The organism is Streptomyces sp. NPDC004647 (assembly GCF_040609575.1).
Taxonomy (GTDB): Bacteria; Actinomycetota; Actinomycetes; order Streptomycetales; family Streptomycetaceae; genus Streptomyces.
Genome location: NZ_JBEXKU010000046.1, coordinates 1 through 56,398, shown reverse-complemented (window position 1 = coordinate 56,398; position 56,398 = coordinate 1). Strand labels below are relative to the sequence as shown.

General features: G+C 67.9%; 56 protein-coding genes, 1 pseudogene and 3 CRISPR repeat arrays (1 of these 60 cut by a window edge). Of the genes and pseudogenes, 49 read left to right on the top strand and 8 right to left on the bottom strand.

The features are described 5' to 3' along the window. From cas7e to ABZW18_RS21030, 6 genes are all read left to right on the top strand, one after another. Positions 1–722, top strand: partial view of a type I-E CRISPR-associated protein Cas7/Cse4/CasC gene (cas7e, locus tag ABZW18_RS21055; protein WP_356189506.1) — the 3' portion only. The gene continues 412 nt to the left of window position 1, outside the view; 722 of the gene's 1,134 nt are visible here — the last part of the coding sequence; its start codon lies off the left edge, out of view; its stop codon occupies positions 720–722. Further along, positions 719–1,492 carry a type I-E CRISPR-associated protein Cas5/CasD gene (gene cas5e, locus ABZW18_RS21050; protein ID WP_356189504.1) on the top strand — a complete coding sequence of 258 codons (774 nt, stop codon included), beginning with the start codon at positions 719–721 and terminating at the stop codon, positions 1,490–1,492. The genes cas7e and cas5e (ABZW18_RS21050) overlap by 4 nt, the downstream gene beginning before the upstream one ends. 2 nt (positions 1,493–1,494) lie before the next feature. Then, positions 1,495–2,148 carry a type I-E CRISPR-associated protein Cas6/Cse3/CasE gene (gene cas6e, locus ABZW18_RS21045; protein WP_356189502.1) on the top strand — a complete coding sequence of 218 codons (654 nt, stop codon included), beginning with the start codon at positions 1,495–1,497 and terminating at the stop codon, positions 2,146–2,148. A 56-nt stretch (positions 2,149–2,204) separates the two neighbouring features. Then, positions 2,205–3,143, top strand: coding sequence for a type I-E CRISPR-associated endonuclease Cas1e (gene cas1e, locus ABZW18_RS21040; RefSeq protein ID WP_356189516.1), 939 nt, complete (start codon positions 2,205–2,207; stop codon positions 3,141–3,143). 1 nt (position 3,144) lies between these two features. Continuing rightward, positions 3,145–3,474, top strand: coding sequence for a type I-E CRISPR-associated endoribonuclease Cas2e (gene cas2e / locus ABZW18_RS21035; RefSeq protein WP_356189500.1), 330 nt, complete (start codon positions 3,145–3,147; stop codon positions 3,472–3,474). Between the two features lie 17 nt (positions 3,475–3,491). Then, a CRISPR array of direct repeats spans positions 3,492–6,013; the repeat unit is 29 nt; unit sequence GTCCTCCCCGCCGACGCGGGGGTGATCCG. A 186-nt stretch (positions 6,014–6,199) separates the two neighbouring features. Beyond that, positions 6,200–6,736 carry a hypothetical protein gene (locus ABZW18_RS21030; RefSeq protein ID WP_356189498.1) on the top strand — a complete coding sequence of 179 codons (537 nt, stop codon included), beginning with the start codon at positions 6,200–6,202 and terminating at the stop codon, positions 6,734–6,736. A 178-nt stretch (positions 6,737–6,914) separates the two neighbouring features. Here ABZW18_RS21030 and ABZW18_RS21025 read toward each other — a convergent pair whose 3' ends face one another. Together ABZW18_RS21025 and cas3 are read right to left on the bottom strand one after the other, a co-directional pair. Next, a complete protein-coding gene (locus tag ABZW18_RS21025; protein WP_356189496.1) occupies positions 6,915–7,196 on the bottom strand; it encodes a hypothetical protein in 282 nt (93 codons plus the stop codon). A gap of 133 nt (positions 7,197–7,329) precedes the next feature. Further along, positions 7,330–7,480: a CRISPR direct-repeat array (repeat unit 28 nt; unit sequence GGGCCATCCCCGCGGGTGCGGGAAGCAG). A gap of 185 nt (positions 7,481–7,665) precedes the next feature. Next, positions 7,666–10,626 carry a CRISPR-associated helicase Cas3' gene (cas3, locus tag ABZW18_RS21020; RefSeq protein WP_356189494.1) on the bottom strand — a complete coding sequence of 987 codons (2,961 nt, stop codon included), beginning with the start codon at positions 10,624–10,626 and terminating at the stop codon, positions 7,666–7,668. Between the two features lie 152 nt (positions 10,627–10,778). Between cas3 and ABZW18_RS21015 the strand changes: the two genes are divergently transcribed. From ABZW18_RS21015 to ABZW18_RS20980, 8 genes are all read left to right on the top strand, one after another. Next, complete coding sequence (locus ABZW18_RS21015) at positions 10,779–12,266, top strand: type I-E CRISPR-associated protein Cse1/CasA (protein WP_356189492.1); 1,488 nt, start codon at positions 10,779–10,781, stop codon at positions 12,264–12,266. Beyond that, a complete protein-coding gene (gene casB, locus ABZW18_RS21010; RefSeq protein ID WP_356189490.1) occupies positions 12,256–12,813 on the top strand; it encodes a type I-E CRISPR-associated protein Cse2/CasB in 558 nt (185 codons plus the stop codon). The genes ABZW18_RS21015 and casB overlap by 11 nt, the downstream gene beginning before the upstream one ends. Further along, entirely contained in the window at positions 12,813–14,150 is a 1,338-nt protein-coding gene (locus ABZW18_RS21005) for a type I-E CRISPR-associated protein Cas7/Cse4/CasC (RefSeq protein ID WP_356189488.1), read from the top strand. Before casB ends, ABZW18_RS21005 begins: the two co-directional genes overlap by 1 nt. Next, positions 14,147–14,413 (top strand): type I-E CRISPR-associated protein Cas5/CasD, encoded by a 267-nt coding sequence (gene cas5e / locus ABZW18_RS21000; protein ID WP_356189486.1) that lies wholly within the window; start codon positions 14,147–14,149, stop codon positions 14,411–14,413. Before ABZW18_RS21005 ends, cas5e (ABZW18_RS21000) begins: the two co-directional genes overlap by 4 nt. A gap of 170 nt (positions 14,414–14,583) precedes the next feature. After that, the gene (locus tag ABZW18_RS20995) at positions 14,584–14,979 is read left to right on the top strand and encodes a type I-E CRISPR-associated protein Cas5/CasD (RefSeq protein WP_356189484.1); all 396 of its coding nucleotides are present in this window, start codon (positions 14,584–14,586) and stop codon (positions 14,977–14,979) included. Next, the gene (locus ABZW18_RS20990) at positions 14,976–15,713 is read left to right on the top strand and encodes a type I-E CRISPR-associated protein Cas6/Cse3/CasE (RefSeq protein WP_356189482.1); all 738 of its coding nucleotides are present in this window, start codon (positions 14,976–14,978) and stop codon (positions 15,711–15,713) included. The genes ABZW18_RS20995 and ABZW18_RS20990 overlap by 4 nt, the downstream gene beginning before the upstream one ends. 214 nt (positions 15,714–15,927) lie before the next feature. Continuing rightward, positions 15,928–16,502: a CRISPR direct-repeat array (repeat unit 21 nt; unit sequence CGCCCCGCACACGCGGGGATG). A 962-nt stretch (positions 16,503–17,464) separates the two neighbouring features. Further along, positions 17,465–17,998, top strand: coding sequence for a hypothetical protein (locus tag ABZW18_RS20985; RefSeq protein WP_356189480.1), 534 nt, complete (start codon positions 17,465–17,467; stop codon positions 17,996–17,998). Then, positions 17,995–19,488, top strand: coding sequence for a terminase family protein (locus ABZW18_RS20980; RefSeq protein WP_356189478.1), 1,494 nt, complete (start codon positions 17,995–17,997; stop codon positions 19,486–19,488). The genes ABZW18_RS20985 and ABZW18_RS20980 overlap by 4 nt, the downstream gene beginning before the upstream one ends. 10 nt (positions 19,489–19,498) lie before the next feature. Here the strand turns inward: ABZW18_RS20980 and ABZW18_RS20975 are convergent, their stop codons facing one another. Continuing rightward, positions 19,499–19,969 carry a hypothetical protein gene (locus ABZW18_RS20975; protein WP_356189476.1) on the bottom strand — a complete coding sequence of 157 codons (471 nt, stop codon included), beginning with the start codon at positions 19,967–19,969 and terminating at the stop codon, positions 19,499–19,501. Between the two features lie 700 nt (positions 19,970–20,669). Between ABZW18_RS20975 and ABZW18_RS20970 the strand changes: the two genes are divergently transcribed. The 7 genes from ABZW18_RS20970 (at position 20,670) to ABZW18_RS20940 (ending at position 26,561) form a co-directional block, all read left to right on the top strand. Next, positions 20,670–22,418 (top strand): hypothetical protein, encoded by a 1,749-nt coding sequence (locus ABZW18_RS20970; RefSeq protein WP_356189474.1) that lies wholly within the window; start codon positions 20,670–20,672, stop codon positions 22,416–22,418. A 64-nt stretch (positions 22,419–22,482) separates the two neighbouring features. Continuing rightward, positions 22,483–23,184, top strand: coding sequence for a hypothetical protein (locus ABZW18_RS20965; RefSeq protein WP_356189472.1), 702 nt, complete (start codon positions 22,483–22,485; stop codon positions 23,182–23,184). Between the two features lie 102 nt (positions 23,185–23,286). Next, on the top strand, positions 23,287–23,703 hold the full coding sequence (locus ABZW18_RS20960; RefSeq protein WP_356189470.1) for a head decoration protein: 417 nt from the start codon (positions 23,287–23,289) through the stop codon (positions 23,701–23,703). Positions 23,704–23,717: 14 nt separating this feature from the next. Next, complete coding sequence (locus ABZW18_RS20955) at positions 23,718–24,767, top strand: major capsid protein (RefSeq protein WP_356189468.1); 1,050 nt, start codon at positions 23,718–23,720, stop codon at positions 24,765–24,767. Beyond that, on the top strand, positions 24,767–25,051 hold the full coding sequence (locus ABZW18_RS20950) for a hypothetical protein (RefSeq protein ID WP_356189466.1): 285 nt from the start codon (positions 24,767–24,769) through the stop codon (positions 25,049–25,051). The genes ABZW18_RS20955 and ABZW18_RS20950 overlap by 1 nt, the downstream gene beginning before the upstream one ends. A gap of 87 nt (positions 25,052–25,138) precedes the next feature. After that, positions 25,139–26,137, top strand: coding sequence for a DUF4331 family protein (locus ABZW18_RS20945; protein WP_356189465.1), 999 nt, complete (start codon positions 25,139–25,141; stop codon positions 26,135–26,137). A 94-nt stretch (positions 26,138–26,231) separates the two neighbouring features. Then, the gene (locus ABZW18_RS20940) at positions 26,232–26,561 is read left to right on the top strand and encodes a hypothetical protein (RefSeq protein ID WP_356189463.1); all 330 of its coding nucleotides are present in this window, start codon (positions 26,232–26,234) and stop codon (positions 26,559–26,561) included. A gap of 45 nt (positions 26,562–26,606) precedes the next feature. Here the strand turns inward: ABZW18_RS20940 and ABZW18_RS20935 are convergent, their stop codons facing one another. Then, positions 26,607–27,071, bottom strand: coding sequence for a DUF6233 domain-containing protein (locus ABZW18_RS20935; RefSeq protein WP_356189461.1), 465 nt, complete (start codon positions 27,069–27,071; stop codon positions 26,607–26,609). Positions 27,072–27,144: 73 nt separating this feature from the next. On the opposite strand from ABZW18_RS20935, the gene ABZW18_RS20930 reads away from it, so the two are divergent. After that, on the top strand, positions 27,145–27,912 hold the full coding sequence (locus tag ABZW18_RS20930) for a Ku protein (protein ID WP_356189459.1): 768 nt from the start codon (positions 27,145–27,147) through the stop codon (positions 27,910–27,912). Positions 27,913–27,958: 46 nt separating this feature from the next. On the opposite strand, the gene ABZW18_RS20925 is transcribed toward ABZW18_RS20930, so the two are convergent. Both ABZW18_RS20925 and ABZW18_RS20920 read right to left on the bottom strand, forming a co-directional pair. Then, complete coding sequence (locus ABZW18_RS20925; RefSeq protein WP_356189457.1) at positions 27,959–28,846, bottom strand: aminoglycoside phosphotransferase family protein; 888 nt, start codon at positions 28,844–28,846, stop codon at positions 27,959–27,961. Next, positions 28,843–30,234, bottom strand: a complete 1,392-nt coding sequence (locus tag ABZW18_RS20920) for a helix-turn-helix transcriptional regulator (protein WP_356189455.1) — start codon at positions 30,232–30,234, stop codon at positions 28,843–28,845. Before ABZW18_RS20920 ends, ABZW18_RS20925 begins: the two co-directional genes overlap by 4 nt. 174 nt (positions 30,235–30,408) lie before the next feature. Between ABZW18_RS20920 and ABZW18_RS20915 the strand changes: the two genes are divergently transcribed. The 10 genes from ABZW18_RS20915 (at position 30,409) to tyrS (ending at position 39,403) form a co-directional block, all read left to right on the top strand. Further along, positions 30,409–30,864 (top strand): ATP-binding protein, encoded by a 456-nt coding sequence (locus ABZW18_RS20915; protein WP_356189453.1) that lies wholly within the window; start codon positions 30,409–30,411, stop codon positions 30,862–30,864. A gap of 108 nt (positions 30,865–30,972) precedes the next feature. After that, entirely contained in the window at positions 30,973–31,362 is a 390-nt protein-coding gene (locus tag ABZW18_RS20910) for a DUF6415 family natural product biosynthesis protein (RefSeq protein ID WP_356189451.1), read from the top strand. Positions 31,363–31,403: 41 nt separating this feature from the next. Beyond that, positions 31,404–31,832, top strand: coding sequence for a DUF6302 family protein (locus ABZW18_RS20905; protein WP_356189449.1), 429 nt, complete (start codon positions 31,404–31,406; stop codon positions 31,830–31,832). 54 nt (positions 31,833–31,886) lie between these two features. Then, positions 31,887–32,087, top strand: a complete 201-nt coding sequence (locus ABZW18_RS20900; RefSeq protein ID WP_356189447.1) for a DUF5999 family protein — start codon at positions 31,887–31,889, stop codon at positions 32,085–32,087. Positions 32,088–32,515: 428 nt separating this feature from the next. Then, a complete protein-coding gene (locus ABZW18_RS20895; RefSeq protein ID WP_356189445.1) occupies positions 32,516–33,115 on the top strand; it encodes a DUF4254 domain-containing protein in 600 nt (199 codons plus the stop codon). 39 nt (positions 33,116–33,154) lie between these two features. After that, the gene (locus ABZW18_RS20890; RefSeq protein WP_356189443.1) at positions 33,155–34,837 is read left to right on the top strand and encodes a pyridoxal-dependent decarboxylase; all 1,683 of its coding nucleotides are present in this window, start codon (positions 33,155–33,157) and stop codon (positions 34,835–34,837) included. Beyond that, positions 34,834–35,895: a glycosyltransferase family 9 protein gene (locus ABZW18_RS20885; protein WP_356189441.1), complete on the top strand. Its 1,062-nt coding sequence runs from the start codon at positions 34,834–34,836 to the stop codon at positions 35,893–35,895. Before ABZW18_RS20890 ends, ABZW18_RS20885 begins: the two co-directional genes overlap by 4 nt. An 80-nt stretch (positions 35,896–35,975) precedes the next feature. Beyond that, the gene (locus ABZW18_RS20880) at positions 35,976–36,845 is read left to right on the top strand and encodes a phosphotransferase (RefSeq protein WP_356189514.1); all 870 of its coding nucleotides are present in this window, start codon (positions 35,976–35,978) and stop codon (positions 36,843–36,845) included. A 4-nt stretch (positions 36,846–36,849) separates the two neighbouring features. Further along, positions 36,850–37,992: a glycosyltransferase gene (locus ABZW18_RS20875; protein ID WP_356189439.1), complete on the top strand. Its 1,143-nt coding sequence runs from the start codon at positions 36,850–36,852 to the stop codon at positions 37,990–37,992. Between the two features lie 142 nt (positions 37,993–38,134). Next, positions 38,135–39,403 (top strand): tyrosine--tRNA ligase, encoded by a 1,269-nt coding sequence (gene tyrS, locus ABZW18_RS20870; protein WP_356189437.1) that lies wholly within the window; start codon positions 38,135–38,137, stop codon positions 39,401–39,403. Between the two features lie 122 nt (positions 39,404–39,525). On the opposite strand, the gene ABZW18_RS20865 is transcribed toward tyrS, so the two are convergent. Further along, positions 39,526–40,185 carry an HAD family hydrolase gene (locus ABZW18_RS20865; RefSeq protein WP_356189435.1) on the bottom strand — a complete coding sequence of 220 codons (660 nt, stop codon included), beginning with the start codon at positions 40,183–40,185 and terminating at the stop codon, positions 39,526–39,528. 182 nt (positions 40,186–40,367) lie between these two features. On the opposite strand from ABZW18_RS20865, the gene ABZW18_RS20860 reads away from it, so the two are divergent. The 12 genes from ABZW18_RS20860 to ABZW18_RS20805 all read left to right on the top strand — a co-directional run bounded on the left by ABZW18_RS20860 (position 40,368) and on the right by ABZW18_RS20805 (position 51,440). Next, a complete protein-coding gene (locus tag ABZW18_RS20860; RefSeq protein ID WP_356189433.1) occupies positions 40,368–40,742 on the top strand; it encodes a hypothetical protein in 375 nt (124 codons plus the stop codon). Then, positions 40,732–41,163 (top strand): DUF6093 family protein, encoded by a 432-nt coding sequence (locus tag ABZW18_RS20855; protein ID WP_356189431.1) that lies wholly within the window; start codon positions 40,732–40,734, stop codon positions 41,161–41,163. The genes ABZW18_RS20860 and ABZW18_RS20855 overlap by 11 nt, the downstream gene beginning before the upstream one ends. Further along, complete coding sequence (locus ABZW18_RS20850; RefSeq protein WP_356189429.1) at positions 41,163–41,591, top strand: HK97 gp10 family phage protein; 429 nt, start codon at positions 41,163–41,165, stop codon at positions 41,589–41,591. The genes ABZW18_RS20855 and ABZW18_RS20850 overlap by 1 nt, the downstream gene beginning before the upstream one ends. Next, entirely contained in the window at positions 41,588–42,037 is a 450-nt protein-coding gene (locus ABZW18_RS20845) for a hypothetical protein (RefSeq protein ID WP_356189427.1), read from the top strand. The genes ABZW18_RS20850 and ABZW18_RS20845 overlap by 4 nt, the downstream gene beginning before the upstream one ends. Positions 42,038–42,168: 131 nt before the next feature. Beyond that, a complete protein-coding gene (locus tag ABZW18_RS20840) occupies positions 42,169–42,792 on the top strand; it encodes a hypothetical protein (protein ID WP_356189426.1) in 624 nt (207 codons plus the stop codon). A gap of 2 nt (positions 42,793–42,794) precedes the next feature. Then, a complete protein-coding gene (locus ABZW18_RS20835; RefSeq protein ID WP_356189424.1) occupies positions 42,795–43,352 on the top strand; it encodes a hypothetical protein in 558 nt (185 codons plus the stop codon). A 32-nt stretch (positions 43,353–43,384) separates the two neighbouring features. Next, the gene (locus tag ABZW18_RS20830) at positions 43,385–43,693 is read left to right on the top strand and encodes a hypothetical protein (protein ID WP_356189422.1); all 309 of its coding nucleotides are present in this window, start codon (positions 43,385–43,387) and stop codon (positions 43,691–43,693) included. 37 nt (positions 43,694–43,730) lie between these two features. After that, positions 43,731–47,999: a phage tail tape measure protein gene (locus ABZW18_RS20825; protein ID WP_356189420.1), complete on the top strand. Its 4,269-nt coding sequence runs from the start codon at positions 43,731–43,733 to the stop codon at positions 47,997–47,999. Then, positions 47,999–48,955 carry a hypothetical protein gene (locus ABZW18_RS20820; protein ID WP_356189418.1) on the top strand — a complete coding sequence of 319 codons (957 nt, stop codon included), beginning with the start codon at positions 47,999–48,001 and terminating at the stop codon, positions 48,953–48,955. Before ABZW18_RS20825 ends, ABZW18_RS20820 begins: the two co-directional genes overlap by 1 nt. Positions 48,956–48,966: 11 nt before the next feature. Beyond that, positions 48,967–49,896 (top strand): hypothetical protein, encoded by a 930-nt coding sequence (locus ABZW18_RS20815; protein ID WP_356189417.1) that lies wholly within the window; start codon positions 48,967–48,969, stop codon positions 49,894–49,896. Beyond that, positions 49,896–50,999: a hypothetical protein gene (locus ABZW18_RS20810; protein WP_356189416.1), complete on the top strand. Its 1,104-nt coding sequence runs from the start codon at positions 49,896–49,898 to the stop codon at positions 50,997–50,999. Before ABZW18_RS20815 ends, ABZW18_RS20810 begins: the two co-directional genes overlap by 1 nt. Then, positions 51,000–51,440, top strand: coding sequence for a hypothetical protein (locus tag ABZW18_RS20805; protein ID WP_356189414.1), 441 nt, complete (start codon positions 51,000–51,002; stop codon positions 51,438–51,440). Between the two features lie 140 nt (positions 51,441–51,580). On the opposite strand, the gene ABZW18_RS20800 is transcribed toward ABZW18_RS20805, so the two are convergent. Continuing rightward, on the bottom strand, positions 51,581–51,805 hold the full coding sequence (locus tag ABZW18_RS20800) for a hypothetical protein (protein WP_356189412.1): 225 nt from the start codon (positions 51,803–51,805) through the stop codon (positions 51,581–51,583). A 251-nt stretch (positions 51,806–52,056) separates the two neighbouring features. Here ABZW18_RS20800 and ABZW18_RS20795 point away from each other — a divergent pair. From ABZW18_RS20795 to ABZW18_RS20775, 5 genes and pseudogenes are all read left to right on the top strand, one after another. Continuing rightward, positions 52,057–52,950 (top strand): annotated as a pseudogene (locus ABZW18_RS20795) (peptidoglycan-binding protein); the annotation flags it as partial. A gap of 967 nt (positions 52,951–53,917) precedes the next feature. Further along, on the top strand, positions 53,918–54,487 hold the full coding sequence (locus ABZW18_RS20790; RefSeq protein ID WP_356189410.1) for a hypothetical protein: 570 nt from the start codon (positions 53,918–53,920) through the stop codon (positions 54,485–54,487). A 91-nt stretch (positions 54,488–54,578) separates the two neighbouring features. Beyond that, entirely contained in the window at positions 54,579–54,791 is a 213-nt protein-coding gene (locus ABZW18_RS20785; protein ID WP_356189408.1) for a hypothetical protein, read from the top strand. Between the two features lie 103 nt (positions 54,792–54,894). Then, positions 54,895–55,239 (top strand): hypothetical protein, encoded by a 345-nt coding sequence (locus tag ABZW18_RS20780; protein ID WP_356189406.1) that lies wholly within the window; start codon positions 54,895–54,897, stop codon positions 55,237–55,239. A 22-nt stretch (positions 55,240–55,261) separates the two neighbouring features. Further along, positions 55,262–56,236 (top strand): recombinase RecT, encoded by a 975-nt coding sequence (locus ABZW18_RS20775; protein WP_356189404.1) that lies wholly within the window; start codon positions 55,262–55,264, stop codon positions 56,234–56,236. Positions 56,237–56,398 lie beyond the last annotated feature (162 nt).

Genomic DNA, 56,398 nt, shown 5'->3' with positions numbered 1-56,398 from the left:
GGAAGAAGAACCCGGGCCAGTTGCTGCCACCCGACCGGATCGAGGAGATCCTCAAGCGCCGTACCGCCTCCATCAGCCTCCTGGGCCGCATGCTGGCTGAGCTGCCCGGCGCGAACGTCGACGGTGCGGCCCAGGTCGCCCACGCCTTCACCACCCACGCCGCCGAGCCGCAGCGCGACTACTTCACCGCCGTCGACGACTGGACCAAGGAAGCCGCCGAGACCGGCAGCGGCCACCTGGACACCGCCGAGTTCAGCGCCGGCGTCTTCTACCGCTTCGCCTCAGTCAACATCACCGACCTGGTGAAGAACCTGGACGGTGACCGCACGGCCGCCCACACCGTCCTCGCCTCCTTCGCCGACCATTTCGTGATGTCGCTGCCCCAGGCGAAAAAGAACAGCACTGCCCCCCACACCATCCCCGACCTCGCCTACCTCGCCGTCCGCGCTCAGCGACCCCTCTCCCTAGCTGCAGCTTTCGAAACCCCGGTGCCCGCGGAGGAACGCCGGGGCGGCTACTCCGCGGCCACCCGCCGCGCCCTGGCTGTGTACGCGCAGAACGTCAACCGCCTCACTGGCGACCGCAACCGTCCCTTCCACGGTCACGCCTCCGTCGCCACTGGTGAGGATCTCACCGGCCTCGGCACTGCCTACGACTCCTTCCCCGACCTGATCGATGCGGCCCTGGAGAGCGCCCTGCCCGAATCCGGAGAACAGCTGTGACCGGTCTTCTCCTGCGGCTGGCGGGACCCCTGCAGTCCTGGGGCGAGCGTTCCGCGTTCGCCCCAGTGCGGGATACCGCCCCGTTCCCCACCCGCTCCGCGCTCACCGGCTTGTTCGCCGCGGCGGAGGGGATCGACCGCGAGGACGAGGAGGCGCTGCGGCGGTACGCCGGGCTGGAGTTCGCTGTCCGCGTCGACCGGCCAGGGGTACGGCTCGTCGACTACCACACTGTCGGCGGCGGCCGCCCCAAGGACCAGACCGCTGCCACCAGCGGCGGCAGCCGCAAAGGCGCCGCCGTGATCACCCGGCGCCACTACCTGTCCGACGCGGTGTTCGTTATCGCCGTTACCGGCCCGGAGGGGGACATCGATCGGATCGCCGCGGCGATCCGGCATCCCTACTGGGCCCCGTATCTGGGACGCCGCTCCTGCGTCCCGGACGAGCCGTTCCTGCTGCGCGCCCGCGTCGACGACCCCGTAGGCGAACTGCGGGCCAAGGTCCCGCTCAGCCCCGCCTCACCTCGACACCCCGAGAGCGGAAGCGTCGAGAGGGTGCCGGTGACGTTCCTCTGGGAGCGCCGACCCGGCGGCCTGCCCGCCGATGCCGTCACCCTCGACACCAACGATGTGCCGCTCAGTTTCGCCCCGCACCACCGCGGCCACGGCAAACGCCGCCTGCACCGCACCATCGAACAGCTCCCGGCCGCACTGCTCCCCTCCCAAGAAAGCCCCCTGCACCAGCGGCTTTTCGGCTACGCGAAGGAGGACTAGGCGTGACCCCCGTCGCCACCCTCGCCCGCATCCAGCTCAACCCGCTCAGCCGCACCGTCCAGCGCGACCTGCGCGACGCCGTCCAGGTGCACAAGACCCTCATGAAGCTGCTGCCCGACAACCTCGGCGACACCCCGCGCAAGGACACCGGGCTCCTCTACCGCCTTGACGAGACGGACGAGTCCAGCACCCTCATCGTCCAGAGCCGCACCCCTCTCGATGCCACCCGCCTGCCCGCCGACTATGGGCAGATCGATGTCAAGGACTTGGCACCCATGTTCGGCGCCCTGCGCAAGGGGCTCGCCGTGCGCTACCGGATCGTTCTCAACCCGGTCAAGCGCGAACGCCTGCCTCTGGACCGTAAGAACGAGCGCGGAAGGATCATCCCGCTCAATGGCCCGGATGCCGACCAGTGGTGGAACCGCCGCGCCGCTGACGCCGGCCTCCACCTCCACACGCTGCTGCCCACCCCCATCAGCCCGGCCCGCCCCCGCACCAAGAACGCCCCGCCCATACGGCACAGCCTCCTGCGCTACGACGGCACCGCCACCGTCACCGACCCCCACACGCTCACCGAGGCCGTCCTCACCGGCATCGGGCGCGGCAAGCCGTACGGCGCGGGGCTGCTCAGCCTCGCCCCCGCAACCTCCGCATGAGTACACCCGGACGGGGCGGCGACGCCCGCAGACGGCTCGCCGCCCCCACCCTGGCCATGCTGCCGCGCATCGCGGACTCCTTGTCCTTCCTCTACCTGGACATGGTCCGCGTCGTCCAGGACGACACGGGTGTCTGCGCCCAGATCCAGGTCGACCAGGACCGCACCGACCTCGTCTACATCCCCACCGCCGCGGTGTCCTGCCTCCTGCTCGGGCCCGGAGTGTCCATCACCACGCCCGCCCTGACCACCCTTGCCCGCCACGGCACCAGCGTGGTGTGTACCGGCGCCGGAGGCGTACGCGCCTACGCCGGCATCCTCCCCGACTCCCTCACCACGCATTGGCTCGAACAGCAGGTCAACGCCTGGTCCGACACCCAGCGCCGCCTCGACGTGGCCGTTCGTATGTACAGCATGCGCTTCAGCGACGACGAAGTCCCCGACGGCACCACGCTCGCCCAACTCCGCGGCATGGAAGGGCAGCGCATGAAAGCCCTCTACAAAATCCTCGCCCAGCAGCACGGCATCGGCCGTTTCCGCCGCAACTACCACCCCGACCAATGGCACCAGCAGGATCCCGTCAACCTCGCCCTGTCCGCCGCCAACACTTGCCTCTACGGCATTGTCCACGCCGCCATCCTCGCCCTCGGCTGCTCACCCGCCCTCGGCTTCGTCCACACGGGCACCCAACATGCCTTCGTCTACGACATCGCCGACCTCTACAAGGCCGAGATCACGCTCCCCGTCGCCTTCTCCCTCCACCAGTCGCCCAACCCCGAGCAGGAAGCCCGCCGCAAATTCCGCGAGGAACTCCGCCTCCTACGCCTGCTCCCACGTGTCGTACGCGACGTCCTGCTCCTCCTCACCTCTGACGCTCACCCCGACCCGGACGCGGACGACCGCGCCGAACGGCGCGACGTCGAGATGGTCCACCTGTGGGACCCGAAAGCCGGCATCCTGCCCGCCGGTGTCAACTACGCCCAGGGCAGCGGCTGACATGCCCTCCATGCTCGTCATCGCCACCACGGCCGTACCCGACCACCTCCGCGGCGCCCTCAGCCGCTGGACCACCGAAGTCGTCCCCGGCATATTCGTCGGCACTGTCTCTGCCCGCGTACGCGACGAGCTGTGGAACGCGGTCACGCATACCGTGGGCGACGGCGCCGCGGTGCTTGTCCACCCGGCGCCTACCGAACAGGGTTACGCCCTCCGCACCGCAGGCACCCGCCGACGCGTCCCCATGGACTTCGACGGCCTTACTCTCATGCGCATGACGGCAGCGCCACGCCAACAACAGACGGCAAAGAGAGGGCAAAGCCCGCGATAAGTCGCAGGTCACCAAGTGTCCTCCCCGCCGACGCGGGGGTGATCCGGAACAGAACTGCGCCGGCTGCGGCGCCCCGGCGTCCTCCCCGCCGACGCGGGGGTGATCCGATATTCGGTCAGCGTCCGTAAAGGTTGGAGATGTCCTCCCCGCCGACGCGGGGGTGATCCGCTGCATCATCTGCGGGGAGAGCAGGTTTGTGGGTCCTCCCCGCCGACGCGGGGGTGATCCGCCTGTCACCGGCCGGGAGAACTCCACCCTGTTGTCCTCCCCGCCGACGCGGGGGTGATCCGGCGGCCATCAGGCGTTGCTCCCCTCGGGCTGCGTCCTCCCCGCCGACGCGGGGGTGATCCGACCACGACATCGGCCTCCACCGCGTTCATAACGTCCTCCCCGCCGACGCGGGGGTGATCCGTCGGCATAGCAAAAGGGGTGACTCTCAAGGGAGTCCTCCCCGCCGACGCGGGGGTGATCCGATATCTGGATTTCCGGTTCCCAAGCAGGTGCAGTCCTCCCCGCCGACGCGGGGGTGATCCGCGGATTCTCGATCACCCGGAGTACGGGCGAAAGTCCTCCCCGCCGACGCGGGGGTGATCCGGCTGGCACGGCCCACTCGCCTGGGACGCCGCCGTCCTCCCCGCCGACGCGGGGGTGATCCGCAGGTCGTGAACCTGGCGAAGGCGACTCAGGCTGTCCTCCCCGCCGACGCGGGGGTGATCCGCTGCTGCCCCCGTCCTGCCCCGCCAAGTTCCGGTCCTCCCCGCCGACGCGGGGGTGATCCGTCGGCCACCGCCTCCACGGGGCTGAACGCCCCGTCCTCCCCGCCGACGCGGGGGTGATCCGGTCATGGCGAGCGAGAAGGCCATCGACGCCTAGTCCTCCCCGCCGACGCGGGGGTGATCCGGCCAGGGACTGGCACGGCCCACTCGCCTGGGAGTCCTCCCCGCCGACGCGGGGGTGATCCGGTCACCGCCAGCGACGTCATGACGGTGCGCAGGTCCTCCCCGCCGACGCGGGGGTGATCCGTGCAGCGTCAAGATTGAGCGCGGCATGGCCACGTCCTCCCCGCCGACGCGGGGGTGATCCGTCGACTCCGTTGGGTCCCATTGGGTAGCAGCAGTCCTCCCCGCCGACGCGGGGGTGATCCACAGTCGAAGCCGTGTACCCGGTATGACCTCTGGTCCTCCCCGCCGACGCGGGGGTGATCCGCCCTACCGGGCACAGGACAAACGCCTCCCCGAGTCCTCCCCGCCGACGCGGGGGTGATCCGCCATGGTCGTACTCCTGTCAGATGAGCCGTGCGTCCTCCCCGCCGACGCGGGGGTGATCCGAAAGTCAGCTTTGCCAGCGGCGGCGTGATGCCGTCCTCCCCGCCGACGCGGGGGTGATCCGGTCACGTTCAACGCTGTCCGGTCGTTCATCACGTCCTCCCCGCCGACGCGGGGGTGATCCGTCATCGTGTGGACATGCGCTGCCATCCTCGCCGTCCTCCCCGCCGACGCGGGGGTGATCCGACACCATCACCCTCATCCAGCTCACACACGCAGTCCTTCCCGCCGACGCGGGGGTGATCCGCCCACGTTCGACGCCCTCAAGCGTGGGGTGAAGTCCTCCCCGCCGACGCGGGGGTGATCCGGACAACCGGCTGGTAGCGATGGTCACCCGGAAGTCCTCCCCGCCGACGCGGGGGTGATCCGAAGCCCGAGCAGACCAAGGACGGCGCGGCACCGTCCTCCCCGCCGACGCGGGGGTGATCCGCCCTCAACGAGGGCCGGTTAAAGCTGGCGGGGGTCCTCCCCGCCGAGCGGGGGTGATCCGCCGGTGGTGATGGCTTCGAGGAGTTCACGGCGGTCCTCCCCGCCGACGCGGGGGTGATCCGTCACCGGCCCCCTGAGCTCCTGCCTCGAGCGCGTCCTCCCCGCCGACGCGGGGGTGATCCGAACGTGCCAATCCGCGTGCGGGTCGTCACGGTGTCCTCCCCGCCGACGCGGGGGTGATCCGTAGAAGCCGGCGTCCGTGACCCGGATCGTGGGGTCCTCCCCGCCGACGCGGGGGTGATCCGAAGCTCGGCAAGGCGATCCGCATCGCCGAAGAGTCCTCCCCGCCGATGCGGGGGTGATCCGTCGTTCGGCTTCGTCCCCGGGTGGTGCACGACGTCCTCCCCGCCGACGCGGGGGTGATCCGCCGGTGTGGAATGGCATCAAGGCGACGATCAGGTCCTCCCCGCCGACGCGGGGGTGATCCGTACGACGAGGCAATCGCCTGCTATGAGCGCGCGTCCTCGCCGCCGACGCGGGGGTGATCCGTGGATCAAGGTCAACGAGACCGCCGCGTCCTCCCCGCCGACGCGGGGGTGATCCGCGGCCGAACCCGCAGATGTCGGCCCGCGTGTTGTCCTCCCCGCCGACGCGGGGGTGATCCGTCCGGGAGGGCCCCTATGAGGGAGCTGTCCTGGTCCTCCCCGCCGACGCGGGGTATTCCGGCCAACAACATCGCCTGGCGGATCTGCCATCCGTCCTTCCGCCGACGCGGGGTGCTTCGAAGCTCACCGGGCTCAGCGCCGTACAAACGAGTTCTCACTGCTGACTCGGGGGTGTTCCGGGCGTGTGCCGCATGAGTAGCCCAACGCATATGAGCGCGGCGTTCTCCCTGCCGCGATGCGGGGTCAGACCACAACGGTCGGCCGCCAAACTTACTCTCGATCTGGCAGGGGGAGAGAGGCTGCCTTGTGGGTGATCGGACGGTTGCCGAGCCGTGGGAGCGGCAGGCAGGTGAATCGTCGCAGGCGTTCGAGGCATTCGGCGCATACCGCGATCTTGGCCCTGCGCGGAGTCTGACAAAAGTAGTAAGGGAGTTGCATAAGTCGCGTGCGCTCCTGGGCCGTTGGTCGCGGCAGTTCGCGTGGGTGATGCAGGCGACGGCGTACGACCGCGAGCAGGACCGCGTGTTCCTTGCGGAGCAGCAGCAGGCCCGACGCGATATCGCCCGCAGGCACGCGAAGTTGGCGCAGGCGTTCCTGGGCAAGGCCGTGGCCCGGCTTCAGGCGTTGGATCCGCGCGAACTGTCCCCTTCTGACCTGCTGCGCTACTTCCAGGTGGCCGCCGAGATCGAGCGGCGAGCGGTGGGTGACGTGCCGGTGTCCGCTGGCACGGCGCCCGATGAGCAGGGGTCGGATGTCGCTGCGCTGACAGACGAGGAGCGGCGAGCTCGCATGGATCAGCTTCGGCGAGAGCTGGAGCGGCGCCTTGCGGAGGGTGCGCAGTGAGTCGGGGCAGGGCGAAGCGGCAGATGATCGAAGGCTTCACCGATCCGGGCGTGATGAGCCTGGAGTAACTCAAGGCCGAGGTGGCTGAACTGGTGCGCGCCGCCGAGGTGTCGGCTCGCCGCTGGGCCTGTGAGCGGCCGGACTGTGACGGGCTGCCACATCCCGGGTGGCTGCACCATCACGCCCGTGCGTCACAGCGGCAGCCGTCATGGCTGTGGACGGTATGGATGCTGCTCACTGGCCGTGGCTGGGGGAAGTCGCGGACGGCGGCGGAGGCGGTGCGGGAGTGGTCGAAGACACCGGGGGTGCAGATCGCGGTGGTCGCGAAGAACGCCACGCTGGTGCGCGACATCTGCTTCGACTCCCCGAAGTCCGGTCTGCTGTCGGTGTTCCCGCCCGAGGAGGTGGCGAAGTACAACTCGTCGCTGGGTGAGACGACGCTGCGGCTGAAGAACGGCACGCTGATCCGTGGGTTCGGTGCGGAGACGCCGGACAACCTGCGTGGCTGGGCGTTCGACAAGGTGTGGTGCGACGAGTACGCGGCCTGGTCTCGGCACACCGCGCAAGAGGTCTACGACATATCGCCTCCTCGGCGGGCCATCCCCGCGGGTGCGGGAAGCAGCCGTACTCCACCCACCGGGCGTAGTACGCCGAGGGGCCATCCCCGCGGGTGCGGGAAGCAGGCCTGCGCGTCCTCGCCGAGCCGGGCGACCATGGGGCCATCCCCGCGGGTGCGGGAAGCAGACTTCGCGACCTGCGGGTTCACCGTGGGCGGGCGCTGTTTCTGCTTAGTTTCGCCGATTCCGGCAAAATGGTGCAAAGTGATCAGCCATGCCTTTTGGCGTCGTGGCTTCCCCGCGGGTGCGGGGCGGTGGGTCGAGACCATGCGTGCCTCTGGCCCATCTCCGGTTCTGCGGAGCGGTGCCATTTTACAGTTTGGCAAGTCCGGTGACGGGGCTGTAGGTGATGTGTTCTGTGGGTCCGCTGACGCATGTGCCATTCGGCGTGAGGATGATGACTCGCGCGTTGCGGAGGGGCGGGTGGTTGAACCTGGGCCATTTCTCGGGGTCTGGGAGTGCCACTCTTCCTTGGAACCAGGTGGCCGGCAGGGAGAGGGTGTTGAGGAGTAGGTCTCGTTGTTGGGCTCGGAAGCGGGCGGTGTGGGCGGGCGTGGAGTGGTTGGAGCGGTCGGCGAGGTCGGCCCGGTGGTTGCCGGCCGGGTCGTAGGTGAGGGTGCCGTTATTCTGCTGGTAGAGGGTGATGGCGTTGACTGAGGGTTCGCCGAGGCGGGAGAGGGCGGCGATGCCTTCTGTGCCGCCTTCGTCGCCGTCTCCGTGCGCCCTGCCGTCTGCCAACTCATGGACGCCGATGGGGGTGCCTCGGCGCTCGCTGTAGGGGTGGACGCCTCGCCTCTCGGCTTGCTGGTGTTCCTCGGCCAGGGTGTTCTGCCATGCGGTGCGGGTGCGGTTGAGGAGCTTGTCTGCCGGGCTGTCAGCGGGAGAGTGGGGTCCGTAGACGGCTTCGATCAGCGGTGTGCTGTCGCGGGGGGTGGACAGGTGGACGATGCCGTTCTTGTCGGACCGGTGGGTGAGGGTGTTCCACGTGGCGGCGAGGGTGTAGGGGGCGTAGACGTATCCGTCGGGGTTCCCGGTGTGGCGTCCGTTGTGGTGGTCGGGCGGTTCGACGAGGGGGAGGCCGTCTGGGCTGGGCTTCCACCACACGGTCATACGGGCGTCCGCGAACGGACTTGGCCGGTGGGGGTGGTTGAGGGCGTGGCGGTGTTCGCGGCCTCGGCGTTGGATGAGGAGGTCGATCGGGGCGAGGTCGGTGTAAAGGCGGTCGAAGTCCAGGTCGAGGGACTGTTCGATGACCTGGGTGGCAATCACCAGGAGTCGGCCGGGCCGGTCGGGGTTGGGTTTGGAACGGTCTTGGCCCAGGCCGAGGAAGCGGATCAGGTCGTCTTCGATCGGCAGCCGGTCCCGGGGCATCATGCGGCCGTGGAGCAGGATGATCTCGTCGGATCTCCATCCGGCGGCTGCCGCCTGGGCCTGGGCTTGTTCGTACAGGTCGCATGCGGAGGCCACGCGTGTGCGGACTACTCCCAGGCATCCACCGTTTCGTCCTTCGGCCAGGAGCCCGGCGGCGAGGGTAGCTGGTCCGGTGTCAGGCTGGAAGTCCATCTTGGTGCGGAGTGCTTCAGGCGGTGCCGTGGGGCCGCCCCGTCGAGCGTGGCCTCGGCCGTCAACCACAGTGATGGGGCCGAGATCGCCTGTGTCGTTGAGAGTGGTGCGGTGTCCGCGGCACCAGGCTTTGGTGAGGGCTTCCCGTACGGCGGCGGGCAAGGTGGCGGAGAGGACGACGACGGACGCGCCGGCGTCGGCGAGCCAGCTCACGGCGGCGGTCAGTAGGTCTTGTTGGTAGAGCTCGTAGGCGTGCGCTTCGTCGATGATGACCGTCTTGCAGGCGAGGCCGAACATGCGCAGGAACCAGTGCCGTGATTTTTGTGCGGCGAGGATCATCTGGTCGACGGTTCCGATGCCGAAGGTGGCGATGAGGCCGAGGCAGCGTCGTAGGTACCAGGGGTCGAGGACGGCACGCTGAGGGGTCTGGTCGGAGCATTCCGTGCTGTTGGTTCCGGTGACGAAGGCTGCGAGGTCGTCGAGCTCAGGGCCGGCGGGCCGGGCGGCGTCAAGGAGCCGGTGCACGATGTCGGTGGCGGCGGCGGTGCCGTGGACGACGGCGAGAGGGGCTTGTTGCTGTTCGCCGAGGGCGGCGTCTATGAAGCTGGAGAGTTCCTCGGCGATCTGGTTGGTGGCCGCTCGCGTCGGCATCGCCATGTAAAGGCCCTGGTAGCCGCAGGTGCGGGCCAGGTAGTGCGCGCACCACAGGGCTAGCCGTGTCTTGCCTGAGCCGGTGTCGGATTCAACGATGACCAGGGCAGGGCCGCGTTCCGGCATCAGACTTATCGCGGCGGCCTGGAAGTCTCGGGGCTGGGTGCCCGGCCACAGTTCGTCCCAGGTGACCGGTTGCGGCTTCCAGCGGTCGAGCTTGAGTTTGGTCAGAGCAGCCTGGGCGTTGTGCTGGGACCGGTGCCACCACGTTCGGGGAGAGTCCGTCGGTTGCCGGTAAGGGAACTGGGTCTCGTCCGAGGCGATCCAGTCGGCGAGCACCACCAGCCCGGTGAACAGCGTTAGCGAAGACGGGCGTTCGGGCTGAACCAACTCCGGTACCTGGAGTAGGTCGATGCCGATGTGCCGTGCGACTTCCTCGATGAGGACCCGGTGGGTCGGCTCCCATGTGTGGTGGGAGGCTGCGCCGGCGGCACGGTCGACGGTGTCTTTCTGGGGAATGTGCCCGTGGTGGCCGCCGAGCAGGTGGGCGGTGGTGTGCAGGCCGTTGTGGACGGGGCCGGTGCCGCCGCAGTCTTCGCAGGTGCAGCCGAGCAGGCGGGGCAGGTGGGCGGCGGTGATGTGTTCGTGCCGCGCCCACCAGGCGGCCTCGAGGTTCGTACCGAGCGGAAGCCCGGTGGCACGGGCGTGCGTTTCCCAGACGCTGCGTTCTTTACGCAGGTAGGGCGTGGCGAAGCGGCCGGTGCCGAACTGGCGCAGGAAGCAGTCGGACGCCTTGCCGAGGTCGTGAACGGCCGCGAGGAACATCACCATGCGGCGTGCTGTGCCGTGGTCTCCTCCGCCGAATGCGGCTGCCAGGCGATCTTGCACCGTGGGCGGGAGGTAACGGTTCCACAAGGCTCCGGTCACCGCGGCCACGTCCAGGAGATGGGCGAGCAAGGGATTCCATGAAGGTCCGCCCCGGGCACGGGAGTTGCCCTTGGTGTCCGTCTTCCCCCAGGCCATGAGCGCCGTAATTAACACGTTTTCCTGTTTCATCATGAGTTGTCACCCGATTGCAGTACAGTCGCCACGACGACAACGTACCGCAAGCAAGGAGGCACGCATTGTTACTAGCGGGTATTGAGTCGGGGGAGGTGAACTCCCCACCGCGGTGGGACCCGCGCATCCGAGACTGCACCACGGCACTGACAATGAGCGGCGACGCCGAGCCTGCGGGGCTCGCCAGGCTGCTGGAGCACGCCGATGACTACCGGGCCATCAGCGCCTCCACCCCCGGCGAGACCATCGCCGTTGTGGAGTACCTCCTGGCCATCTGTTACGCCGCGGACTGCTATCCAGAGACCTCCGGCGAATGGCACCAGTGGGTACACAGCCGCCGATCCTTGGCGGATGCCGCTCAGTGGCTGATAGCCCAGCCGGCAGAAGAATGGGATCTGCTCCATCCGGTGCAGCCGCTCGGACAGAACGCACTGCTCGCCCCCTACCTTGACGAGCACGGCGTGGGCCCAGCGCAACTGGTCCTGGAACATGCCGGGGACTACAACCAGCTCTTTGACCACCATCACCTTGAGCACCCCGAACCGCTCCCCATCGATGCGGCGTTCCGCGCCATGCTCACTCAGCACGCCTATGGGCCGGGCATGCGCGGGAGGATCTCGGGGAGCCTGCTGGGCTCCACTCTGAACAATCTTGCGACTGGCCGGCTCGCAGCCCGTATCCGCGTTCTGGCGCTCGGCGACACGCTCGGCGACACCCTGCGCCTGAACCTCCAGCCCTACGCGGGTGAGCCGGGAACTTTCAATCGGTCCTGGACCGACGGCCGCACCCGACGCACGTTCACGACCAAGCCCCCCGGCCGGACGCCTGATGGGCCGGCGGACCTGCATAGTGTCCTTGGACGGTCCATCCTCATGCGCCCGACCGTCACCGCCTCCGGCGACCTGGCCATCGACCGGGTTCTGGTCGGTGCGGGCGAAATTCTTGCCCCACTACCCGAGACGTTCCTCCAGGACGCCATCCTGGTCACCTACGGCAAGGCCATGGGCCCTCTGCGGCCTTCCGCTGTCCGGCAGCTGTGGCGGGAGTCCCACGCTCTGTACGCGGCGGTGGCCGAGAGGGAGAAGGGCAGCGACCTCTACGGCAGGCTGGGCATGCTGAGCGGACGCCGCGTGACCCTGTGGGCCGTCGGGCTGGTGACCGAGGGCAACAAACTCGCCACCTGGGTCTCCGACCATTTCCCGTTCGTCCCCGGCCGTGAGGCAGAGCTGCGTCAGGCCGCAGAAGCCGGTTCCCAGATCGCCGAGTACACGGCCACAGCTCTAGGCAAGGCCGCCTACACCGCGTGGACGCTCGCCTACCCCAACCCCAAGCCCGCCGACAAGAAGAGCCAGATGGCGCGCTTCGACGCGACACCTGAGCACTGGGCGGCAACAGCCGATCTCTTCCACGCCTTGCTCGAAGCGACAGCCGAGGGAACCCCTGTTCCCGAGGCCATCGCGGTCTACGCCAAAACGCTCGTGAACACGGCCACCACTGTTCTCGGGCAGCGGCTGGACTCCCTACCGCCGAACTCGCGCGGGTTTCAGGCCCGTGCCCAGGCCCACGCTCGTCTGGCTGCGCTCCTCACCGACGCAAAGGCCCCCCACTACCTGAAAGAGGCAGCGAGCCGTGACCACTGACAGCCAGGAAAGGGCGGAGAGCAGCTCATCTGACCGGGCGGCCCGGCCACCGGCCGAACAGCTCACCGGGTGGCTCGCCGACCTGGTGCGGACCCGTCAGTACGGCGTGCTCGCCGACCTGCGCCGTCCTGCAGCACTGACCCAGTCTCGGTTGCTCGCCGAAAACTTCGCCCCGGCGGAAGAGCATCGTGTCGTCTACGGGAAGGTCGCGTTCTTCTTCGCCCGCTACCACGCCGGCGCGAGCGACCCCCACTACGGATTCGGCAGCCTCGGAGCGGCCTTGCGTCGGGTCGGAAGCCCCGCCGGCAGGGGACCGAAGGATGCGGGAGCCACGCGGCTGCTGGACCGAGTTGTTGCCTGCCGCGCCATCCCGTGGCGGCACCTGCAGCACGCCGTCGAACGCTCCCGGTCCTGTGGCACCCACCCGCCCTCCTGGGCGCAGCTCACCGAAGACCTCGTCCGCTGGAGTGAACGCGGTCGTCCTGTCCCCTACGGCTGGGCCCGCGACTTCTACACCCCCGTCTACAAGAACAGGAACGACGCCTGATGACGACCGCCACGCTCCTTGCCGAGAACCAGTACTTGTCCCTGCACCTCCTTGAGACCCTGGTCGCCGTGCTCCCGGTGCGGGATGAGAACAATCAGCCGAAGAAGGTCGTCTTCGGTGGGGACGAACGGGACATGGTCACCTCCCAGTCCCGCCGCCGCTCCGAGCGCGTCCACACCCGCAATCGTGCCAATACCGGGCAAGGGCACCTCGCCGGCCACACCATGGGTATCCGGACCCGCGAATGGGCACTGCTGACCGCCAAGGCCCTCGCCACCGCCGGATGGGAGGAGACGGACGCCCTCCCCATCGCGCGGGCCTGCCTGGAAGCCACCGGGCTGAAGTTCGGAGACAAGCCGAACACGATCAACCTTACGAAGGTGCTCCTCTTCGCCCCGAGGAACGCGGGCGACCGGCTCGCCGAGTACATCAACAGCAACCGGAAAACCGTGATGAGTTGGGCGGAGGACTACCTCGAGCAGCAGGCCGAAGCCGCAGCGAAGAAGAAGGCGAGGAAGGGCAAGGGCAAGGGCACGACAGAGGATGAACCCACGGCGAACGACAGCGCGGAGACTGCCCCTCTGATCCCCGTTCCCAAGGAGATCCGTGCCGCGGTGCTGGCTGCTCTCGCCCCCGGCGATGCCATCGACATCGCGCTCTACGGGCGGTTCCTCGCCGAGATCCCCGATTCCCCGAACGTTGACGGCGCCATCCAGACCGCCCATGCCTTCACTGTCCACGCCTCCGAGCAGATCGACGACTTCTATGCGGCCGCCGATGATGCCAAACTCGATCGCAAGGCCAACGCGCTGGACTACCTCGACGCCACCAATGACTCCGGCGCGGGGATGACCGGCTACCAGGCCCTGATCTCCGGAACCTTCTACCGGCATGCTGTCCTGGACCGCCGCAGGCTGCGATCCAACCTCGTGGCTGCGGGCATGAATGCCGAGCGGGCAGAGACCGCAGCCCAGGCCGCCGAGCGGGAATTCGTCGATGCTTTCGTCAACGCCTTCCCGGAGGCGAAGAAGAACAGCACCGCCTCGACCGGCTCTCTCCCCAAGATCGTCCTCGCCTTCGACGGCCAGCGGCCGTTCAACTATGCCGGGGCCTTCGAAAAGCCCGTCCGGGAAGAGGCAGACGGCCACGCATCCCTCGCCGCGACACGACGCCTGCTGGCCCACCACCGCCTCGTCACCAACAAGCGTACGGACATTACCCCCGGTCGCGTTCTCACCTACGACCTCGACATCCAAGAACTCCTCACCGAACTCGCCAACACCGGAACTCTCACTGCCGAAGAGACCAGCAGCATCGAGGGACTGACCACGCAGTGACGCATGTCCTCCTGACACGCCTGGCCGCCCCCCTCCAGTCTTGGGGGGTCCTGGCCCGCTTCGATCGGCGCGACACCCTGACCAGGCCCACCAAATCCGGCGTACTCGGCATGTGCGCCGCAGCCCTCGGTATGGACCGCACTGACCCCGTCGACCACCTTGCTCAGATCCGATTTGCCACCCGCGCTGACCGCCCCGGCACCCCCGTCAGCGATTACCACACCGCTGGCGGCGGGACGTACCCACTCCGCCCCCGCGACTGATCCTCGACCACCGCCGTGCTGCGAAGACCGAAGCCTCTCTGGAGGATGCAACCGGCTCGACGTTCGGACAGCACAACCTCGAATCCTGGTACGGGGCACCCAAATACGTCATCACCGATCCCCATACCGGGGCACTGATCACCGAGCCCAAAGCCCTCACCCGGGACCCAATGACCAGCCGCCGCTGGTACATCGCCGACGCGGCATTCGTCGCCGCCCTCGAACACCCGGACCGCGACCTCCTCGAAAGCATCGCGGACGCCCTCGAGCACCCCAAGCAGCTGCTGTGGCTCGGCCGTAAATCCTGCCCAGCCAGCGGCACCATCGCCGCAGGAATCCACCCTGGCACCCTGCAAACCGTCCTGACAAAGACAGCACTCTTGCCGAACGCCACCACCCGGCAACCCTGGGCATGGATCGAAACAGACCCCACGACCCCCGGGGCATCACCCATTAGCGACCAACCGGTCACCTACCACCCCGAACACCGGGCGCACACCACCCGCTGGGAGTACCGCACCCGCATCGCCCCCGCCCAGACCATCGGATGGGACCTGATTCCGTGACCACCACAACCAACGCTGCGCGCTTTGTCACCACGCACAGCATCCTGTCCCTCGATGCCCGCCACCCTTACACCGCAAAATCCCTGATCGATGCGCAAGCCATGCACCGCACTGTCATGTGCGGCTTCTACGGCTGGGTCGACACCGATCAACCTGACCCGCGTGCTCAACTGGGCGTCCTGTCGACCTGGTCACTCGACCTGAAGAACAACGCCCTCGTACTCGTCGTGCAGTCCCGTGTCGCACCAGACTGGTCCAACATCCCCCACGCGGCCCACAGACGAGAACCCAAAGCACTCACCGTTGACATGACGATCCGCGAAGGCGACACCTACGCGTTCCGCACCGTGGTCAATCCCACCAGCAACCGCCCCGCCCCCACCGCCGCCAACGACGGAAAGCGGGCTAGAGGACGCCGAATCCCACACGCCACCCCCCGACACGTCACACAATGGTTCACCGACCGCCTCCAGCCTCCGGGTGAGTCCTCCACCGGCCCCAGAGGCATCCCTCGCATCGGAGCCACCGCCAATCAGGAGCAACTCTCCGTACGCATGCTTCCCACCGTTTCCTCTACTGGATCCCGCACAGGGCTCCGTATCGCCCGCGCAGAGATCAAAGGCACCCTGACCGTCACCGACCCCACCACCCTCACCAGAACCCTCGCCGAAGGGATCGGTAGAGGACGCGCCTACTCCACAGGACTTCTCCTCGTGCGCGGCACCCAGCCCTAAGCAACACCGCTCGGGAAAGCGAGGATTGGCTGCGTGGATGCCGTGACTCCTTGGACCAACGGGCAGTGACGTCTCGTCAAAGCGAAGCAGGGGCACCGCCGCGCCTGAGACGCTCCCTGAGGCACACAATCCACCTTTGCCCTATTTGCCAGAGTCGATGAAACTACTCAGAAACAGCCACTGCTCGCCGTAAACCCGCAGGTCGCACAGTCTCCGCCCCGCACACGCGGGGATGGCCCCGCCACCCCTCGCACGTTGAACCCCGTCCGCACCTCCGCCCCGCACACGCGGGGATGGCCCCTCGATCGGGAGGTGAAGGATGAACCCGAACGACTCCGCCCCGCACACGCGGGGATGGCCCCGAGGAGGCGCCGTACGACATCACACCACCGTCCTCCGCCCCGCACACGCGGGGATGGCCCCTTCGACTACGGATTCTGTCTGCGGGTAAACACCTGCGCCCCGCATCCGCGGGGATGGCCCCACGCGCGGCGTGGTGTACCCGACGGGATGGAACTGCCCCCCGCACACGCGGGGATGACCCCTACGCCGCACTCGCAGCCGCACTCAAGCAGGCCTGCGCCCCGCACACGCGGGGATGACCCCGTGGTATCGGCGGCCGGGACGGCTCCACAGAACTGCGCCCCGCACACGCGGGGATGGATCCCGGGCCACCGATGCGGCGATCGGGCCTCGCACCTGCGCCCCGCACCCGCGGGGATGACCCCACCGAGGCGGGCCGGAAGAACGGATCGGCCATCTGCGCCCCGCACCCGCGGGGATGGCCCCTTGTGACCATTCACGAACTTCTGCCGGAACGCCTGTGCCCGCATATGCGGGGGTGGCCCCGCGGTCGATGCCGGGACCGGCGATAACACGGTCTGCGCCCGCCCCCGCATAACGCGGGGATGGCCCCAAGCTCCGCATCAACATCGACAACTGGCGTAACTGCGCCCCGCACCCGCGGGATGTCCCCGGGGTGATCCGGACTTCGCCCTTGGTGCCGGACTGTGTCCCGCACACGCGGGTCAAGTGGTAGTGGACCCGGCCCATGCCGCCCGGCGCCCCGCACCCGCGGGGATGGATCCCGGGCCACCGATGCGGCGATCGGGCCTCGCACCTGCGCCCCGCACCCGCGGGGATGGCCCCGCGGTCTGCTCCGGATTCGAGGTGACAGGCGCCTGCGCCCTGCACCTGCGGGGATGGATCTACTTCTGGTTGCTACCCACAACCGTCCGCCATCCCCGGAGGCTGCGGCCGGCCCCCGCACGCGCTGGGATGGCTCCCGCCGCCGCAAAACGCGGTCCGAGGGACGCGGCGCGGCTCCGGCAGGAACTGCTTCAGTTTGCTTTCCGACAGGTAGACGACCTCAGGCAATGACGCCCCCATGGTCTGTTCGCTCATCACTGTCGTGCCACCACATGGTGCCATCCCGGCCGCAACGCTGGTGGCCTTTCCCTCGCGGCTGCGACATGCACGGATGGTAAACGGCCGTTGCCCTCGTGATATGGCCATCGTGCTTTCGTCCCCCTCGCTGCCGGCGGCACCGGACCTGCCATCGGCCTGCTGCCATGCTCGGGCATTGGCTGGAACGGCAGGGGGCCACTCGAGCACTCGCCTGCTGCCTACCCTCGGCAGCACGTGCTGCTGGGGCTGGGGCGTCGAAGCCCGAGCAAGTCGCCTTGGCCTGAAAGGCACGCGCGTCCGCAGGCAGAATACTCTCGATCTTGCCGGGGGAGAGAGGCTGCCCAGTGATTGATCGGGTTGTCGAGCCGTGGGAGCGGCAGAGTGGCGAGTCCCCCCAGGCGTTCGAGGCGTTCGCCGTGTACCGCGACCTTGGGCCGACGCGGAGTGTCACGAAGGTGGCACAGGAGTTGGACAAGTCGCGGACGCTCCTGGGCCGGTGGTCGAAGCAGCACGCGTGGGTGATGCGCGCCACGGCGTACGACCGGGAGCAGGACCGCGTGTTCCTGGTCGAGCAGCGGCAGGCGCGTCGCGACATCGCTCGGCGGCATGCGAAGTTGGCGCAGGCATTCTTGGGGAAGGCCATTGCCCGGCTCCAGGCGCTGGAACCACGGGAGTTGACGCCTGGTGAGCTGCTGCGTTACTTCCAGGTCGCGGCCGAGATCGAGCGCCGGGCAGCCGGTGAGGAACCTGCTGGCGTGGCTTCGCAGGGAAGCGGGGAGGGGCCCGAGGTGGCGTCGCTCAGCGACGAGGACCGCAGGAGCCGGATGGAGCTGCTGCGCCGTGAGCTGGAGCGCAGGTTGGAGGAGGGTGCCCGGTGAGCGGTGGCTGGGCGAAGCGGCGTGCGATCGAGGGCCTGAGTGACCTGGGCGTAATGAGCTTGGAACAGCTCCGGGCCGAGGTCACGGCGCTGATCCGCGCCGATGAACTGTCGGCGCGCCGGTGGGCGTGCGAGGTGCCGAACTGCGACGGGCTGCCGCATGAGGGGTGGCTGCACCATCATGCGCGTGCGTCGCAGCGGCAGCCGTCGTGGTTGTGGACGGTGTGGGTGCTGCTCACTGGTCGTGGTTGGGGGAAGTCGCGGACGGCGGCGGAGGCGGTGCGGGAGTGGGCGAGGACGCCTGGGTTGCAGATCGCGGTGGTGGCGAAGAACGCGACGCTGGTGCGTGACATCTGTTTCGACTCCCCGAAGTCCGGGCTGCTGTCGGTGTTCCCGCCTGAGGAGGTGGCGAAGTACAACTCCAGCTTGGGTGAGACGACGCTGCGGTTGAAGAACGGCACGCTGATCCGTGGGTTCGGTGCGGAGACGCCGGACAACCTGCGTGGCTGGGCGTTCGACAAGGCGTGGTGCGACGAGTACGCGGCCTGGTCGCGGCACACCGCGCAAGAGGTCTACGACATGCTGTGGTTCTGCCTGCGCGAGGCGGACACCCCTCAGGTCGTGATCTCCACGACGCCCAAGCCGCTGCCGCACGTGAAGCGGCTGGTCGAGCGCGGCCGGGCACAGGAGAAGACGCACCGAGAGGGCGGAGAGCCGCCCCGGGTAGTGCTGACCCGTGGGCACATGCGGGAGAACGACGCGAATCTGAGTCCGGCGGCGCGGGAGGAGCTGGAGGAGGAGTACGCCGGCACCCGGCTCGGGCGGCAGGAGCTGTCGGGCGAGCTACTCGAGGACGTCGAGGGCGCGCTGTGGCAGGGCTGGATGCTGGAGGTCGAGGGCTTCCGGCCGAAGCCGGAGCATCTGCCCGACATGCAGCGCCTGGTCATCGCGGTCGATCCGGCAACCAAGAGCCACGAGAACGCGGACATGACGGCCTTCACGGTCGCGGGACGCGGGTATCCGGTGGAGTCGATGTTCGGCGATGACCGGCCGCGCGGGTATCTGCTGCACTGCGAGCAGGCCCGACACACGCCGACGCAGGCCATGAAGCGGGCCGCGCGGCTGTACCACGAGCACCGGGCGGACTGCGTGGTCATCGAGGCGAACAACGGCGGCGACTACCTGCCGGCGCTGCTGGAGCAGGTCGATCCGACGGTGAACTGGCGGATCGTTCATGCAACGCGTGGCAAGCGCGCCCGCGCGGCTCCGGCGGCGCAGCTCTACGAGCAGGCCCGGGTGCATCACGTTGGGTCGGCTCGGGTATTCGCGGAGCTGGAAGAGCAGATGACGACGTTCGTCGGCCAGGGTGAGACCGAGGATTCGCCGGACCTGTTGGACTCGGCGGTGTGGGCGCTGTGGGACCTCTTCCTCGACCCGACGATGCCGCCGCCACGCGCTGGGGATGACCAGCGACTCAGTGGACGGCGCTAGCCAGCACGCTCTACTCGACAGCTCTTACTGTCGTGATGCGCTTCCGCGGGGCGCGCGTCTGTGCCTTTCGGGCACGTTTCACCTCTCGGTCGGCGCGTCGCAGAATGCGGGTGAGCTCACTTGCCACCCACCCCTTTATTGCCTTCTCGGGGGAGTCACCCTTGACGATCTTGGATGGGCCGTCATAGGTCCAAAAGGAAAGTGTCTCTTCACCTTTCCAGGCGCGACACCCAATGGTGAGCTTGAACTCCGTTGCTCTTCGTTCCTTGCCGAGCATTTCGATGACTGCGGGCCTGATGGAAACCGAGGCTTCGATCCGGTCACTTCCGACGTCCCTGTGGATTACCCAGCGTGTTTGCATTCCATCCCAAACTCGGATCGGTGTGTATAGATCTGCCACGGTGGTATATAGCGCCTTGTACACGTCCGCGTTGACTGCGGTCCCGACCAATTCTGTGACCCGATCATACGAGGAGTTCATGCGTAGCCCCTTGCGTCGGCGAGCCAATCCCATGGTGCGTCGCCGCACGAGGCAACTTCCACCATCCTCACTATGGCATCCCTGGGTATGGCCTTTTCTGATAGGAACTCGATCCCGCCGCCTGGCCACAGTTCCTTCGCTTCGGGCAGTGGGGTTTGTTGTGCTAGGGCTGGACCGAATAGTGGCGTGTGAATCTTCCCCGGGTTAACCAAGACCGCGAGGTTGATGGGCTGCGGCAGCCCAAGCGTGCAAGGCGCTGCGCAGGCTGAGTAAGGGGTCGGTGTCAGATAGGCTCCTGGGTAAAGACCTATCTCGTCAATGGAATCCCTCCATGTCGCTCTCGTGTAATGGAGGAGAATTCCGTACTTGGCCTTGACTTTTCGTCCAGTTGTCGGGGGGAGAGTGCCCTTTACTGCAGCCTTGTCGGCTCCTTCGGGGATTCTCCGTTGGCCGCCCCTGTAGGCATCCAGCAAGTCGGCGAGCGAGTCGGCTCGAAAATCCCCTGGGTGATCCAAAGGGAAGTCATGTGGGCGTCTGATTGGAGTGGCCACCGCTTCCTCCTTACGCCGCTACGCACCATGGTCGAACTGCCAGTGCATATCGTCAACTGGGAGTGGCCGGGTGCGGCACCGCAGGGGGCGCGCAGGAAGGGCCGCTACCCTGATCAGCCGGCGCGGGGCCGACGTCCTGGAGGGGACCTGTGGGCCTGCGCCAATTCGTGATCGACGCCTGGTCATGGCTGAACTACAAGCCGGTGATGGCCCACGCTGGCCGCCTGGGGGGCCGAGCGTTCCCGGAGCTGGCTGCCTCGTGGTTGCCGCCGCATGAGTTGCGCAGGCTCGCGGCGTACAAGGTGTTGGCGGCGTACGACAACAACCAGGCCGGGCAGCTGGCTGCGGCGTCGGGTGATGAGGCGGCGCTGGAGCGGCGCGAGCTGGGCGATGCGGCGAGCCTGGTCGACACGGCGCTGGGCTACCTCCTCGGCTCGGAGCAGAAGATCACGGTTGAGGACGCGGAGCACGCGGACGAGGAGTCTCCCAAGCCGGGATCGACAGAGGCCGCTGCTGCGCAGGAGCGGCTGCGGAAGTGGGCCGAGAAGGAGCTGCTGACGCTGCGGATTCAGCAGGCGGAGCGGGCCGCTGTGCTGCTGGGCGACAGCGTGCTCGTGCTGGCGTGGAATCCGGAGAAGCAGCGGCCGACCCTGCGTGTCTACGATCCGGGGTTCTTTTTTCCACAGTGGGAGGACGAGGATAGCGACTTCCCGACGCGGGTGCACCTGGCGTGGGAGCTGCCGGAGGATCCGGACGGGCTGAAGGCCAGGGTTCGGCGGGTGACGTACGAGCTGGGCCCGATATCCGAAGGTGACGAGAGCTTGGTGCGCGAGTACCCATGGGAGCCGGGGCGGCCGTCGAACATGACGTGCTACCTCACGGACGCGGAGTGGTTGCTGGAGGACCTGAAGCGCGGGGAGACGCTGGAGCGGCTGCCGATGGACAAGGCCGCGTTCCGTGTGCGGCCGGACGGCACGGAGCTGAACCGGCTGGATCTGATGATCGACTTTGTGCCGGTGGTGCACATCACGAACACGATCCCGGACGGCGGGGAGCACTGGGGCCGGTCGGCCATCGCCCGTGTGCTGCAGGGCCTGGATGAGCTGGCGGCGACGGACTCCGACGGTTCGGCGGCCAGTGCCACGACCGGTACGCCGATCATTGGGCTTGCGGGGGCGCGGCTGCCGGTGAACCGGGTGACGGGTAAGCCCGAGCAGCTGAAGGTGGAGGCTGGCGCGGTGTGGCAGCTGGGCGACTCCGGGCGCATGGATGCGCTGGACACCTCGCCTCAGCTGGCCGAGTTGCGGGCGCGGGTTGAGCACTTGCTCGACAGGATCGCGTCGAACTCGCGGGTGACGGCGGCTGGTTTGGGGACGCTGGATGCGTCGGAGGTGCCCTCGGGGTACGCGCTCAAGCTCGCGCTTGGTCCGCTGGATGCGTTGGTGGGGGCGATGCGGCTGGCGAGGGAGCACAAGTACCGGCTGTTGTTCAAGTTCGTGCAGCGGCTCTGCCAGGCTGGACGTGCTGAGGGGTGGACGGCTGGGGAGTCGTTCCCGGCGCGGTTGTCGTGGGCGCCGCACACGCCGACGGACCGGGCGGCGGTGCTGGAGGAGGTTGTTCAGGCGTACGGGGCGGGGGTTCTGTCGTTGGAGACGGCGGTGGCGATGCTGATGGACGCGGGCTATCCGATCAAGGACGCCTCGCAGGAGGTGGCCCGTATCCGGGCGCGGGCCGAGCAGGAGGCGGCGGCGCGGGTGGCGGAGGCTGCTGCGGTGCGCGGCGCGCAGGGCGAGCACGGTGACGAGAACGAGGACAGCGAGCACGAGGGCACGCGCGGCGGCGCCCGCGAAACAGGCGAGCGCGAGCGGGAGTTGGTGAAGGCCAGGGCGGAGACGTGATCAGTGTCGGCGCAGGTGGCTACACTGATCGGCAGCGCGGGGGCGCGCTACCTGGAGGAGTTGTATGGTCCGGCCCCTGCCGACTCCCGGCCCTGTCGGTTATCGCCGTGATGGGCGGCCGATCTTCCCGATTCTCGGGGCCTCGTCGGAGGACGAGACGAACGACCAGCTGGACGACGCCGAGAGTGGCGGCCAGGAGCAGCAGGTCACCGTGACCCAGGACCGTCTGGGGAAGATGCTGACCCGGGAGAAGGCCCAGGGTGAACGGGCTGCGATCAAACGCCTGTTGTCGACTCTGGGATTTGATACGCCGAAGGCGTTGACGGAGTTCGTGACCGCGCAGCGGGAGGCTGAGCAGGCCGCGCTGTCGGAGGTCGAGCGTCGGGAGCAGGTGGCTGCGGAGCGGGAGTTGCAGGCGGCTCGGCGTGAGGAGCTGGCGGCGGAGCGGGAGCGTGCGGCTCTGCGTCGGGCTGCGCTCGTGGCGCTGGGTGCGGAGGGTGACGACCTCGTCGATGCTGAGCGGCTGCTGGCCGTGGATGACGAGGACGCGGATGAGGCGCAGATCTCGGCGGCTGCGGAGGCGCTGCGGGCGCGGCGTCCGGAGCTGTTCGGTGAGGTGCGTAATCCGGTGCCGGCGGCTCCGGCTGGCGCTCCGGCCGGTCGCGGCCCGACGCGTACGGCCCCGGTGCAGAAGCCGGGTTCGGCTGGTTTGGAGATGGCTCGTCGGCGAGGTCTTGTGTCTGCCGAGTTCAGTGACGCGCGCTGAGTAGCGAGCCAGTAGTGGGGACCACGCCCCCTGGACTTCGTGGACGGCACTGCCCCATGGGCGGTGTGCGGATCTGACCGCATCGTCCATGGAGACACAAGCATGTCCATTCAGCCCGTTTCGAAGTCGGAGTACACGACCGCCAACCGTGAGTGGCTGGCCGCCCTGCATGGCACCGACTCGACCGACACCATCACCCTCGACCTGAACCTGTTCACCGAAGGCGTGCACTACCAGTGCGGGGAGGGCTGCGACCCGTACGGGCGGGTCTTCTCCGGTGTGCCGGTGGGGAAGGTTGCCGAGTCGAAGCTGTGGGGCCCGTACGACCCGGAGGCGTCCTGTGGCCGTCAGGTGCTGCGCGGGTTTGTGTTCGCTGAGGTGCCGTTCGCTCCGGGCCAGACCCGCATTCCTGCGGCGCTGCTGTGGCACGGGGCGGTGCGGGCGTCGAAGGTGCCGGGCGGTATCGATCTGTTGCAGCTTGCGTGGCACCCGCGTGCCGCGCAGATCCGGTTCGTGTGAGCGGGGTCTGAGCCATGACGATTCAGGACCTGTTGAAGGACGTCTCGGTCATGGACCTGACGACGTTCGCGCGTGCGATACCGAGCCCGAAGGACTTCCTCCTCACGCAGACGATCTTCCCGACGCTGGAGCTGAACGAAGTCAAGTGGCGGGTCAAGGACTCCGGCCGGTACGTGAATGTCGCGAAGTACCGGGCGTTCGACGCGTCGGTGCCGTTCGCGACGCGTGAGGCGTGGCAGACCTCCCGTGAAGGCGCGCTGCCTGCGCTGGGCCAGAAACTGGTGGTCGGCGAGCAGGAGCAAATCCTGCTGGAAGCCTCGCGCGGATCGGACCAGGACCGGCTGATCGAGCTGCTGTATGACGACGTCGAGCGGCATGTCGAGGCGATCCGCTCCCGGCTGGAACTGGCGGCAGGCGACGTGCTGGCGGACGGCAAGTTCGAGCTGGTGCAGGAGAACGGCCTGACGCTGGAGGTCGACTGGAACGTCCCTGTGGAGAACATGCCGGTCGCAGCCCGACCGTGGTCCGATCCGGCGTCCGATCCGATCGCGGATGAGCTGCGGTGGATTCAGCACCTGGACGACATCGGCGCTCCGGAACCGGAGCTGGTGGTCACCAGTCGGAAGGCGTTCAGCTACCTGGCCGCGAACAACGCCTACCGGGCGGCGTACTACGGGTCGGTGAACCCGTCGACCACGCCGACGGCGACGCTCACCCCGCAGCAGATCAACGTGGTGCGCGGCAACTACAGCCTGCCGCCGATCACGTTCTACAAGGCGCAGGTGCGGGTGGACGGCAAGCCGCGCAAGGTGCTGCCGGAGGACCTGTGGGTGCTGGTTCCGCCGGACCGGGAGAAGTGGTGCCAGACGCAGTTCGGTGTGACGGCCGAGGCGCTGGTCCTCTCGCGCGGTACGAACCCGGAGATCGTCCGTGAGGACGCCCCGGGCATCATCATCACCCGCAGCGTGCAGGACGATCCGGTGCAGATCTGGACCAAGGGTGCTGCGGTGGGGATGCCGGTGATGCACACGCCGGACGCGCACATCGTGGCGAAGGTGCTGTGATGCCGCGCCTGATCGCTGCCGTGTATGTCCAGGACCCGGCCACGCGGGAGGAACTGATCCTGCTGCCCGGCGAGTGCCCTGATCCGGAGATCGCCGCGCTGGTCACCAATCCGGACGCCTGGGACGTACCGCCGGACGTGAAGGGCTGGGAGGGGACTGAGGTCGGGGAACCGGTCCCGGCGGTCCCCACGCCTGAGGCGGGCCAGGCCGCCGATGCCCAGGTTGGCGACAAGGCCACGGCGAAGAAGACGACGCAGCGCCGCGCGCGGCCCGCCGCGCAGTAGCCCCCAGGTGGGGCGGGCGACACAGTCCTCGGCTGCCGAGCCTCGCCTCCCCCGCCCGCATGTCCTTACCCCACCATGGAGTCCCCCATGTCTGACCATCTCGACGGCCTCAGTGCCAAGAACGACCCTCGCCTCGACATCAGTGACGTCTACCTTTTCCGAGGTGCCACCGGAACCGTGTTCGTGGTGAACACCAATCCGGGAGGCAGCAATGGCTTCCACCATGAAGCGGTCTACGAACTCAAGATCGACATCAAGGGGGACGCCCGCGAAGACTTCACCCTGCGCGCCACCTTCGGCGATCACGACTGGCGCGGGCGACAGGAAGCCACCCTGTCCCTGCTGGCTGGGCCCGACGCCTGCAATCGCGACGCTGACGGTGTCGTCGTGGCCCGCACGAAGACGGGCAAGGAGACCACCGGTGTGGGCGGTATCCGTTTCTGGGCCGGAGCCGCGGGTGATCCCTTCTACATCGAGCCCACCGTCGTCACCGCGGTCCGCACGTCCGTGGTGGAGGGCAAGGCTCTGGACCTGAGCGGCTACGACCCGGACAAGGCCAAGAACGCCTTCGCCGACAAGAATGTCCAGGCCATCGTGGTCGAGATCCCCGACGACTTCTTCCAGGGCATCGCCATTGGGTTCTGGGGAGCCATCGCAGTACCCACCGACGCCGGCGACGCCTGGCGCCAGACCGACCGTGCAGCTATTCCCCTGGTGAGCACGCTGTTCGGTTTCAACGAGGCCGACGACTACGGCGCCACCCAGCCCGCCGTCGATGACGCCACCTGGGGCGGCCAGATCCAGAGCAAGATCGCCAAGGCTGTTGAGGCCAACGGATACGACGGCGATGCCAAGGAGTACGCGGCCGAGGTCCGCGACATCCTGACGCCGGACATTCTCCGGTACCGCATCGGCACCAGTGGACAGTTCACCGGTGGCGGTCGCAATGGGCGCAACCTGGTCGAGAACGTCGCCGAAGAGATGTTCGAGCTGGTTCTACACAAGGCGGTAGACGGCGGGCTGGACGTGGATTCCGCCACCGGCACGCTGCGCTCGGAGTTCCCTTACCTCAGCAAGCCGGTGTAAGAGGCGGCCCTCGCAGTGGATGGCCGCCCGTACGGTCCGGCACCGGGATGCCTCTGGTGCCGGGCCGGTCTGGTTTTTGGTGAAGGAGGACCTGGTGGATGAGTTCCAGAGGTCGTGGCTGCTGGCGCAGCTCGGGCCGGACACCGACGCCGCCGACCTCGAGGCCAGGTTCTTCCGACTGCGCTCAGTGCGGGCGGTGGCCCTGGAAGTGCTGGGCGAGCGGCGCGCGAAGCTCCTGGGCGATCCGCTGAAGGTCACCGTCGATGGGGTGGTGACCATGGATCTGCAGGAGAACCTGCGCGGCATCGAGCGACAGATCGAATCAGTCGGGCGGGCCCCCGCGCCGGACGACTCCGGGGGCGAGGACGAGGAGGGCGACGCGCTGGCGACGACGTGGATGGTGCCAGCGCGACGCTTTCGATGAATGCTGGCGAATAGGGGGCCGCGTTGAGTGCTCGTCGGCGGGTGTTCATTGCTGGCGGAGGGCGCGTTCTGGGTGGCAGATGTCGCATGGGGCAACGTCGGGGTCGGTGAGGATTTCGACCGCTTCGGAGGTCGTGATCCGCTTGCTGCCGGGTGGGGCCTGCCAGCAGTCCCGGCGGTGCAGTCGTCGGGATGGCCCGTCGATGGTGCGCCATAGGTTCTCGACCTGCCACTGGCGGCCGGCGATGGCGCCGTTGGTGGGTACGGCGTCGTAGTTTTCGCCGGGTATGGGGGCGACCTGCTGGGCGGGCATGGTGAAGGCCACTGGGGTGGGTTCGGCGATGATTCGGCCGTCGGGCAACTTGGTGCGCGCGGTCAGGATGGCTTCCAGTTCGTACCACCAGGCCCCGTCGATGGTCCGGGTGCGGCCGGTGACGATCACGTCGAGCTGTTGCCCGTCGGGCAGGGTTGCCCGTGCCCATGGGCCTGCTGAGGCGTATTGATCGTCCACGATGTTCGATTTTAGTTCGAATATATTGAGGCGGGGAGATGCACCCCGCCCAGCTCCGCCGCACCCTGGAGGCATGAGGGCCATTTGGTCCGGCACCATCGCCTTCGGGCTCGTGGCGCTGCCTGCCAAGCTGTACTCAGCGACGGAGGAGCATGCAGTGCGGCTCCGGGAGATCCATAGCGCCGACGGAGGCAGGGTCCGGCACCGCCGTGTATGCGAGGTCGAGGACCGGGAGATTCCTTACGAGGAGGTCGGGCGCGGCTGGCCCATGCCCGACGGGCGCATGGTCGCACTCACCGACGAGGACCTGGCGCACCTCCCGCTCCCGACGAAGCACGTCGTGGAAGTACTGGGCTTCGTCCCAGGCCGAGACGTCGATCCGCTCTCCTACAGCAAGCCGTACTACGTGGGCGCCGGCGGGCCCGCGGCGGACCGGCCGTACGCGCTGCTGACCGAGGCCCTGGCTCGCACCGGGTACGTGGGCGTTTGCAAGGTGGCCATCAGATCTCGTGAACGGCTGGCGTTGCTGCGCCCCCATGATGGGGTGCTCGTCCTCCACACACTTCTGTGGACCGACGAGGTCCGCCCACCCGGCGACCTCGCCCCGGCAACGCCCGTCACGGACCGGGAGCTTCAGCTCGCCGAGGTGCTCATGAACGAGCTCACCGGGGTCGAGATGCGTGAGCTGCACGACGAGTACCAGCATGCGCTGGAACAGCTGGTAGAGGCCAAGGTCACGGGCGGGGAGTTGGTCGAGACCCCTGAGCCGAAGCCGGCTGTGGACCTGATGGCTGCACTGGAGAAGAGCGTGCAGGCTGCGCGGACGGCACGTCGTAGTTAGACAACGTTACGTTGCCTAACTGGGAGCGCCGAGCGGTTCCAGGTCGCTACATGATCCCCCTCCAGTTCCACGGGCGTGGACCGCGGCGGCCGCGCAGGCAGTCGACGCGGTGTTGGGCTTGATCTGCCCACTCTGGGTTGCTGGCCGCATGTTGGGCGGCGTAAGTCACCATGCGGAGCTCCCGGGCGCCGGCCAGGATCTCGTATCCAGCCCACTTCGTAACGTCGTACCCGTACGCGGCACAGAACGCGTCGTACTCTGCCGCGGTGACGGCGCCGGTCGTCTTGGTGCGTACGGCAGTTGAGACGAGATCCCACTCCGGTGGTCCGAGAGAGAACCTTTCCAGGTCCATCATCAGTGGGCCGCTAATCGTACGGATGAGGTTGCCGGGCCAGGCGTCGCCGTGAACGGCGCAGTCAGGCCGCCCTGTCGGCCGGTCGGCCCAGGCCGCGGCGAGGTCCTGGTGTAGGCAGTGAAGCCATGCGCGGTCGGCCTCGTCCAGGGTCGTCGCTGCCTGCAGCCGCTCGGTAATCCGGACGTACGGGTCAAGGTATCCAAGGTCAAGGTCTGGGGCGGGGAGCGCGTGGAGCTGCCGGAGCAGGTGCGCGACATCGACAGGTGTCCCGTGCTCGTGGGGCGGGAGCTCTTCCCAGAAGGTGACCGGTCGCCCGTCAGCCTCTATCGGCTGCTGGACGTCGACCAGCCGCACGGTTGGCACGTTGTTCTCGGCGAGCCATCGCGCGACACGCACTTCCCGCCGTGCCGCCGCGCCCTGCCCAGCCCGCGCGATGCGCACGATCACCCGCTGGCCCGTCAGCCGCCATATCTGGTTCTCGGCCAGCCGGACCGGCTCGGCGCCGTCGGCATTCAAGCCGACGGCGGAGCAGACTTGCTCAAGGGCGTGGCGGGCGGGTGCAGCTGCCGAGGTGGTCATGCAGAGACGGTAGCCGTGATGCGTTCGCGCAGGCCTACGGCCTCCTCAATCTTCGGGTGCTTGGCGGAGAAGGCCCCAAGCTGCCGGAGGTCGTCGGCGGCCCGGCGGGAGGTGAGCCGGCCGACCTCGTCCAGAGCTTTGTGGCCGATCGCTGCTGCCTGTCGCGGGTCGCCCTTGGCCATGAGGAGCGCGGCGAGCTTGGTTCGGGAGATCGCCCGGGATCGCTTGTAGGCGTCCGAGTGCCCCTTCACCGCGGTGTCGAAGCGGCGGGCGGCCCTGCCAGGGTCCTGGCCCGCGAGTATCGCGAGGTCGAACAGCGCATGTGCGGTATCTCCGTTGTGCTGGGCCTCGTCGTAGTACGCCATCCATAGCGGATCTTCGGAGGGGCGGGACTGCGCGAAGGTGTCGTCGGCCTGACCGACGGCGACCATGCAGTCGCGCACGTCGCCCATCTTCCCGAACGCTCTGGCGCGCGCCGTGTGCAGCATCGCCTGCTCGGTGGCAGTGAGCCGGTCAGCGCGCACCAAGCCTTTCTCCGCGTAGGTCAGCCCGTCGTCTGGTTGGCCGATCCACACGGCTTGGCGGGCGAGGAAGCTGTAGGTCTTGGCGCGCAGGTGCCAGTCCCCGGCCTCCTCGGCGCAGTCCGCGGCGAACTTGAAGGCCTTCCTGGCGTCGTCGTGTGCGTAGGAGTCGAAGGCGGAGGCGCCGACCACGATCCCGAGTCGCGAGACGCCGGCGAAGAGGTCAGAGCGAAGGGGCTCGGGACACGTTGCTTGCAGGAGTCCGACGGACCACTGCATGGCCCTGCTGGCTATATCGCGGACCATGCCGCCACCACCGAACTGGTTATCCCAACCGCTGATGGCAGTGGCCACTTCCAGCACCTGAACGATGTGACCTGGGCGGACGGTCTCGGGAAGCGACAGGTCGGAGGGGGCGAATACCTGTGTGAGGTCTATGGGGGCGATGGCGGCGATGCCGCTGACTTGGAGGAACGAGCGTCGGTCCACGGGCTCATGGCTCCCAGGGCGAGGAGGCGGTTCGTCTCTGCCCAGGATGCGGCCTCTCCGTACCTGAACGGCTCCCTCACCTCGGCTTGCCAACGTCTTATCGGCATCAGCCCGTTTCTTATCGGCATCACGCTTGCCGAAGACCATGGGCCATGCCCGCTCGAAGAGCCCGCCGGTGTTGAAGACCTCATCGAGTTGCTTGGCCAACTCGACCTGGCAGCTGGGGTACTTGCCCTTCTCGATGTACAAGATCACATCGTCGCTGATCTGCACTAACCGGCCCAGGACGCGGGCTGACATCTTGTGCGCGAGGCGCAGCTCCCGCAGTTCGTTGCCGAACCACTCCTCGGGGGACGCACCTGGGTCGAGCTGCTTCATTGGCTGCGGCATTCCCTGTCCCCGTACTCGTGATGCCGAACTCTCCAGCTGTCGGCATCAGGCACTCCACGTTCTCGGCTCGCTCTGCCTGAATGGTTGCTGATCGGTTCGCAACCAGTACACACCGCAACCGTGCCCTCATGAAGAGGTTCCGCCAGAACGGACGGAGCAACCATGGCACTCATGCTCGAAACCCCTGCTTGGGGAAACCCAGTTCGAGCTACGACCAGAAGCGTGCGCGGCCAGCTCGACATGACGCTCAACGTGGAAGCCGAGCACCTTGCGACCGTGCGGCGCATCATCCGCGAGCACCTGCACCTGTGGGGCGTTGGTGACCAGGCGGTCGGCCGGACGCTCACCGCTGTCAATGAACTGCTGACGAACGTGTGGCAGCACACCGCCCCAGACGACAAGGGATGGCGGATGGCCGACCTCCTTGTCCAGCGCGTTCGGGATGGTGTCACGGCGATCGTCCGCGACCAGGACGTTCGCGAGCCCGAGCAGGTGGTCCCGGACCTTCTCGACGAGAGCGGCCGCGGCTGGCCGCTTGTCCGAGCCTTGTCAGACGACTTCTCCGTATCCGCAACGGAGGCTGGCAAAGACGTGTGGGTCTACATCGCAGAGACATAGGTGCACAGAACGCAAGGTAGCTACGCCCGTCCCTCGGACCGCCCTCTGGAGCCCTCAATGCCGCCCACCGCCACAGCCCCCGAAAACGGCGTGAGCATCAGCAGACCGGTGTCTCGATGGGAACCTCCCCTCGGTACCCAAGAACTGGAGAGCGTTCTCGCCAAGGTCCGCGGCTGGGCGCCACTCATCGTGGAAGCCGTCTTCGAGGACATCAACTGTGTCCTGGGCGATCAGACACCGCGGGCCAGCGAGCTTGACGAACTGGCCATGAGACTGCGCGCCAACCTCATGCAGCTCGTCAACATCGCCGTGGCCGGCCGGGCGGAACAGGACTGCGAGGAGTTACCCACGCTGATCGAGCGGGCCCACGCGCTTCGCTCCGAGGACCTGCCGGACGACTACCGGAAGGGACTCGGGCACACGCGGCGGCTGGCCCGGGTGACCAACGAACTGCTGGAGCACCTGATCCAGGCGAAGCACGTCAGGGACGAGGCATGACCGCTGCTACCAGAACGCTGCCCCCGCCGATCGTGACGGCCATGCCTGCGCATGAGGCATACGACTACGACTATTACTGGACCCGGCTCGCGGACCCCTCCGTGCTGGAGCGGAGCGTCGCCATCCGCGTCTACCGGATGCCTTTCCTGGCGGTGCCTGTCGGCGGCCCGCGCCGGGGCGGCTCCTTCTCCGTGGACCACCTGAGCGTCGGCTTGGCGGTGTGCGCCCTGCTCAGAGGCCAGCCGGGTTTCACAGCACTGCGCCTGCGCTGGTCTCCGTACCGCGGTGCCTGTCACGTGGTCGAGTGGGGTGAGGTCCCGCCGACGTGGGACGACGCCGCCGCCCGCGGTCACTTCTACGGCTACAGCGACACGGCGATATCCGCGTTCCTCGCCTCCACCGCAGGCGCAGGGCGCACACCCAGGACTCCCTCTTCGGCCGTCTCGCCTCGTTCCCCCGGGGGCTTGTAGACGGCCGAAGAGGGTCCCCTATCCGCACGAGCAACGTCCGAGAGGAAGAGCACCATGTGTCGGCACGACCCCCCTTGTCCCACCGCTGACGCGTCCGACCGCGAGGCGGCCAAGATGGTCGCGCGAGACGACGTGTCGGGTTGGACGATGCTGTGCAATGGCGTGCTGCTCTTCGACGACACCGGGGAGCTGCTGCCGGACGGCCGGAGCATCGCTCCCCACCGCCCCGCCTTGCTCACGGGAGCAGCAGCGTGATCGCTACCGCTAGCTGCCTGATCGCGTACATCACGGCCCGCGAGGGTGAGGAAGCCGACGTTCACCGGGCTCTGCGTGCGAGCTGCAGGCGAGCCCATTCCACCCCGTGACGAGGAGCACCTAGTGACGGCCCACCAGGCGAACCGCCCCACCGTCACGAAGGATCGAGTTCGAACAGCGTGCACGAAGTCAACTACCTGTTCTACCTGAACTGTTAGCGTGCCATGAGATCAACTTGAGGGACAGGGGGCGGACCTGGATGGACGTCGTAGCGACCACTCTGGTCGCCGAGTCGCGCGCCTCATGGACCAGCGGTCGTGGAGTAACGTGCGCGCCCCTCTCGGCCACCCTCCGCTCGCGCTCAAGGCCGTCTCCCATGACCGTCGGCAGAGGCTGTCCTAACGAGATACCGAAGGGGATCACCACTGATGACCGAGACGCCCGCTCGGCTGGGTCTAGATACGGGTGAGTTTGGGCAAGATCCGCGTACTGCAATGATTGAGGGTGAATCCTGCCTCGACATGGCAGATGGGCAACGTGGATGGTGCGAGGATGCACTCGCCGGGATGCCGCTTCCTTGCTCGCCGGAGTTGTTGAAGCCGCTGAACCGGCTACATGCCGTCAACAGCCGGCAGTGGGACGCCGAGGATCGGGTGCGGCGAGCCGGGGACGGGAAGATTCCGGCCATCAAGCGGGAGATCGACGAACTCAACAGCCTTCGCCACAAACTCATCGAGCAGGTCGATCGAATCTTTGGTGCGGCGTGGGGTGCGAACCAAGACGTGCCTCCTCTCACGGAGTCAATCGGCTCGGCGCTTGACCGACTCTCGGTGCTGACGCTTCGGATCGTGCATACCGAGCGACTGGTCGGGGATGACGCCGGCGCGGTGGAACGCGTCGCGATTCTGCGGCGTCAGCGTGACGATCTGGTGTGGTCTATCGCGGTCGCTTGCGAGGATCTTGTGTCCGGCCGACGGCGCACGCCCCGACCTGAACGCATGAAGCTCTACGGAAAGCCCGGGCGATGAGCGCGGTCGTGTTGCTCCTCCAAGACGCTGGGGTCTGCGATGACGACTGATTTCTCCGGGGATGGGGATGGTTTCGCATACTGGCGCGACGGCCTGTTCCTGCGCCCCGACGGGGGCAACGCTGATGCGCTTGTCGAGCTCATCCGCTGCGCCCTCAATGAGGCGCTGAGCCATCAGGGTGCGGGGCCCGTGTATCCGCGCTGGGGCCAGGAGGATGGGCGCTCACCGGTGGGTGACGGACACCTGCTGGAGGACCCTGTCGCCTCGGAGACCGTTCTCAGCCAACTGCGTTGGTGGCTAGCTGGATCGGTCAAGGTACATCACCACATGTTCGCCAAGAACATCATTCCGCCACCGTCGTTCGTCAACCTGGCGGCGCTGTGCGCGGTGTCGTTGTTTATGCCAAACGGCGTCACCGGAGAGGACGCCGCGGAGACCCTTTCCGCCGAGCTGTCCTGCGCCCGGGCGCTGGCGCGGCTGGCGGGGTACGACCCGGATCGGGCAGGCGGCCTGTTCACGTTCGGCGGCACTGCAACCAACCTATACGCGATCAATGTCGGCATCTCCAAGGTGCAGCCCGACCATGCCGAGCGTGGGATCGAGCCTGGGATCGCCGTCGTCGGTTCCTGGCCAGCGCACTACTCGCACAAGTCCGCGTGCGCGTGGCTTGGGATCGGTACCCAAAACTACATATCCGCTGCGTCGCTGCCCGACCAGACCACAGACCTGGAGTCGATGGAAGCGGCCTGTCGCGACGTGCTGGCACGCGGGCACCGACTTGCGTGCATCATGGGCGCAGGCGGGACGACCTCCAATATGGCTGTTGATGACTTCGTCGAGATCGCTACGATGCGGGATCGGCTGGCCGCCGAATATGGGTTGGATTACACGCCCCATGTGCATGCAGACACGGTCGTCGGGTGGGCCTACCTCTGCTTCATCGATTACGACCTGCATCGCAATCCCCTCGGATTCAGCCCGCCTGTGGTGGCCAAGCTCTCACGGCTTGTGGAGCGCCTGAGAACGGTGCGGCACGCCGACTCGTTCGGAACCGACTTCCACAAGACCGGTTTCGCGCCGTACACGTCCAGCATGATCGTCATGCGAGACGGGCGAGACTTCTCGCGGCTACGCCGCGACGGCGGAGTCATGACTCCGCTGTTTCATGACAAGGACGCCTACAACCCCGGGACCTTCACACTGGAAACGTCTAGGTCAGCGGCGAACATGGTCGCGACCTGGGTTGGCCTGCAGGCCCTAGGCAAGCAGGGCATGCGGCAACTGCTCGGTCACGCGCTTGAGACAGCCGAAGCCCTCCGGCGCCACATTGATGCCTTGGCAGCTCGCGACGCGACAGCCATCAACAGACATTCGTACGGCCCGGATGTGTTCGTGCGTTGTTACCCGCCGGATGACCCGGCCGCTACCGAGGAGGACTTCAGCGACACCAGCTCGGTGCGGCGGATAAACCAGTACATGTCTGACCTGTTCGCGTGGCTATCGCGTCAACGCGTGCCGGACGCCGAACAGATCGCGGTGAGCAAGACCTCCGCGGCGTTCTACACACCGACTGGCGAGCCGGTCGTGGCTTTGCGGGTGTACTCCCTCAATCCGTACTTCTCCGATTCTCACGCCAGAGAGCTGGTCGTGCGCCTACTCAAGGGCAAGCGACAGTTCGACGCCATGCATCCGGATACAGATGTGTACGAGGGGGCCCGGTGAACCGACCATCGATCAGCGGACGAGAAGAACTGCCGACGCGCTTCGCCGCCGCTGACCTCCCTGTCCGTGACTGCGTCGAGTTGACGGCTGGTCTGGCCTCCTACGCCCGAATACATGGACTAGCCCAAGTCGAGGTGAGCGGGCCACCAGCGATCGGTGAACTCATCGAGGAATTCGGCTTCGATGAGGTGCGCTTTGTCGATGCCCATCAGAAGCCCGCAGTAGACATTGCGGCAGCTCCCCGGACTTGGCGCTGCGGCCAACGCGGGCTGCGCTGCCTAAGCGACCAGCTCGTCGACGCGGCAAGAGTTCCGTCAGAGGTGGACACGCCGCCGTCGACGCTCCTCGGGGGATCCGTGATGTGGTTCGCCCGGCACAATCGTCTCGGCGATGCGCTGGGCATCGTAACTGGCCTGGAGCACTACTGCCGCGACAACGCCGTGGCGTCAGTTGCCGTCACCGGTTCGCCCATCCTTGCCGAAGTTGTCGAGGTGTTCGCATGCGAGCGGGTGAGCTATGTTCCTTCGCCCAGCGAAGCGATCAGTGGCGACGCGATCTTCGCCCGATCTTCATGGAGCGTCCAATGGCTTGACCGGTTCAACCACGCCGTCACCGACACCTTCGGGGGGCGAGCCCGCCACCGAGTACCGCCACTTCCCCTCCGTCAGGAACCGACGCCTAGTGGCCAAGAGAATGTGGTGTATTGCCAGCTCGATGCGCGTTCTAGCACCCCGCCGCCGCGACACTCCGCCCGGCGGCTCCTGAGCCAGGTTGCAGCACACGGCGAAGTGCGGGTCCTCGGCGGCCCCGACACCCAGGACTACCTCGGCCAAGACCTGACCTACGTACGGGCAGAGCTTCCCGAGATGGTCGCCCGCCTGCTGTCATGCCGTCTCTTCGTGGGGTGCGACAGCGGCCTGGGCCACCTCGCGGGTTGCCTCGGCGTGCCTGGCCTGATCGTCAGCACCGACGACTTCGAGACGACCTGGTCGTTCTTTCGGGGCTACGCCAGCTTGAGTGTTATCCCGCTCGCGGCAACAGAGGTACTCCTGCCGTGAAGCCTCCGACAGAGCAAGCAGTCCTGCAGGCGGCCAGTCGATGCCTGCACCAAGAGGCCCAGGCCGCGCGCCGAATCCCGATGGGCCGCAGTCACTTCGTGTTCACGGTGGAGTTGGCCTCCGGTGAGTCCGTGATTGCGCGGATCACACGACACGACCGGGCCGAGTGCTTCGCGGGATTCGCGTATTGGCGGCGCCAGCTCGCTTCTGTGGGAGTGCCCGTTCCCCGCGTGCTGTCCATGGACCTCACCGGGACGGTACTGCCCTGGCCGATCATGCTCCTCGAGCAAGCCCCAGGGGATGATCTCTGCAACGTCTATGCCGACCTGACGGCCACCGAGAAGCGCACCGTTGCCGACGACCTGCTCGATATCCAACACCGCATGAGCGGCCTTCCACCCGGTCCCGGATACGGCGGTATCGCCAGTTACAGCGACCTTCGCTGCCACCCCCGCTGGTCGGAGGTGCTCTGGGAGTACTTCTCCGGCGCAATCGATCACCTAACGCCCTCGCAGCGGCAAAGACCAGCCATCGACCACATCCGCAGGACCATCCGCGAACTGGGCCCCGAGTTCGATCGCATCGACCCGTTGCCCTACCTGATCGACGCCACCCACCAGAACGTGTTGGTGGATAGCGGGAGGGTCACGGCGATCGTCGACCTGGACGAGGTCGGATTCGGTGACGCCCTCTACCCGCTCGGCGTCGCTCGCGCTGGCCTTCTGGCCCGTGGAGCGGAGGCGGACTGCATCGAACACGTTGCCGCGCCGCTGTGTGCCGGCCCTATTCGGCGGCGCGTTTTCGACCTGTACTCGGCGATCGCATGCGTCAAAATGCTCGCCCCCAGTCCCTTCAGCGTCACCGGCCCGCCCTCGGCCGGCAGCGAGATCGCCGCCCGGCTGTGGACGCTGCTCGATGCCTTCGCCGCTGCTGCGGCCCACAAGGAGTAACGCAATGCCCGGTGCCGTCTTCGTGAGTATCGACGACTTCACCCGCGAGGGCTTCACCAATGGCCTGTTCTTGCAAGTTCGCGAGCTGCTGCAACGCGTCACCGCCCGAGGGCACCCAGCCAACCTTGCCTGTATCGCCCAACACGGGAATCCCGGAGTCGAACGCAGAACTCGAACCGTTCAGGGTTGCACTGTCCGCGAAACCTTCATCGGTGCCCCGGGGTCAGCGAGCGCGTACCGGCGGGCGCTTCAAGATTTGCTGAACGACCTGGACCCCGACGTGATCCTGCTCAACTCGTGCGCAGTCCGCCTCAATGAAGCGCACCATGCCGTGCTCGACGAAAGCCTTGCGAGCGGCCGGCATGTAGCCGTGCTCGTGACCGACCAGCTCTACCCCACAAGCCATGACCACCCCGCCGACGAGGTCCGGCGTTACTGCAACCTGATGCGGCAGGCCAGCGTGCATGCGGTCAGCCAGACCATCGCCCACGCCTTCCACAGCCAGACCGGCGTGCCGGCGCAGGTGCTCCCTAACCTCCTACCCGAGCGACGAGTCAGCCCGGCCCCCCTGGGCACGGAGGGCCGGTTCCTGACATTGATCAACCACCACCCCATCAAGGGCCGGCAGGTGTGGGACGAGCTCATTCGTCAGCGCCCCAGCGACGCCTACCTTGTCGTGGAGACCTGGCCAGATGTGCCGCCGTATGTGCCGCCCTCACGAGATGTCCACGTGGTTCCCTTCGCCCCGGACCCCACCACGATCTACAACCGCACCAGGATTCTGCTGGTGCCGTCCCTCGGCCCGGAAGGTCTCGCGCGAGTGACGCTTGAGGCAATGGAGGCAGGAGTGCCCGTTGTGGCCCACCAGATAGGCAGCCTGCCTGAGCTCGGGAACGCCGCGATTTTCGTCGCCCCGCCGCCGATCGCCGGCTACGAGCTCGAGGGCAATGTGCTGTATCCGGTGGTTTCTCCGAACGACATCAAGCGGGCCGCACAAGATTTCGTTCAGGCCATCGACGCGATCGATCATGATCCGACACTCAGGGAGCGATTCGTGGCCAACGGAAAGGCGCTCGTGCGCGACTACCGCAACCACAGCGAAGCTGTAACCGGCCGACTACTCGACGCATGGTTCGGGGCCGTGTGAATGAGCACACTCCCGGGAGCGGAGTGATCTCGCATGTTCCTTCCAGCGCACGGCATCTGACCAGCACAAACGCAAAAGTACCAGCTCGAGTATTACACTCACCGCCAGCATTGACACACGAGGGTCAAGGAGACACAAGACCGTGACGGACATCGTCGACGAGCTCGAGTGGCGCGGGCTGATCGCCCATGCCACTGACCTGAACGCATTGCGCAAGGCTCTCGCAGATGGCCCCGTCACGTACTACTGCGGCTTCGACCCAACCGCGGCCAGCCTGCACGTCGGCCATCTGGTGCAGGTGCTCACTCTCCGCCGGCTCCAGCAGGCCGGACACCGGCCGCTGGCGCTCGTGGGCGGCGCGACCGGACACATCGGCGACCCCCGGCCGACCGCCGAGCGCACCCTGAACGACCCGGAGACCATCGCCCAGTGGGTGACCCGGCTGCGCGCACAGATCGAGCCGTACCTCTCCTTCGAGGGCGACAACGCAGCGATCATGGTCAACAACATGGACTGGACCGATGGCCTGTCCGTGATCGAGTTCCTGCGGGACATCGGCAAGCACTTCCGCGTGAACAAGATGCTCACCAAGGACTCGGTCTCCCAGCGCCTGGCATCCGACCAGGGCATCAGCTACACGGAGTTCAGCTACCAGCTGCTGCAGGCCATGGACTTCCTCCAGCTGTACCGGCGGTACAGCTGCACGCTCCAGACCGGTGGAAGCGACCAGTGGGGCAACCTCACGGCTGGCCTGGATCTGATCCACCGCGTGGAGCCGCACGCCGAGGTACACGCAATCGCGACACCGTTGATGACGAAGGCGGACGGCACCAAGTTCGGCAAGACGGAGACCGGAACGCTCTGGCTCGACCCGGAGATGACCACGCCGTACGCGTTCTACCAGTTCTGGTTGAACACGGACGACAGGGACATCTCGCGGTACATGCGCATCCTCTCCTTCAAGTCCCGCGAAGAGCTGGAAGAGTTGGAGAGGGTGACCGAGGAGCGGCCGCAAGCCCGTACCGCTCAGCGTGCGCTCGCCGAGGAGCTGACCACGCTGGTGCACGGCGCCGACCAGTGCGCCGCCGTGATTGCCGCGTCGAAGGCGCTCTTCGGGCAGGGTGAGCTCGTCGAACTCGACGAGGCGACGTTGGCCGCCGCGATCTCCGAGCTGCCGAACGCCAAGGTGAGCGAGCTCGGCCAGGTCACCGATCTGTTCGCGGAGGTTGGCCTGGTGGCGAGCAAGTCGGCCGCCCGCCGCACCGTGAAGGAGGGCGGCGCCTACGTGAACAACGTGAAGGTGACCGCCGAGGACGCGGTGGCCACGGCCGACGAGCTGCTGCACGGACGCTGGCTGGTGCTGCGCAGGGGCAAGAAGAACCTGGCGGCGATCGAGGTCACCGGAGCCTGAAGCAGAGTCGGTGCCATTGCCGGCGAGTTAGGTCGGTCTCCGGCAATATCGCGGGCTCGGACCTGCCGGTTTGCATGGTGGACATGTCTTCCAAGTGGTAGCGGGCGAGGCGCTGCGGCAGTTCAGTGGGTAGCGGTGGCCAGCAGCTTGGGCAGGTCACGCATATCGTCGAACAGGGTGGTGCCTGGTCCTTCCAGCCGCGAGGCTGGTGTGAGACCGCCGCAGTAGCCGAAGGCCCGCATGCCGGCGCCACGGGCCGCCTGAACTCCGTATGCGCTGTCCTCGATCACCGCGCACTGCCCGGGCTCCACGCCCATGGAGCGAGCAGCGTGCAGGAAGAGGTCGGGGGCAGGCTTGCCTCGGGGGACGTCGGCTGCGCTGAAGATACGCCCTTCGAAGTGGTCGCTCAGCGCGACGATCTCTAGGTTTCTCCTGATGCCGGCGTGGTCAGTGTTTGATGCGACGCAGACGGGTGTGGTGAGGCCGTTCAGGGCTTCTGTGACGCCATCGACAGCGGTCAGTTCCGCTTCGAAGGCCGCCTGATACAGGTGCTCGTATTGCTGCAGCCAGTCCTTCTCCAGACGCCGTCCAAGCTGTTCCTCCACGGCAGCCGTGTAGACCTCGGTGGACGAGCCGACGAACTTCTCGATGATCTCCTCCTCGGTGAACACGCACCCCAGGTCAGCCATGATCATCGCGTCCACTTTGACGCATATCCGCTCGCTGTCCACCAGTACGCCGTCACAATCGAAGATCACCAGCTCAACAGGGCTCCGCGTCATGATCGGCAGTTTAGACCTGTGGTGACCAACCCCCGTGTCGCGTATGGCCGTCGTCGGGTCCGCCGTTGGCACCGCTCGACGTACAGCGTAATGAGGGCCGCCTCCCGCACATGGGACTCTGGAGACGCGACCCTTGTCGCTGCGCGCCGACGCTGTCCGACAACTGTTCTAGCGTCGGGTGAATGGATCACAACAACGACGAGAACCCGCACCGAGTGCAGATCACCGCTCGCGGTGCGAAGGCAGCGATCGAGATCGACGGGCAGCGGGTGGACCCGGGTGCCCTGAGCGGCTACACCGTCAGCCACCGAGAGGGAGAGCCGCCGCAGATAGTCCTCTACTCCGAGGACCACGCCGAGGCCGCCTTCGAGGGCTTGGCCCGCGTCTCTGTCGCTGACATGCCCGATCCCGGCCCGGCGGCCGCGGTCTTCTTGTCGGCGATCGATGCCGAGGAGCTGGAGCGTGCCGCGTTGGTCAGGCCCGACCTTGGTACCGGCCCGCACTCGCTGACCCAGGCGATGCTCACCCAGCTTGGGGAGTGGGCTCGTGGCGTTTGACGTGGATGGGGCGCGGCGGGTGGTCGGCCGCATCCTGGACGACAAGTTGGAGGCGTGGCGCGACAGCGGCGGCCGTGCGGACGACGTGCTGGATGAGATGACAGGGAAGCTCGTGCCGTCGGCACCGGACGAGGTGCTGATCTGGGATGGGCTCGGCGCGGTGATGCCGCTGGGCCGTCCGGCGATTACCAAGCCGCTGGGCGGCGCAGTCGTGCAGGAGCCGCCGACGACCGACTACCAGGCGGTGCTGCCTGTTCAGGCCCCGGAGTTGCGGCCCGACGACGTGATTCGCGTCGCCGGGTCCGTACGGCCTGGCGGCCCTCGTGACCCGCAACTCGTCGGCCGCCGCTTCCGGGTGTCGGACAAGGGCGTCGGCACCTACAGTGTGGTGCGCATCGTGCGGGTGCAGGTGATCGACTGATGGCGCCCGCGAATCCGCATCCGAATGCGCACCCTGACGCCACGGCGTTCCGTGACCCGATCGCGCTGGCCGCGGCCCTGGCCCGGATGGGTCCGGCCGCCCGCGCCCGTGCCCGTACGATCACCCGGCATCACGCGATGCTGCTGCGCGTTCGTATCCAGCGCAACGCTTCCGGTCGGCCGGGGCCGCGGGTGATCACCGGTCAGTACCGCGCCTCCTGGGACGTGCGGATGAGCACCGGCGGCGGGCAGGTGACGGGGGAGGTGTTCTCCGACGCCCCGCAGGCGCGCAGGTTGGAGTACGGGTTCGTCGGTGTCGACTCGCTCGGCCGTCACTACCGGCAGCCGCCGTTCCCGCACGTCGAGCCCGCCTTCCGGCAGACGCAGCCCGCGTTCATCCAAGCCCTGGCCGAGGGAGTCCTACCGTGACTGCCGCACGCCTGCCCGTCACCCGGGCGTTGGCCGCGCTCATCGCGAAGGCGACTGGTCGGCCGTGCGGAATCGGTGAACTGCCGCGCGTGCGAGGGAAGTCCGGCGAGTGGGAGCCCGCGACCGCGCCGTACACGATCCTCGACTCGCTGCCCGGCGAGTTCAGCGGCCCGCCGCTGTCGGACTGGCACGCGGATGCGGCCTGGACGTACCAGGTGACCTCCGTCGGTGAGCGCAACGACCAGGTGGAGTGGCTCGCCGACCGTGTACGCCACGGCGTCGTTGGCCGCACCGACGGCGGATGGGCCCAAGATCTGCGTGTTCCTCACGCTCGCGTCATCGACCGCGAGTTGGATCACGACGCCGGAGGAGAGCCCTCGGTGTCGGCGGCAGGCGCTATCGTGTCCTACGTGCAGCGGTTCACGATCACCGTGACCCCTGCGTGAAGAAACTTCTCTTCTGATCCTCACCGCGGAGGCCCGCGCGGACGCTAGGCCCCAGGCCAGGCGAACCCCCTTTGGAATTCAAGGGGCAGGGCCTCGGCACGGGACGCTGCCCCAGAAGTGGGAGCGGACCTGTGTCCCTGAAGAAGCCGTCCACCCAGACCCGTTTTCTCCGGCGCGGCATCTCCAAGATCTACTGGCTCAAGGCCGTCGCTGACCCGAAGTGGCCGACCCGCAAAGAGATCAGCGAGCCCAACCGATTCGACCTGACCAACGCCGTCAGCGATATCGAAGGCTGGGCGCTGGAGAACGACCCGATCGAGACCCCCGACATGGGCTCGACTTTCAACTCATCGATCCCGGGCAACGACAAGGCCGAGAAAAGCTCGCTCACCTTCTACGAAGACCAGCACTCCGACGAGATCGAGCAGCAGCTGCCCAAGGGCGCCAAGGGCTTCGTCGTGCTGCTGCGCAAGGGCGATATCCCGGGTTCCCGGTCAGTGGACGTCTTCCCCGTACAGGTCGCCACCCGCGCCGCGACCTACTCCACTGGCAACGAAGCCGCCAAGTTCAAGGTCGACTTCACCATCACCGACGAGCCGTCGCTGGACGCCGTGGTGCCGGAGGCGTTCCACACCCTCCCGAAGCCGGACGAGGACTGCGACGACGACCACGACCGCGACGACGAGCACGTTGACGTCACCGTCGTGAGCACCACGAAGACGGCCGCGACCGTCACCGAGCACGGCGAGGACTGAGCGTGTCGCGCCCCGCACCGGCCAAGCGCCCGTCCCCTCCCCGCGAATCGCCGGCGGAGGGGGCGTGGGCGGCCAAGATGAACCGCCTGCGCCAGCGCGCCCGGCCGCAGAGCAAGCTCCGGATCTGCGACGACGACCAGCTGCGACAGGGAGTCGAGGAAACCGCGCAGCTCGCTCAGCGCGCCCGGATCTTCGCCGAGGCGTCCCCGGACGACGAGCCCGCCAAGCAGCGTGCCGCCGAGGCAGAGGCAGCGGCCGAGCAAGCCCGCGCAGAGCTGGATGACGCCTCGGACTTCCTGACCTTCCTAGCCCTGCCCCGCCCGGTCCTCGAGGAGCTGATCGCCCAGCACCCGCCGACCGAGCAGCAGGCCGAGGAAGGGGCCGTGTTCAACCCGGACACCTTCCCCGCGGCTCTGGTCTCGGCCGCGTCGTTCGATGGCATGAGCCGCGAAGAGGCCGAGGAGCTGCTGAACACCTGGTCGTCTCCCGACGCCAACGCCCTGTGGGAGGCGGCCTGGCAGGTACAGCAGGAGAGCCGGGTCGAGCTGGGAAAAGGCTGAGCCGCGACCCGGATCTGCGAGCGGAGCTGGAGTTGTGCGACCGGTATGGGATTCCGCACTCGCAGCTGCTGGGCGGCGACGGCCGGTGGACGGCGCTAGACCGGGCCAAGGCCCTGACCTGGGCGGAGTGGCAGCGCGCGATGTGCCCCGAGTGCCACACCCGCCTGGAGGAGTGGGACCAGGGGCGCGGCGGTGACCCGCACGCCTACGTCACCGACACCCTGCGCTGTCCCGGCTGCGAGCTGATCGAGCAGGAACGCGACCACGTCCCCACTGACCGGTCCGGCTACGGCGTGAAGATCCAGCTCCTGCCCCGCCACCAGCATCGCGACCACACCTGATCCGACCAGCACGACTATGTGAAGGAGGCCTGCGGCGGTGGCCGGGTTCACCCTGACCGTGGCGATGCGCGCCGAGGTCCGCGACCTGATCGCGGGAACTCGCGCTGCCTCCGGCCAGGTGCGCACCCTGGCCGACCGCACGGATGCCGCCAACCGTTCCCTGGCCCGCCTGGATGCGAACGGTGCGCGCCTGGCTAGCCAGTTCGCGGCGCTGAACCGCAGCACCCGCGCGGCCGTGGGTGAGCTGAACCGGATCGCCGCCCGTGCCGCAGCCGCCCGCGCGAGCCTGCGCGCGGCCGGGGACGACGGCGCCCGCTCCATGTCCCGGCTGCAACGCGCCATGGCCGGCGCGGGCAGGCGCGGCATGTCCGCCACCAACATGCTCGCCGGTGGCGGCCTGCTGCTCGGCGCGGGCGAGATGGTCGAAGAAGGTAACCGCTACCAGAAGCAGATGAACCTGTTCCGGGCGGTCACCTCGGCCACCGCCGGACAGATGAAGCGCGCCGCCGTCGTGGCGCAGGAACTCGGCAACGACCTATCGCTTCCGGGCTCGACGGCGGCCGACGCGGCCGAGGGCATGGTCGAGCTGAGCAAGGCGGGCTTCCGCGCGGACCAGTCCATCGACGCCGTACGGGCCTCGCTCCAGCTCTCCGCAGCTGCCGACGTCAACGCCGCAACTTCGGCGAAGTACTTGGGCGACATCATGGACCAATTCGGTCTTGGTGCTGATCAGGCTTCGCGGGCTTCGGACACGCTGGCCGCCACGGCTAACAACGCCTCCGGATCCATCACCGACATCTACTACTCGATGCGGTACGCCGGGCCGGTCGCCAACGCCCTCGGCGTCTCGCTGCAGGACACCGCCGCCGCGGTCGGCATGCTCGGTAAGAGCGGCATCCTCGGGCAGACGGCCGGAACGAGCTTGCGGGGCATGTTCGCGAACCTCGCGGCGCCGACGCCCCAGATGAAGGGCGCCCTGAAGGACTTGGGGATCGACGCCTGGGACGCGCAGGGCAAGTTCAAGGGTCTGAAGGTCGTGATCGACGGCCTATCGAAGGCCGAGCACAACCTGTCGCAGAAGGACTTCACCGCCGGAGTCACCAAGGCGTTCGGCAAGCCCGCGCTCAGCGGCGCGGCGGCACTCGCCCACCAGGGAACCGAGAGCTTCGACGCCTTGTCGATTGCCGTGCGCCAGACCGGCGCCGCCGCGACCATCACCGCCTCGCGCGGGCAGGGCCTGACCGGCGCGATGACCCAGCTGCGCACCCAGGCACGGCAGACCGGGCTCGCGCTGTACGAGGGCATGGCTCCCGGCCTGGAGTGGGTGACGCGTCTGCTGACACGCGGGATGGCCGGGGCGACGCCGTACCTGACCACCGCGCTGGAGTACGGCCGCAACCTTGCCGTCCTGTACGGACCGGAGCTGAAGGCGAAGACAAGTGCCGGTCTGGGCGGGCTCATCGATGAGGCGAGACGTTTCGTTGGCCCGCTCAAGGAGCTGGGCGAGCACACCCTCGCCACGGGCCTGAACCTGCTGATCAACGCGGCCCGCACCTTGGGTGAGGTCCTGCGCAATGCGGCGGACGGCGCGGAGCCCATCGTGAAGGCGTTCGCCAGTTTGGGCGAGGGCGGCGGCGCGGCGGCCAGCACGCTCGACATCATCGCCACTGTCGCGAACGTGGCCATGGACGCGGTATCGGGCCTGTCCGCCGTGCTGGTTCCGGTCGGCCATGTCGTGGGGGGACTGGTCAGCGCCTTCGGCGCGCTGCCCGCGCCCATCCAGTCGGCGGCCCTGGCCATGCTGCTGTTCCGCAGGGCGCAGCCGGGCCTGACCAGTCTCGCCAACACCGTCACCGGCCCCGTGCGCACCGGGTTCGCGAACTTCAACCAGCAGATGCGAGTGCAGCAGACCCTGGCGGCAACCGCAGGTGCGTCGCTGTCGAGGTACGGGGCTGCCTGGGCGGCTGTGCAGGCCAGGGTCGGGTTCCTCGGCAACATGACCGCCGCGTTCCGCAGCGCCAACGGCGCGGGCGTGACCTTCATGGGGACGATGAACGGAGTGACCCGCGCGGCCGGTTCGGGCCTGCGCTCGACCATGTCCGGTATCTCTGGCGCCCTGGGCGGCCCCTTCGGTATCGCCATGGCCGGTGTCTCGGTCGGCCTGGGGCTGCTCGCCGCGCGTCAGCAGCGCGCGGCGCAGGCGGCGGCCGAGCACCAGTCCCGCATCTCCTCCCTGACCTCGGCGCTCCGGGAGTCGAAGGGGCAGATCACCGGCGATGTACGCGGGCAGGCAGCTCAGGTCCTGATGGACACCAAAGTCTCGCAGGGGCAGCTGACGAAGGTCATGGAGGAGGCCGGGGTACCGATCTCCTCCCTGACCGACGCCTACCTTGGCCAGGGCACATCCCTGGACGCGCTGCAGAAGAGGCTCCAGGCCACTGCCGACAGCCACAAGGTGTGGAAGGACCAGGCGGGCGGCAAGGCGACCGTCCAGGACTACTCGCCCGTCGGCCAGCGGTACAAGGACGCCGCGGACGCCCTCAGTAGCGTCAAGGGCGAGATGGCCGAGTCGGTCAAGAACGCCAAAGAGCTGGCCAAGGCGACGCGCGGCGCCGGTGACGGCACCTCGGCCTATGACCGGCTCAAGAGCGCGGTGGGAGGTCTGGCCGACGAGACCGCCGACGCCGACACCCGCACGCGCTCTCTCAAGAGCGCCCTCGACCTGCTGTCGGGCGGCCAGATCTCCCTCCAGGCCGCGAAGGCGAAGGTCAACTCCGCGGTTCTCGACCTGAAGGAGGGCGGCAAGAACGTCAACCAGGAGCAGGGCTACGGCGGCAAGCAACTCGTCAACCAGGACAAGACCCTCAACACGACCACACGCAACGGGCAGCAGCTCTACACCCAGCTCACCGCCCTGTCCGACGCGGCAGCCGACGCTTCGGTGGCCACCTTCGACCTGGCCAAGCGCAACGGCGAGGCCCTGCCCGCGGCGCTTGCCAAGGCCCGCGGGGAGATGAGCCGTGCGCGAGCGGAGGCGATCAGGGCCGCGCGCAGCTACGGGCTGACCAAGGCCCAGGCCGAAGGCGTCGCGGACAGCCTCGGCTTGCTGCCTTCCAAGGTGTCCTTGCTGCTTCAGACCAAGGGCATGGACAGCACGCTGGCGAATCTGATCGCGGTGCAGGCGGAGTTCCACCGGCTGCCGAAGGCCAAGACGATCAAGGTCGACTCCCTCAGCGACGGCGCGCAGAAGAAGCTGCGCTCCCTCGGCTTCACCGTGAAGACCGTCCCCGGCACCCGGCAGATCAAAATCACCGCGCCGACCGCTGGCGCGAAGAAGAACCTGGACGGCCTGATCGACAAGCTCGGTCGAACCCCGAACCGGAAGAACGTCCACGTCTCAGCCCCCACTGCTGCCGCCATCAAGAGCCTTCAGGCGGTACAGGCGAAAATCCGGGCAACGCCCGGAGCGAAGTCCGTGACGGTCCGCGCCCCGACGGCGAAGGCGCGCAAGGAACTGGAGGCGCTCGGCTTCCGGATCACCAAGGTACCCGGCAGCAAGAACGTCAAGGTCACCGTTCCCACAGGTGGGCCGCGCAAGGCGGCCGACACAATTCAGAAGCGGATCGACGCCCTGCGCGGCAAGTCGGTGACCGTCACGTTGTTCCGCCGTGTGGAGGGCCCGTCCTGGGACACCGACAACAACGGCATCCCGAACTCCATCCAGAACCCGAACTTCAAGGGGTTCAGCCAGTCACGCGGCGGCGTGGTCGATTACTACGCCGACGGCGGCGTCCGGGACGGCGTGGTCCGTCCGCGCCGCCGCGAGCAGCACGTCGCGCAGATCGCCCCGGCCGGATCGTGGCGCATATGGGGTGAGCCCGAGACTCAAGGGGAGGCATACGTACCCCTTGGCTCCTCAAAGCGCGACCGCAGCAAGGCAGTTGTCGAAGACGTCGTCAGCCGCTTCGGCGGCCAGGTCGAGTGGTACGCAGGCGGCGGCGTTCGCGGCCGGGCCAGCCGCGACTACAGCCCAGCGTTGGCCAGCTCCTTCAAGCGGGCCAAGAGCACGGAGGCCATGGCCGGCGTCGTCCGCGCCTTCGACGTGCGCACCGGATCGGACCGCGCCCGCACGCGGGTCGTCGACGGCCGCGCGGGCGGACGCGTCCAGGTCGTCGTCGTCCGCGAGCAGCAGCCGCTGATCGGCACCATGCCGGTCACCGTCACCGACAGCTCCGCGACTCCCGAGCAGATCGGCACAGAAATGATGCGCAACCTGCGCAACGCCCAACGGGGCGGGAGGGTTTGATGACCACACCAACGAAACAGCAGCCACCCATACCGATCGAACTTGCCCCCTGGCAGTACGAGATCGGCGGTGTCGTCCTCGGCACCGGCACCCGCATCCCCGTGGGGAACGTCGAAGGACTCGGGTCGCCCGCCACCCGCCCGCAGGACGCGGACAACCCGACCGGAGACGGCACCTTCCCCGGCCAGGACTTCTACGGGCCACGCACCATCCGCATGGAAGCCGGCATCAAGACGCCCGGCGACCCGGTCGCAGCCGCGGATCTCCTCGCCCGCCTGGAGCTGGCCCTCGATACCCCACAAGCCCGCACCCGCCCCGAAGGGCGGGCCGTCCTGCGGGGACGCTGGCCCGGCCACAACACACGCCGCCTGTACGGGCGGCTGCGCCGCGCCGAGGCGACCAGCACCACCACGGCGATCAATGGGTGGATCCCGCTGGACATCGAGTTCGCAGCCACGGACCCACGCTGGTACGCCGATGACCTGTCGAAGTTGACCCTCGGCCTCGACCAGGCCGCCAAGCACACCTCCGGCGACCGCACCGTGGATGAGGCGCTGTGCCCGCCCGCCTGCTGCGCAAGCGACGGCCCGGACCACAAGCCCGCAGACGACCGACCCGGATGGATCACTAACCACGGCAACGTCTCCTCGTGGCCCAGCATTCGTATCCACGGCCCGGTCAGCCGCCCCCGCCTGTGGAACACCGTCACGGGCCGCGTTCTCGAACTCGGCCTGTCGCTGCGCGCCGGGGAGTGGGTGGAGATGGAGACCCGGCCCGGCACCTGCTGGGCCCTGCGCAACGGGACGCTCAACGTCGCAGGCGACCTGACCCCGCAGTCCCGCGTCGACCAGTTCGTGATCCCGCGCGGCCAGTCGGAGATCGGGTGGAGCGCCGATGACCTCACCGGTACCGCCCGCCTCGAAGTGACGTGGCGCTCGGCGTACACGGCCTTGTGAATGGAGTAGCAGTGACCCTTGTCCAGCCCCCGATGATGGTGCGCGGCGGCAACCATCCGGCGCGCGCGATGCGGCTGATGATCCGCGATTTGGCGCGCGGTCGGCAGGGCATCGCCGAAGCAGGTGACCTGAAAGTCCGGCCCCTGGAAGCCCCCGGACCCGGCGTCCGCGTCGGCGACGGCTCGGCCCTCATCCACGGAGCCAGCCCCTGGCAGGGCGCCTACACCCAGAGCAACATCGGCGACGCCGTGGTGGACATCCCGCCGACCGGCCCGTTCGCCCGCACGGACCTGCTCGTCCTGCGCATCGAGGACCCCGAATTCGAGGGCGAGCGTGACCCGCGCACGCAGGACATCGGCTACTTCCACCTCATCCAGGACATCGGCAACGAGCAGACCCCTGCGCCGCGTGGCATGACCGCCATCCCGCTGGCGCGGATCACCTTGCCGCGTAACACCGCCGCGGTCACCGCGGAGATGATCACTGACCTGCGGCGGATTGCCAATCCGCGCACCGAGCGGACCCTGCGCACCGTGCACCCCGAGGACACGGAGAATATTCCCGGTAAGCACGGCCACTGGGCCGCCTGGCCCAAGGACGCGGCCTGGGACGTGGACGTTCCGGCCTGGGCGACGAGGGCCACCATCGTGGTCACCCTGTCGGGTCTGCGCGCCGAGGCGGGAAGCATCTATGCCGAACTGCGCATGCGCCTGGGTGAGCGCAGCTCCAAGCCCACCGTCGTCGACGACGACGGCACGACCACGCGCCGCGCCACCGTCGTACTGGCCGACACCCTCTCTGTGCCGCCTGACTACCGCGGGACCCGCCAGCACCTGGGCGTGCAGATCAACCAGATCGACAGGTACGGCGACGGTGACCTGTCGGTGGCCAGGGGCACCACGGTGACCGCCGACATCGAGTTCACCGAAAGCCCAGTGTGATGCAGGACTACCGCTACATCGTCGCCCGAGCCGCGACCGGCGAGGTCCTGCACTGGAACCTGCCGTTGACCGAGGTGGAGTTCGGGCCGGAGATATCCGGGCCCGGCTCGCTCAGCGGAACCCTGGCCCCGACCTTCGCCCGCTCGATCAGCGACATGCTGGACGCCGGGAACGCGGTGATCCTGGCCGAGCGGAACTCCAAGCTCGCCTGGGGCGGGCTCATCTGGCGAGCGGAGCCGGAAGGGCCCAAGCTGCCCATCGAAGCGTCCGGGTTCACCAGCTATCTGCACCGCCGCTACGACCTGCACGGCAATCTCGGCGGACGCGGCCCTTACATCGAGGCCGACCCGTGCGAGGTGATCCGCGATGCGTGGGCCTACGCCCAGGAGCAGCCGGACGGCGACCTCGAGGTCGTCGTGGACGACACCAAGTCGAAGGCCAAGACCGGCACGGCGAAGGACCCGTACGACATCCCGCGCTGGGATGCCCGCAACCTGGGCGAGATCGTGGACGAGATGGCGGAGATCGATGACGGCCTGGAGTGGTCTGAGACCGTCGCCTGGCGCGGGCGCCGCGCCGAGCGGCGCATCATCCTCGGTGCCCCCAAGCTCGGGCGGCGTCGCGAGGACCTGACGTTCACCACCGGCGCCAACGTCGTCGGCGAACCGCACGTGATCAAGGACGCCGACGAGTACGCCCAATGGGTCATCGGCCTGGGCGCGGGCGAGGGCAAGAAGCGCAAGGTTGTCATCGACGGCGTCCGCAACCAGCGGCTGCGCCTGGAGCACAAGCTGGAGACCAGCGAGAAGGACGAGGCCAAGCTCAAGCAACGCACCCGGCGCGAACGCTTCGCTCGGCAGATCCTGCCGACGCTCACCGAGCTGGAGATCACGGATCACCCGGCCGCGCCGATCGAGGCGCTGCGTATCGGCGACCACGTACGCATCCGGCTGCACGAGCCGCACACCGAATACGACGGCTGGAACCGGATCGTCGGCTGGACCGTGCGGCCCGGTGAAGGTGAGACCCCCGAGCGCGTGACGCTGAAGCTGGAGCGCGGCGTGAAGCCCGCCGACGGAGCGGATGAAGCGGAGGAGGAGTAGATGCCGGACACGATCGCCGCTCTCGCGCGCCGCCTGGCCCGTCTAGACCGGCGGGTGACCACCCTGGAGCGGGCGCGGCGCGCGCCGTACCCGCCGTGGCGCGATGTGCCGCTGACCGGCGACACCTCGGTGCCCGACCCCGCGCAGCCGCCGCAGATGCGCGCCAACCCATGGGACACGCTGGAGTTCAGCGGCCGGATTGCACTAGCGGGCGGCCGGGCGATGGACGAGACGGTCATCGGCCTGTTGCCAGACGGCTACTGGCCAGCCGTGCCCCGCACCATCCCGGTTGCCTCCGACGCGGCCCGTCGAGCACTCCAGCTTGACATCGACCCGAAGGGCCGTTTGATTTTGCGGGTGCAGGACGGAGGCAGCGTGAAGGCCACCTGGCTCAGCCTCGACAGCGTCTCCTGCCGCATCGACGGCGACGACGAGGAATAGCAGTGGTTTGTTAGACCGGGGAGTAGAGGTTGAGGGCCTGGCCGGTGCCGACCGCGTTGAGGAGGGCCTGCAGGTCGGTGGGCGGGGGCACGTTGGACCATGCCTGCCACCAGCGTCCCTCTGCACTGACGGCGTCGCAGTTACCTGATCCGGCGAGGCGCGCCGTGCACATGGGAGAGGTGTTCCATCGCGATGTTGTCGCGGTTTCTGTACGCGAGTTTGACGATGCCGTGCTGCCCGCAGAAGACGCCCGGGGCGCCAGCCTGATGCATACCGGTGGGCATGATCCCAATCTGGACCGTGTGGACGTTCCCGTACCTGTCCACCGCGGAGACTTCGCGTTCCACTTTGATCGGAAGCGCCATAGTCTAATCCCTGCTGTTGACAGCAATCTCCCGGACTGGGGGCCTCTTCCCAGGCTCACATGGATGCGCGCACCTCGCACCACGTGCACGGGCAGCAGGATCACCGCGGCTTGCTGTAGACGCCGCTGGGTACCATGACGACCAGGTGACCCTCCACCCAACGCTTCGCAGCCAACTCCCGAGGGACCGGCCCCAACCGAGGGGCCCGGCCGAATTGCCATACGGCGCAGGGGAGAAAAGGCGAAGCGAGCGTGGCAACACCGTTGAGCGCGGACAGGTTCCTGTCCGTGCTGAAGCACGCGGGCCTCGGCGTCGTCGAGCACGGCAAATGGCGCACCCACAACCGCAACAACCACGGCAACTGGGGCCCCGCGAACGGGGTGATGATCCACCACACCGGCCCCTACAGCTCCGAGGCCGACATGGTGGAGCTGTGCCGCGTCGGCTACCAGGCCCTTCCCGGGCCGCTGTGCCACGGGGTGATCGACCGGTCCGGCACGGTGCACCTGGTCGGCTACGGCCGTACCAACCACGCCGGCCAGGGTGACACCGACGTGCTGCTCGCCGTCGTCGCGGAGAAGAACGAGCTGCCGCGCGCTAACGAGGAAGACACTGACGGAAACCGGCACTTCTACGGTTTCGAGTGCATCAACACCGGTAGCCAGCCGTGGCCCTCGGCGCAGCTGGACGCGATGGCGCGGGCCGCCGCCGCGATCTGCCGTGCCCACGGGTGGAACGAGCACAGCGTCATTGGCCACAAGGAGTGGAAGCCGTCCAAGTCGGACCCCGGCGGCATCGACATGGACGACTTCCGCGCCCGCGTCGCCGCCAATCTCAAGGGCGGCAGCAAGTCCCCCAGCAAGCCCAAGCCGGACCCGAAACAGAAGCCGAAGCCTGTACCGAAGTACGCCGCCTACCCCGGCAAGGACTTCTTCCGTGACGGCCGCTCCTCGCCGGTGATCGCGGCCATGGCGAGGCGGCTGATCGCCGAGGGCTGTGACTCCTACGACACCCCGCCCGGCCCGGTCTGGAACGACGCGCACCGCCGCAGTTACGCCGCCTACCAGATCAAGTGCGGCCACCACGGGGATGCCGCGGACGGCATCCCCGGCCCGGAGACCTGGAACAAGCTGCGCGTCCCGCACCAGGCCCACTCCGCCGACCCGGCCCCGAACAAGCCCGACCAGGAGAAGAACGACCCCATGCCGCAGGCCCTTGCTGACGTCGCCGAGCGCACGATCGCCACGTACCTTCAGTCCGTGCTGGGCCTGATGGCCGCCTCCAGCACCACCGACATGGTGTCGCTGTCCGCGTTGCAGGCCGCTGCCGTCTCCGCGATACCCGCGGCCCTGTCCGCGCTGAAGTCCACTATCGGGACCGTCCTGGGACGTCCGGGCACCGCCTCCTGGCTGCCGCTCAAGCGCGACCCAGCCACGCCCACCCGCTGACCTGCGACACGAGAGAAGGAGAAGCACTGTGCCGGAGGGAGAGATCGCACTGGCCCTCGCCGAGCTGCGCAGCGCGCTGGAAGTGGGCCTGGCGCATCGACGGCCAGCTCGCGTTGCTGGTGCAGCGGTCCGATCAGACCGACAAGACGGTTAAAGACCTGGGGGAGAGAGTGACGTCCTTGGAGAAAGGACGGTGGCCGCTTCCGACGATCGCTGTCCTCGCCAGCATCACCGCAGTGGCGCTGACACTGTTCGGCGTGGCCCGCGGCTGAACCCGAAGTCCCCGTTCTTGTCCGGGTGTTGTCCGACCAGGCAGCTGGCGTTGAGGCGCCACACGTGTCTTCCTGCGGCCTGGGGGTCTTCATGGACGCAAGAGCGTGCACGCCATCCGCTTCACCCGGCAGGCGCGCCGACACCGCAGCACGGCTCGGCCCCAGCTCGTCGCGCGCACGCAGCCCGGCCCAGGAGAGCGCGGCGCCCGCGTAGGGGTGGGCGGCGAGCATCCGCAGACGCAGGCGAACGGCCCCCGCCGGAGCGGGGGCCGTTCAGGGCCTCTTGGAGAAGACCGGCGCCAACGATAGCAGCGCCCTTCGTCGAGCGCGGCGCCCGGTGCGCGGCTACTCTGCCGGTGGTACGCGAGAGGCAATACAGCGAGGACGGGGCGATGTACGGGCGCAAGCCGTATCTAGTCGGGCACCAGGAGTTCGCTGCTCTGTACGGGGTGGAACCGCAGATGGTGGGGCAGTGGCTGGCTCCCAGCCGCGGTGTCCTGGACCCGGCGACCGCTATCGTCGTCTCGGGAGTGCGCTACTGGCCGCTGGGGTTCGCCTGCCGCTTCGGGAAGACCACCGCCCGGCCGAAGCTCCTGAACGTCCGGTACAAGGAACGGCTGATCGCGGAGCAGGGCGCGGGCTGGGAAGCCGATCTTGGGGATGAGCTGCCCGCGATCGTCGGTCAGCACGAGATCATCGAGCTGTTCCACCTGCCGTCGCAGGGCACCCTTGCGACGCGGATAGCGCAGGGCAGCTTCCCAGAAGAGGACTGGTTGCTGTCCGGGTCGCGGCTGTGGCTGCTGGAGACCGTGATCGAGGCCGTGCCCGAGCTGCGCGCGAGCGCACGCAGCCTCTCGTGGGAGGTGGACGAAAAGGTGGCGGCAGCTTTGCGTGAGGGCACGTACGACGGTCCCGGCTCGGTGGTGCTGACGCGCGGACGTCACGCACGAAAGGGCCTCTGAACTGGGGAAACACTGTACTTAGACCTCGTGTGCGAGTAAGATATAGGTACATCCCCTTCGGGGGTGCCCTTACTCGTGCAAGGAGGCAGCAGTGCAGATCATCTACACCCCCGGCGGCGACGTCGTCGCCGTCATGAAGGCAAAGGAAGCCGTCCTGACCGAAGCGGCGCTCGCGCGCTACGTGGCCGAAAGCCCCGACTCCAACCTCGCCGTCCGGATGCTGCGGGACGTCGCCAACGCGAACGAGCAGGCCGAGCAGCGCGCCGAAGAGGCCGCCGAAGCTGCGGCAGTCAACTCGATCTGACCGCGCCGGTGTGAATCGGGCCTGCTGACAGTGGGGTTGATCATCTCGCTCCCAACCGCCAAGATAGGAGACATTCTTGGAATCGGTTATTGGGGGGTGGGGTATGGCAGTCGTCCAGGACGAGATTCCGGGCCTGGTGATCCACACCGTGCGGCAGCCCGACGGTCAGGCAGCGACGATCCAGGCGCAGTTCGAGGCGTTCCATCAGCTCAACCCGTGGGTCCTGCGAGCCCTGGAGAGCCTGACCGCCAACTACCTCGACCGCGGCGCCACCCGCGTCGGCATCGGGATGCTCTTTGAGGTCCTGCGCTGGCGCTACGTCACCGCCACCGAAGGCGACGAGTTCCGCCTCAACAACAACTTCCGCTCCCGGTATGTCCGCCTGCTCGTCGAGCGGCACCCGGAGTGGGCCCCCGCGTTCGAGGTCCGCGCACTACGGACCGACTGAACCGAAATTCTTGGAGAAACCCGTGAACGAACCCAACGCACCCGAAGCCGCTGAGGGCGCCGCATCAGAACCGGCGGCACCCGCACCGCAGAGCGCCGCGGCCAGCGCGATCGTCCTGCGAGCAGACCAACAGGAGTTCGACCGCAGGCAACTGAGTGCCCTCGCCCTGATCAACACCGGCCTCGAACTCGCCCCGCGCCCGCAGCTGGCCGTCTTCTTCCACTACTGCGTCCGCAGCGGGCTCGACCCCTTCGCACGGCAGATCTACATGATCGGGCGCAGGAACTACGGCGACGACCGCGAAGAGCACCCGGTCAAGTGGACCATCCAGACCGGCATCGACGGTTTCCGTACGATCGCTCACCGCGCGGCGGAGCGGACCGGCGAACGCATTTCCTACGAGGACACCGTCTACTACGACGCCGAGGGCAAGGCGTACGAGGTCTGGCTGGCGCCCGGCCCCCCGGCTGCCGTCAAGGTCACGGTGCTCAGGGGCTCCAGCCGCTTCCCTTTCATCGCGCGCTGGGGCGAGTTCGCCCCGACGTACTGGGACTCCAAGCAACAGCAGTACGTCATAGCGAAGATGTGGCGGAACATGCCCGCTCACATGCTGCGCAAGTGCGGGGAGGCCGGTTCGCTCAGGATGGCCGCGCCCCAGGACCTGTCCGGCATGTACGTGGACGAGGAGATGGCGCAGGCCGACGCCGAAGTGGTGGCCGGCGTCGCCGAGGACGCCACCCAGCGCCTGCGGGCCGCCGCGGGGCTGGAGGGCGGCCAGGACGGCGACGAGCGGACGGAGAGCACCGAGCCCGCCGCCGCAGACTCGCACGTGGGCGAAGAGAAGCCCGCGCCGAGGAAGCGCACCAAGGCCGCGAAGCCGAAGCCGGAACCGGAGCCCGAGCAGGCACCGAAGGCGGATGAGGCCCCGCCTGCCGGTGAGCGTGCCGCCCCCCGGAAGCGTGCTGCCTCGGCCAAGAGCGGCCGCGCCGCTTCCTGACCCCTTCCCCATCCGTCCTGTGCCGCCCGCCTGCGCGGCGGGCGGCACCCTGCCTCCTTGGAGACCTGTATGACCATCACGGCCGAGCGTCCCGTCAGCCTGTGGCCCGCAGCCCACAAGGTCGACGCGCGCCCACCCCCCGCACAGCCAACCAACAAAGGA

What these genes read in the sequence shown, in the direction of transcription:
- cas1e (WP_356189516.1), top strand. Translation starts at nt 2,205, where the DNA reads ATGCTGCCGCGCATCGCGGACTCCTTGTCCTTCCTCTACCTGGACATG.
- cas2e (WP_356189500.1), top strand. Translation starts at nt 3,145, where the DNA reads ATGCCCTCCATGCTCGTCATCGCCACCACGGCCGTACCCGACCACCTC.
- cas3 (WP_356189494.1), bottom strand. Translation starts at nt 10,626, where the DNA reads ATGATGAAACAGGAAAACGTGTTAATTACGGCGCTCATGGCCTGGGGG.
- ABZW18_RS21015 (WP_356189492.1), top strand. Translation starts at nt 10,779, where the DNA reads ATGAGCGGCGACGCCGAGCCTGCGGGGCTCGCCAGGCTGCTGGAGCAC.
- ABZW18_RS21005 (WP_356189488.1), top strand. Translation starts at nt 12,813, where the DNA reads ATGACGACCGCCACGCTCCTTGCCGAGAACCAGTACTTGTCCCTGCAC.
- ABZW18_RS20995 (WP_356189484.1), top strand. Translation starts at nt 14,584, where the DNA reads ATGACCAGCCGCCGCTGGTACATCGCCGACGCGGCATTCGTCGCCGCC.
- ABZW18_RS20975 (WP_356189476.1), bottom strand. Translation starts at nt 19,969, where the DNA reads ATGAACTCCTCGTATGATCGGGTCACAGAATTGGTCGGGACCGCAGTC.
- ABZW18_RS20965 (WP_356189472.1), top strand. Translation starts at nt 22,483, where the DNA reads ATGGTCCGGCCCCTGCCGACTCCCGGCCCTGTCGGTTATCGCCGTGAT.
- ABZW18_RS20960 (WP_356189470.1), top strand. Translation starts at nt 23,287, where the DNA reads ATGTCCATTCAGCCCGTTTCGAAGTCGGAGTACACGACCGCCAACCGT.
- ABZW18_RS20955 (WP_356189468.1), top strand. Translation starts at nt 23,718, where the DNA reads ATGACGATTCAGGACCTGTTGAAGGACGTCTCGGTCATGGACCTGACG.
- ABZW18_RS20950 (WP_356189466.1), top strand. Translation starts at nt 24,767, where the DNA reads ATGCCGCGCCTGATCGCTGCCGTGTATGTCCAGGACCCGGCCACGCGG.
- ABZW18_RS20945 (WP_356189465.1), top strand. Translation starts at nt 25,139, where the DNA reads ATGTCTGACCATCTCGACGGCCTCAGTGCCAAGAACGACCCTCGCCTC.
- ABZW18_RS20930 (WP_356189459.1), top strand. Translation starts at nt 27,145, where the DNA reads ATGAGGGCCATTTGGTCCGGCACCATCGCCTTCGGGCTCGTGGCGCTG.
- ABZW18_RS20925 (WP_356189457.1), bottom strand. Translation starts at nt 28,846, where the DNA reads ATGACCACCTCGGCAGCTGCACCCGCCCGCCACGCCCTTGAGCAAGTC.
- ABZW18_RS20920 (WP_356189455.1), bottom strand. Translation starts at nt 30,234, where the DNA reads ATGAAGCAGCTCGACCCAGGTGCGTCCCCCGAGGAGTGGTTCGGCAAC.
- ABZW18_RS20915 (WP_356189453.1), top strand. Translation starts at nt 30,409, where the DNA reads ATGGCACTCATGCTCGAAACCCCTGCTTGGGGAAACCCAGTTCGAGCT.
- ABZW18_RS20905 (WP_356189449.1), top strand. Translation starts at nt 31,404, where the DNA reads ATGCCTGCGCATGAGGCATACGACTACGACTATTACTGGACCCGGCTC.
- ABZW18_RS20900 (WP_356189447.1), top strand. Translation starts at nt 31,887, where the DNA reads ATGTGTCGGCACGACCCCCCTTGTCCCACCGCTGACGCGTCCGACCGC.
- ABZW18_RS20895 (WP_356189445.1), top strand. Translation starts at nt 32,516, where the DNA reads ATGACCGAGACGCCCGCTCGGCTGGGTCTAGATACGGGTGAGTTTGGG.
- ABZW18_RS20890 (WP_356189443.1), top strand. Translation starts at nt 33,155, where the DNA reads ATGACGACTGATTTCTCCGGGGATGGGGATGGTTTCGCATACTGGCGC.
- ABZW18_RS20880 (WP_356189514.1), top strand. Translation starts at nt 35,976, where the DNA reads ATGGGCCGCAGTCACTTCGTGTTCACGGTGGAGTTGGCCTCCGGTGAG.
- ABZW18_RS20875 (WP_356189439.1), top strand. Translation starts at nt 36,850, where the DNA reads ATGCCCGGTGCCGTCTTCGTGAGTATCGACGACTTCACCCGCGAGGGC.
- ABZW18_RS20865 (WP_356189435.1), bottom strand. Translation starts at nt 40,185, where the DNA reads ATGACGCGGAGCCCTGTTGAGCTGGTGATCTTCGATTGTGACGGCGTA.
- ABZW18_RS20860 (WP_356189433.1), top strand. Translation starts at nt 40,368, where the DNA reads ATGGATCACAACAACGACGAGAACCCGCACCGAGTGCAGATCACCGCT.
- ABZW18_RS20850 (WP_356189429.1), top strand. Translation starts at nt 41,163, where the DNA reads ATGGCGCCCGCGAATCCGCATCCGAATGCGCACCCTGACGCCACGGCG.
- ABZW18_RS20820 (WP_356189418.1), top strand. Translation starts at nt 47,999, where the DNA reads ATGACCACACCAACGAAACAGCAGCCACCCATACCGATCGAACTTGCC.
- ABZW18_RS20810 (WP_356189416.1), top strand. Translation starts at nt 49,896, where the DNA reads ATGCAGGACTACCGCTACATCGTCGCCCGAGCCGCGACCGGCGAGGTC.
- ABZW18_RS20805 (WP_356189414.1), top strand. Translation starts at nt 51,000, where the DNA reads ATGCCGGACACGATCGCCGCTCTCGCGCGCCGCCTGGCCCGTCTAGAC.
- ABZW18_RS20800 (WP_356189412.1), bottom strand. Translation starts at nt 51,805, where the DNA reads ATGGCGCTTCCGATCAAAGTGGAACGCGAAGTCTCCGCGGTGGACAGG.
- ABZW18_RS20790 (WP_356189410.1), top strand. Translation starts at nt 53,918, where the DNA reads ATGTACGGGCGCAAGCCGTATCTAGTCGGGCACCAGGAGTTCGCTGCT.
- ABZW18_RS20780 (WP_356189406.1), top strand. Translation starts at nt 54,895, where the DNA reads ATGGCAGTCGTCCAGGACGAGATTCCGGGCCTGGTGATCCACACCGTG.